Raw genomic sequence first — 57,671 nt, forward strand, 5'->3', positions numbered from 1 at the left:
CCTTGCTTGACCAATACCAGAAAAGAAATAATGAATTGAAAATAAAAAGATTAGAAAAAAGACTGGAGCAACTTAAAGCGATTGTTGTATAGAAGTAATAATAGTAGTAGCAGGTAAAGAGGGACTAGTGGCATATCGGCAGTTAAGCAATAATAGTTAAAATGCAAAAGGGACAAACCATACTTTTGATGATTTGTCCCTTTTTGCGGACCAGACGGGACTCGAACCCGCGACCTCCGCCGTGACAGGGCGGCATTCTAACCAACTGAACTACTGATCCTTCCCTTGTTTTCGGGGCAGCAAAGATAGCAACAAAGCCATCAATTATGCAAATCTTTTTTAAAAAATATTTTAGCGTTTATCTTTACATCGTTCTTTAACCAATTTTATACATAAATATGCAATTCCTGGATTTTGAGAAACCTATTGAGGACCTGTACGATCAGTTGGAAAAACTGAAGGAGAATGGAGCAAAGTCAGGTGTAGACGTTACAGCCACAGTCAAGGAGTATGAGCAGAAGATCGCTGATACCCGCCTGGAAGTGTACGAACATCTTACCAGTTACCAGAAGGTCCTGCTCAGCAGGCATCCCGATAGGCCCTATACCCTGGCGTACATTGAAAAGATGTGTACCAATTTTGTGGAGCTGCATGGCGATAGGAATGTGAAAGACGATAAGGCCATGGTGGGTGGTTTTGCTGACCTGGACGGAGAAACTGTCATGTTCATCGGCCAGCAGAAGGGGGTCAATACCAAAATGCGTCAGATCCGCAATTTCGGTATGGCTAACCCGGAAGGTTACAGAAAGGCCTTACGCCTCATGAAACTGGCTGAAAAATTCAATAAGCCTATTGTTACCCTGATAGATACACCTGGAGCCTATCCTGGTCTCGAAGCGGAAGAGCGCGGACAGGGAGAGGCAATTGCCCGTAACATATTCGAAATGGTGAAATTACGGGTACCCGTGATCTGCATCATTATCGGAGAAGGCGCTTCCGGTGGAGCATTGGGTATCGGTATCGGAGACAGGATCCTGATGCTGGAAAACAGTTGGTATACTGTGATCTCTCCGGAAAACTGCTCTACGATCCTCTGGCGCAGCTGGAACTTCAAGGAAAAGGCAGCAGAAGAACTGAAGTTGACATCTGACCATATGAGCCGCTTTGGCCTGGTAGACGGCGTAATTAAAGAGCCTTTAGGCGGTGCGCATGTTAATCCGGACGAAATGGCGGTAATTCTGAAGCAAACCATTAAGAACACCCTGGCAGAACTGAGAAAGATCGATGCCGATACCCGTATCGAGCAGCGTATCGACAAATTCAGTAATATGGGCTTTTTCGAGGAACGCTAAAATTATTTTGTCATATACCATTCCAAATTGTCATCTTTGCACCACTTTTAGATTGATAAAGAGGGCGATTTGGAATTTGTTATCTGGAATTTTAACAGAATATGGAACAATTGAGAGGCACCGGTGTAGCACTGGTTACGCCCTTTAAAAAAGACGAAAGCATCGACTGGAATGCTTTGGAAAAAGTGATTGATCATGTGATTTCCGGCGGGGTTGACTATGTAGTATCCCTGGGGACAACCGGAGAAACTCCTACACTAAGCTCAGAAGAGAAGCTGGACATCATGAAGTTCACCTTCGAAAAGGTGAATAAGCGTGTTCCGGTGGTGATAGGTATTGGCGACTACAATACCCGTGACGTTGTCAAGCGGCTGGAAACCTGCCCGCTGGATGAAGCAGCAGCGGTATTGAGCGTTGCTCCCTACTACAGTAAGCCAAGCCAGGAAGGATTGTTCCAACATTATAAAGCAGTAGCAGCTGCCTCTCCCAAACCGATCATCCTGTACAATGTACCAGGCAGGACCGGCCGTAATATGACGGCGCAGACCACCCTGAGACTGGCGAATGAGGTGCCTAACGTTGTTGCAATGAAAGAAGCCAGTGGTGATATGATGCAGTGTATGCAGATCATCAAGGATAAACCAAAGGACTTCCTGGTGGTAAGTGGTGATGACGCATTAGCATTCCCACAGATCGCTACAGGTATGGACGGTCTTATCTCTGTTGCAGCTAACTATTTTGCGAAAGATGTAGCAGGTATGGTGAAGGCTGCACTGGCTAACGATGTTCCAACAGCACGTGCACTGCATTACAAGCTGCAGGATTCATTTGACATGATGTTTGAAGAAAACAATCCTGCCGGTGTGAAAGCATTCATGGCAGAAGCAGGTCTCATTGAGAATGTGTTCCGTTTGCCGGTAGTTCCGGTAAGTGCCGGACTGCAAAGCCGCATAGCTGCTTTCAGAAAGAATTACAAGTAAACCAAACCAGTATTGGTAATGATAATGGATCCCCGTTCTGCTTTGCAGGACGGGGATCTGTATTTTAAGCCCATTAGACGATGTAGGAGGCGCCTTCGACAGCCACATCGGAATTAGGGAATATCTCCCGGCATTCCGCCTCAAAAGGCGTCAGATCGGTATACTTTGAAGAGAAGTGTCCAACTATCAGGCGGTGGGCATTGGCTTTTAATGCCAGTGTCGCAGCCTGCACAGTGGTGCTGTGATATCTTTCAGCTGCCCGCTCTGCCAGATTATGCAAATATGTCGTTTCGTGATAGACCAGATCGGCATCGTTTGCAAACCTGACCAGGTCCTCAGAGTACATCGTATCTGCATAGAAGACATACTTTTTTCCTTTCGGAGGAGGAAGGGTGACCCAGTCATTCTTCACCAGAAATCCGTCTTTCCGTTGATAATCAGCCCCTTCCTGGAGTTTTGAGAAGTAAGCAGCTGGTATTTCATATGCTTTGGTCTGTTCCAGGAGGATCTTACGTCTTCGTTTCTGAACTTCGAACGTAAAACCGAAACACGGGATACGGTGTATGGTAGGGAAAAAGGTGACATTCAGATCTTTATCGCTCAGAATAAGTCCCTGGTTTTCTTCGCGCAGGGCGACGAACTGTAATTCGAACTGGAGGACCGTACCGGAGCATTGCATCTGTAACTGGATGATAGCCTCCAGTTCCGGGGGAGCGAAGATAGTCAGCGGGTCTTGTCTGCCGAGGAGGCTCAAGCTGTTTAAAAGGCCGATTAGGCCAAAATAATGATCGCCATGAAGGTGACTGATGAAGATGTATCTCAGGCGGCTTCTTCTGATCTTGTAACGCGCAAATTGTAACTGTGTTCCTTCTCCGCAATCAACCAGTATCAGCTGATCATTACAAGTTATAATCTGAGCTGTTGGATGTCTTTCTAACGTGGGGAGAGCCGAATTGTTACCTAAAATGGTGACTGCAAACATGAACGAAAATAAATAATTACTAAAATCTGCAATTTATTCCGGAAAATGGAATCTATTTCCACATTCCGGAAAAATATGGCACCAATATGTGAGCGGTAAAAAAATTATTCCTCATCCTGCATCAATTCTCTTTCGAGATCTTCCATCATCACCAGGTCAATTGCTTCTAACATAGTAGGGGCGAGGTTATAGACCGTTTCATCCGCTGCTTTTATGGAATTCGTTAAAGTGCTGTTAAGGCCGGTCAAAGCACAGGACATTCCGCTGTCATACTGCTGGTGGTATACTGTTAAAATGGCTTTAATCCCAATGTCATCGGCTTTTTCAACTAATGTCATGTCCAGTATAAGGTTGCGGCCTCCGAGGCCTGGTAATTCTGATACCTCTTTAGTAAACCTGGCTGACAAATTAGCATCTAGTCCTGTAATTTGAGGCTGCACAACCAGTATTTTTTCTTTGGTATCAATTTTGAATTCCATAGACAAGATTTTCTTTTATAAGTTAGTAAATAAGTAATCGGGAATCCTGCCAAATAACAGCCTTCTTTCTTACTTCACCAGCCTTAATTGTAAACTTATACTATTAAAGTGTTAGGGTAAAGGTAAATCAAAATTATTTGCTAATATTGTATAAGCAAGTCCCCGTAAGGGTTTTAATAATTTAATATTCTCACAATGGACCAGAATTTTTCACCGCAAGTAAAGGAGATCATTTCGTTTAGCAGGGAGGAAGCTCTACGCTTGGGGAATGATTTCATCGGCACAGAGCACCTGCTGCTAGGCATTATTCGAGAAGGGGAAGGGACAGCTGTTAAAATTCTGCAGGCTTTAAATGTAGACCTTTATGAACTGCGTAAAGAGGTTGAATTGGCCGTAAAAGATAAGACAGGAAAAAACATCGCCAATATCAACAGTCTACCACTTACAAGGCAGGCAGAAAAGGTAATACGCGTTACCGTGCTCGAAGCAAAGGCCCTGAAAAGCCCTACAGTTGAAACTGAGCACTTAATGCTTTCAATCCTCAAGAATAAAGAAAACGTTTGTACACAAATCTTACAACAGTTTGACGTGGATTACGACACTTTTAAAAACGAGCTGGGCTTCGTAAAATCTGCCGATCCAAAGGCGGAGTTTGATGATCCTGGAGAGGAGGAGTTTGAAGATGAGCGCAAGAGTTTTGCCTCCAAGGCCAAGCAAACTAATACGAAGTCTAAAACCCCTGTGCTGGATAATTTCGGCAGGGATATTACCAAGCTGGCCGAGAGTGGCAGCCTTGACCCGATAGTGGGTCGCGAGCAGGAAATTGAGCGTGTATCGCAGATATTGTCCCGCCGTAAAAAGAATAATCCAATCCTCATCGGGGAACCGGGCGTGGGTAAAACAGCGATCGTGGAAGGTCTCGCTCTGCGCATTGTGCAGCGTAAGGTATCCCGCGTACTGTTCGACAAACGTGTGGTAAGCCTTGATCTGGCAGCCCTCGTGGCAGGTACTAAGTACCGTGGACAGTTCGAAGAAAGGATGAAAGCCATCATGAACGAACTGGAAAAGAACCGCGACGTTATACTTTTCATAGACGAGATCCACACCATCGTAGGTGCTGGTGGAGCTTCAGGTTCCCTGGACGCTTCCAACATCTTTAAACCGGCCCTGGCACGTGGAGAACTTCAGTGCATTGGTGCATCTACTCTCGATGAATACAGAATGTACATTGAGAAAGATGGTGCGTTAGACCGTCGTTTTCAGAAAGTAATGGTAGATCCTCCGACCGTGGATGAAACTATTCAGATCCTGAATAACATCAAACCACGTTACGAAGAATACCATAACGTAAGCTATTCAGATGATGCGATTGAGGCATGCGTAAAACTCAGTGATCGCTACATGACAGACCGTCTGTTGCCCGACAAGGCTATCGACGTGCTGGACGAAGTAGGCGCAAGAGTGCACCTCAAGAACATCAATGTTCCTCAGAATATCCTCGACCTTGAAAAACAGATCGAAGACATCAAGCAGGAAAAGAACAAAGTCGTAAAGAGCCAGCGTTTTGAAGAAGCTGCTGCGCTGCGAGATACAGAAAAGAAACTTGGGGAAGATCTGGAGCGTGCGAAGAATGTGTGGGAAGAAGAAGTGAAACACAAACGCTATCCGATCGATGAAGAGGCAATCGCAGAAGTAGTAAGCATGATGACAGGTATTCCTGTTAAACGTATGGTACAGGCCGAAACTGAAAAACTCCGTCGTATGGGTGAAGACCTGAAAGGCGCTGTAGTTGGACAGGATGAGGCAATCACCAAAGTGACCAAAGCGATCCAGCGTAACAGGGTAGGGTTGAAAGATCCGAAGAAGCCGATTGGTACCTTTATCTTCCTGGGACCAACCGGGGTAGGTAAAACTGAGCTGGCAAAATCCCTCGCACGTTATATGTTCGACTCAGAAGATAGCCTGGTGCGTATCGATATGAGTGAATATATGGAGAAATTCTCCGTAAGCCGTCTGATTGGTGCGCCTCCGGGATATGTAGGTTATGAAGAAGGTGGTCAGCTGACTGAAAAAGTTCGCCGCAAACCTTACTCCGTGATCCTCCTGGATGAAATTGAAAAAGCACACCCTGATATTTACAATATCCTGTTACAGGTGCTGGATGATGGTATTCTGACTGATGGTCTGGGCCGCAAGGTAGACTTCAAGAACACACTCATCATCATGACCTCTAACATCGGTGTTCGTCAGTTGAAAGATTTCGGTGCAGGTGTTGGTTTCACAACATCAGCAAAAGCGACCAGTGAAGAAGACAATACAAAATCAGTAATTGAAAAAGCACTGAAACGTACCTTCTCTCCTGAGTTCCTGAACCGTATCGATGACGTGATCATATTCAACTCGCTGAGCAAGGAGCATATCTATACGATCATAGATATCACTATGCAGAGCGTGCTGAAACGCCTGAACAACCTGGGCTTCAGCCTGGAACTGACAGACGAGGCCAAAGGCTTCCTCGCAGAGAAAGGTTACGACCAGCAGTTTGGCGCCCGTCCACTGCACAGAGCTATCCAGAAATACCTGGAAGATCCTTTAGCAGAGGAAATACTGAATATGAACATTCATAACGGAGATGTACTATTGGCAGATCTTGACAAGGAAAATCAGAAACTGATCTTTACTTTAAAGAATTCTCCAAAGAGTAACAAATCTGAAAAATCAGAAGCATAAACAATAAGCCATAGTTGATAGAAATTGTTTTTGATAGAGATCCCGGACGAAAGTCCGGGATTTTTTTTGCCTCTTTCTTATCCAGAACCCTCTTTTATTTTCCTGCAACCACTCCCGCCAATCAGGTAATGTAACATGATGGTGTTATCTAAAGGCTGGTTCTCTGAGATGAGAATGACAGTGATAACATTGGCTTAATACATTTAGAAAAGAATTAAATGAAAACCAGATAGATATAAAACTACATTGTACGTCAAAATGCTACGTTCATGTCATAAGAATAATATTATTAATATTAGATATTTGCACTATGCAATAAGGAGTAAAATCCTACCATGCGGCATTGAGATTTTCGTAAGCGGACATGTGAACACATCCAATCTTTTTAACCAACCTCTTTTAACCAGTTTCTCATATTAGAAAACCTGCCCTGCGCAAACGGGGGAATAGTCGATTAGGTTTGCCTCAAAGCGGATAAACATAACGGCTGCTGTATACGCATGATAGGTGCGTGGTTTTCGTTTGCAACACTCATGGTTATTATTATTAACGGATAAATTTTAAAATCTATCTATCCCTATACACTATGAAAGCAGTTATACGTAACACTTCACGCACACTTTTTTTAGCTGGTGGTTTAACACTTGCAGTTACAGCGGTTCAGGCACAGATGAAGATCGGTGACAATCCGGCATCTATTACTAAATCAGCCATCTTAGAGTTGAGCAGCAATAAGCAAGGTCTCTTACTGCCCAGAATTCCAAATTTCACAGCTATCGACGCCGCTATCGGAACCGATCCTGTAGATGGAATGGTCGTATACCTGGCCAGCGGCACTGCTGCTAATGATGGGATATATATGAGAAAGGCAGGCGCCTGGGTAAAAATTGCCAGTTCAGCTGATGCATCGGCAAACTGGAGCCTGAAAGGAAACACAGGTACGACAGCAGCTGATTATATCGGTACTGCTGATGCTAATCCGTTGTCTATCCGTACAAATGGTGTTGAAGCTATTGGAGTACAGGCTGACAGACAATTGAAATTCTCTACTGTAAACGCAGATAATACACTGTTCGAAGTGCTGATGCTGAGTGGAACTGGCATGGTTTCAAAGAGAACATTACCACAGACTGCTTTCAAAGATCTGGCAGATAATATTTTCGCTAACGCAGATTCTGCGCATGCAACTTTCAATATCGGAGAAAATACAACTACAGGAGAAGTAACGATAAATGCGCCTATTATGGCTCCTACAGCTACTGCTCCTTATGGTTTCATGAAAAAGTCCGACTGGGACAAATTACAAGCCTTGTCGAGCGGTACAAACCTGTCTATCGCTGACTTCATCACTGCAATTGCTGCAGGTCAGGAAAACAGAGGTGGCCGTATCACTTATGATCCGCTTACTGCCAGCTATAAACTGGAACTGGTTGCTGCCAGCGCAACACAGGCGGGTATCGTAACAACCGCTCCACAAACTTTTGGTGGCGATAAGACCTTCAGTGGTGCAGTAAACGTAGGTACTACATTAGGTGTTGCCGGTGCTGCTACCTTGAATAATACGTTGACTGTAGCGAATACGACAACCTTAAATGGTGCAACTACCATTAACAGCACATTGGGTGTTTCCAATGCAGTTACACTGGGTAACGATCTGAGTGTATCTGGTGCTACTACTTTAAATACACTGGCAGTATCAAATGGAACTACCCTTAATGGTACACTGGTATTGAACAATGTGGCAAACGCTGCTACTGCTGCATCTTACGATGTGCTGGTTCGTGAAGGAAGTACTGTTACAAAAAGACCCTTCGATTTGGATGCTATTGCCAAAGCGATCCGTACTATCCAGGCAGGCACTGGTACTACAGACAATGTGAACGTAGCCTTCAAGACTGATAGCATTGGTGCTAACTTCGATGTACAGGCCACAGCTAATGACGTTTCTTTCAACCTGCCAAATGCAAGTGCAGTTGATGCTTCACACACTGCTGTTCAGCGAGGTGTGGTATCTACCGGCAACCAGAGCTTCGCAGGTAATAAGAGCTTTGCTGCAAGTGTAGCTGTAGGTACTACTACACCAGCTAATTCTACCCTGCAGGTAAATGGTTCTGTGCAGATGAGAATTACAAAGACAACATCGTCTTATGCCATTAATGATACAGACAACACCGTACTGGCGGATGCTACCGGTGGCGCATTGACCATTACACTGCCTGCACCTTCCGTTGCTATTGCGGGCCGTATCTATACTATCAAAAAGATCGGCACAGGTGATATCAACAATCCTGTAACAATACAGCCTAATGCTCCTGCTGTTACTATTGAAGGCGGTGCAAACTATATGATCTACAACGACTGGACCTTTGTCACTATTCAGACTGATGGTGCCAACTGGTACATTATCAGAAAATAATAAAAAGTTATATAGCAGGGGCAGTCTTTTACTGCTCCTGCTAATTCTTTTATTATCTGATGTTTCCGTGTAACCTGCAATGACCTATGAAAATACCGGATACGTTAACCATTAACATTATTACTGGACCTACTGATTATCCCTTCGTATGATAGTTGGATCGTTGCGTTAGTTAAACACTAATTACAAAAATGGTAAGTGAGACGAAACTAAAAACATAATACTGCATGAAGAGATGTTTACTCATATTATGTTTTCTGGTTCTTTCTATAAACATTATAGCTCAGAATGCGGCCTACATCCCTCCCGATGGAAAGGTGTGGAGCTTTGGTAATGTTGCGTTTTTCGGAGATGTTACCAATGATGGTATGCTGGGATCCAGTCCTGCATCCGTACTTTATTTTCTCGGCAGGCAGTGGACGAATAGTTATACTGCATTGCTATCTGATGAAAGTCCTTCCGGCCTTAAAGGTACCGGGGGAACTTTTCGTTTTATAAATAATAGCAGTCAGCAGATCATCGCCGGCGGTTATAACGTCGCTACTAAAACAGGCGCCAGTTTTCCCAATCTGGAAGTCAACAATCCGAACGGCATTGTGCTTGCAGATCTGCACGACCTGCACATAAGAAATACACTACAGTTAACCAACGGTCATGTTTTCCTGAATGGATGGAACCTGATGGTTGGGGCTGATAATCCGGGCTCTATTACAGGGTATAGTGATCAACGTTTCATTGTTACCGGAACAGAAACAGCAGGTGGTTTCCTTTATCGTGCAAAACTGGATAGAAATGCCGGACAGGTAGTATTCCCTGTAGGGACGAGCGCTACGAACTACGCACCTGCCGGTGTACGTTATGAAGGCGCTCCGGAAGATTTTAAGGCAAGAGTTTTTGATAGTGTATATCTGAACGCTATTAGCGGTAGGATACTTTACGACAGTGTGGTATTTAAAACCTGGAATCTGGGACAAGAAGGGCATGGTACGGGGCTGACAAGCGTAACATTGCAGCACATGAATGCTGATGAAGCACCGGAATATACTGTAAATCGTGAAAGCAGTTATATAAGCCGTTTTTTCCCTGGTGATGGTTGGGAATTACGCAAAGCTGTGAATGATGGAATGGCGCCAGGTACCTTAACGACGCAGCCTATGCAGCAGGAGGCTACCATGCACTCCCGTGGTACTGCGGGTATCGGTACGAACATTTACTATGCTAAGCTTACCTCTCTGTCATATAGTTATCTGCCGGCAGATATTATTCATTTTAATGCCTATCGCATAAGTTATTCATTGGTGGACCTGGTGTGGACTACCAATCGTGAAACCAACAATGCTGTATTTGAAATAGAACGGATGCTGGATAACGAAACTGCATTTAAGAAGATCGCTACAGTGGCTACAAAAGCGCCTCGCGGTTATAGCACAACAAGGCTTGATTATTACTATCAGGATACAAATGACTATGACGGATGGAGCTATTATCGTATTAAAGCAGTATCAACTACCGGAAAATATGTATACACAGACGTTAGAGAAGTCGGACCGCTGGTGCAGGCTACTGTGTTCCCGAATCCGAACTACGGCGACTTTAAAGTAACTGTCAGAGGTATTAAGGCACCACTGATCGTACAGGTATTTGATACATGGGGACAACAGGTCCGCAGGATGGAAATGATAGGCCAGAGTGAGGTACGGATCAAAGATATGCCTACGGGTACTTACTTCCTGGTCCTGACACATAAAGAGACGAAGAAACAGGCATATGTCTGCAAAGTGATCGTAATAGATCATTGATACTATGATTAATCTGTTTGAAAAGATATCGCATGAAACATTGAGGAATGTACACTGGTAATGTTACCTGTGTACTTCCTGTTTGATTTTTGAAATCGTTCAGAATTATGAAGAAGCTATTAGTACTATTATTGCTTTCGGTAACTACATCTACTTACGCGCAGCAGTTGAAGCTGGGAAGTAATCCCAGTGTGATAAGGAAATCTGCATTGCTGGAGTTGGAAAGTAGTTCACAAGGATTGTTACTGCCGCGTATCAGCGATACTACATCGGCGACAATAAAAAGTTCTCCCGACGGCATGCTGATCTACCTTCCAGGCAATAACAACATGGCGGTACGTTCACAGGGAAAATGGCTGATCCCGGGTACAGGTGGAAGTTCCGCTTTCACATTGACAGGAGATGTAACCGGGACCGGAACTGGTACAGTTGCCAGCACCATCAGTAATCAGGCGGTGACCTTCGCAAAAATGCAGAATATCAACACACAGAAACTACTTGGAAGATTTGCGGCAGGAGCAGGAAGCACACAGGAAGTAGGTCTGGACAATAGTCTTAAACTGAATACCGGTGGTACATTGTATGCAGATAGCGCCCTTGCTATCTGGAATGCTGCTAAGCTGGTAGGTTTGAGGGTATCAGGAAAAACACCTGCAAGTGGTGAAGTACTGAAATGGAATGGTACTGCATGGGAATCAAATACGGATAATGATGGTGGTGCTACATACGGAACGCTGGCCAGTAATGATGTTGGTACCGCAGATGTTGCAGGATCTACTACCCGCATGAAAATATGGGCAAGTCCTGTAACCGGAGTGGTGACCAATGGCCCGGCTGGGGCAACTGCACACGCCTGGAGCGTAATGGCCTTTAAAGGAAATAACGGTGGCTTTACTACACAGTTGTACTTCGACAAGAACACGCTGGCATTAAAAGAGTGGACTGGTATTACAGCTCCACTGGGTACGACAGCCATCAATGGTTGGTACAAGGCGATTATGACCAATGGAAATACCAACATTACCAATGGATCGATCATCTTCGGTAACATTACCAGCGACGCTTCGACTGAAGTAGGGCAGGACAACACTAATTTCTTCTGGGATAATGGGAACAAACGGTTAGGGATTAAGACAAATACGCCTACATCCACATTGGTGTCTAATGGCAGTTTCAGTCTGCCCATCCGCACTTTTAATGGTAACACAACATTAACAGAAAATGACTATACCGTTGTGAAAAGCGGCACCGGAAATTATACGGTGACGTTGCCTGATGCTGATGATTGTCTTGGGAGGATATATGTGATAAAAAAGCCTGTCAACGGTTCGCTTACAATTAATTCAAACGGTGGCCAGATCGATGGGGCAAACAATCGGTCAGAGAATAGCGCGTCAAGGTTTTCATATACCATTCAATCAGATGGGAATAATTGGTGGATCATTTCAGGGTTGTAACAGGTATCCTGTTTCATTTTTCCATTTTTCCTTTAACTTTACACCGTCTATTCCTAACACAGCTATTTAATTAAAGGGTTTTGAAAAAAATAATTATTACGATAGATGGTTACTCTTCATGTGGAAAGAGCACGCTGGCCAGACAATTGGCTGCGCAGCTGGACTATGTGTATATTGATAGCGGAGCAATGTATCGTGCAATAACGCTGTATTTTATTCAAAACCGGGTGGACTGGGCTGATCATGATGCGGTAAAGGCCGCACTGCGTGATATTCATCTGGAATTCGAATTCAATCCAATGAGTCAGGTGTCTGAAATAACGCTGAACGGCGAGAATGTAGAACACCTGATCCGGGAAATGCTGGTAGCTGAAAAAGTAAGCGAAGTAGCTGCTGTAAAAGAGGTGCGTGAATTTGCTGTAGCGCAGCAACAGAAAATGGGCACCAGAAAAGGGATTGTAATGGATGGCCGTGATATTGGTACCACTGTATTCCCCCATGCCGAATTGAAGATCTTTATGACTGCGGATACTTCTATCCGTGTAGAACGCAGGTTTAAGGAACTCTATGCCAAAAACAAGAATATCAGCATTCATGAGATCAAAGAAAACCTGGAGCTGAGAGACTATATAGATACCAATCGTGAAATCAGCCCTTTACGGAAGGCTGAAGATGCTATCATCCTGGACAACAGTCAGTTAACACAGGATGAGCAGTTGAAACTGGTCATGCAATGGGTAGACGATGCTGTACTGGTGCAATCTTCCTGAATTTATTTTTAGTTTTAAGAAAACCTTTTTAAATTTGTTATGTTCCTGGTGCAAGCCAGGGAGAAACCCATTGGTAATTTTCCACATCCTCTAGAATTTCCTGCAATTTATTGTATTGTGTTGACCGGTTCATACAGTGCGCCGGGTACTAATATATTATTCCCAACGTGGTCAAGAGAAGTCATAAGAGATCAGCAATGATCCCTTTATAACTATATCCAAAGACCTGTTGCTATTAACCGTTTCGAATTTAATAACTACATATATATCCAGGCTTTGTGGGCTGATATTTATTAAACTTAATGTGGTGCAGGGCGGGGATGCCTGCCTTGTTCCATATTTTCAGTAGGTGTATTCGGTTAATAGGAAGAAGGGGCGAATTCTTTCGCCCTTTCGCTTTTTTAATTAACTTGTGGTATTACCTGGCTGATGCATGTTTAAAGGCTATTTCTATCTACTTTTCGTGCTTTTGTTGGTAAAGGGGAACAATATACTGGCACAGGACTCCGCGCTCGTATTCAGGACACTGGATTCTGCGAGAAAACTTCCGGCCGATACCAGTAGAGTAAACTGGCTCGTAAGTAAAGGCAAGTTGCTGGGAAGATACTTTGACAAACGTGGGACAGAAAACCTCTTTTTCCAGGAAGCAATAACCCTCGCTCAGCGTATTAAATATACGCGTGGGCTTTTTGACGCGTACAATGAAACCGGAAATTCCAAAAGGAATAAATCCGAATACCTTCTCGCAGCTGATTATCATCAAAAAGCTATCAAATATGCAGAGGATGCCAGGAACGATCTATGGCTCTGCATCGCCCTGAACAATACCGGCGTAGATTACCGCAGAATGGACGATCAGCTGGAAAAAGCATTTGATTATCATTTCAGGGCTTTACAACTTGCTGAAAAGATCAATGACATCCGCAATATTTGTATCGCTATCAACAGCATTGGCAATATTAAACTCTCCACCGAAAAATATGCAGAAGCCATCAATCACTTCGAGAAGGCCCTGGAACTTGAAAAACAAAGTAAGAACCAGCTTGGCGTAGCTATTAATCTAGGTAACATAGGCTATGGATATCAGGGGCTGGGGAAACTTGACCTCGCTATTGATTACTATAAGAAATCGCTGGCAGTGAATCAGCAGCTAAATAACAGCATCGGGCTCGCCATTTGTTATAATTCCCTCGGATCTGCTTACAAGGAGAAAAAGGACTACGCCCGCGCACATGAGTATCTGAATAAGGCGCTGGAAGTGAACGATAACGTAGATGACAAAGTGCATGTGGCAGAAAGTTACCTGAACATTGGTAAACTGTGGAGCCTGCAGGGGAACCATGAAGAGGCAAACAAATACTTCCAGGAATCAATTGGTCTTAGTCTGATATGGCGTTTCAAATACCTGTTAATGGAAGCCTATAAGGCTATGGCCGACGATTATAAAGCCCGTGGAGATTTTAAACGTTCCCTTGAGGCTATGGACAGATCACTGGTTTATAAGGATAGTCTGCTGGAAGAACAGTCATCACTGGCATGGGCGCAAACACAGGCTATCTATGAAGTAGACCGTAAAGACAATCAGATCAAGCTGTTGGAACATGATAAACAGATGAGTGAGTTACGGACCAAACGTAACGTAGTATATACCCTTTCCATGGCAGGGTTCGTACTTATGGTAGCGATAGGAGGGTTCTTTTATATCCGGCACAGGAACCTCGAAACGAATAAGCAGACCTTACAGCTGGAGTTGCGCTCATTGCGTGCACAGATGAATCCTCACTTTATTTTCAACTCTTTAAGTTCTATTCACCGGTTCATCTGGAGCAATAACCAGGAAGAGGCTTCAGACTATCTGACGAAATTTTCCCGGTTAATGCGAATGATCCTTGATAATACGCAGTACACCTTCATATCTTTGAATAAGGAACTGGAGTCTTTACGCCTGTATGTAGATCTTGAAAAGTTGCGTTGTAATGATGTATTCGATTACCAGATCATCGTAGCAGAAGATATTAACGAGGAAGAAGTCATGATCCCGCCGATGATAGTTCAACCATATGTAGAAAATGCTATCTGGCATGGCCTGGTACATAAGTCCGGGAAGGGATTATTAGAAATAGCCGTTTCTTTGAAAGGGAAAACCCTGACCTGTACAGTAACGGATAATGGAATAGGACGTAAAAAAGCCGTAGAAATAAAGGAGAAAAAGGGACAGACCCATCGCTCAATGGGTATGAAAGTAACGGAAGGAAGGATAGACCTGATCAGGAAGATCAATAATACCAAGGAAGCGGATGTAAACATAACCGACCTGGAAGATGAAGCAGGGAAAGCAATAGGTACACAGGTGAAACTCATCTTACCGGTAGAATTCATATTTTAAAAAAACCTACAAAGACAGCATGAGCGAAATTAAAGCAATCATCGTTGATGATGAGCAGCACTGTATAGATGCTCTTCAGACAATGCTTCAGAAAAAATGTCCTGAAGTAACCGTACTGGGAGGAGTTAATAGCGTAAAGGAAGCGAAAGACCTGATTACCGAACTACAGCCGGACGTAGTTTTCCTTGACGTTGAAATGCCTCATCAGAACGGTTTTGAATTGCTGAAACTGTTTGATAAGATCACGTTTGATGTAATATTCACTACAGCCTACGAGCAATACGCATTGAAGGCCATTAAGTTCAATGCATTGGACTACCTGTTGAAGCCGTTCAGCATAAAAGAACTACAGGATGCTGTGCAAAAATGTGTTAGCCGCCGCAACGGACAAACAGAGAATTCTACTTCGCCATTAGAAGTGTTTTTGCAGAATATGAAGACACTGCACCAGACACATAAAAAGATAGCACTGCCTACTATTAACGGATTGGTATTTATGCCTGTACAGAATATTGTTCGTTGTGAATCTACAGGGAATTATACCCGTATTTTTTTTACGGATAAAAAGAACCTGATGGTCTCAAGGCCATTGAAGGAATTCGAGGAGTTACTGACTGATGTGGATTTTTTCAGGGTCCATAATTCGCATTTAATTAATCTACAGCAGATGCAGTCATACATACAGGGTGAAGGCGGATTTGCACTGATGAGCGATGGAACGCAGGTTGAGATTTCCCGTAGGCGGAAAGCCGATTTCCTAAAAAAGGCGATGCAGTTCTAACCAAATTTAATCTGTTTTACGCCACTTACAGGAAATAGACCACCGGATAATAAGTCTCTATTGCACGCTTATGCGCTAACAGCTAATTTTGGTTCAGGTTTAAACTAATTACGATATAAAATTTTTTTTCTCTGCATTACTAGCATTGATTAGCCCCAAAGAAAAAAGACACCAACTGGTGTCTTTTTTGCTTTTATAATATCTTCCGATAAGTTCAGTCTCAGGCAAAGGTCGCCGCTACTTCTTCCATCTTATATTCCAGGTCGTAGAACGATAACAGTTTTCTGATCACCGCTTCCACCAGAGCATCCGGGCAGGATGCGCCGCTTGTCAGCAGGATCGTCACAGGTTCATTTGCCGGCAGGAAGGAAAGGCTGTGCAGTTCCTGTTTGTGATGGAAATCCCAGTGATGGATTTCGGTGGCTGCTATCAGCTTTTCTTCCGAGGAGATAAAGTAGGTAGGCAGTTTTACTTCTAATAATTCCACGAGGTGAGACGTATTAGAGCTGTTATAGCCGCCCACTACAATGGCGAGGTCAGCTTCTTCCTGCAACAGGCCGGTTACGGCGCTTTGATTGTCGTTCGTGGCATAACAAAGCGTGTCGCGGGTATCGGCAAAATGTTCGCCTGTATTTTCAGGACTAAGTGCATACCTGTCCATGATCACGTTTTTGATATAATCGGCGATAGCCTGAGTTTCGGTGGCCAGCATCGTAGTCTGGTTTACAACACCAACGCGCTGGAGGTCTTTTGTTACATCAAAGCCTTCAGAGTATTGCCCTTTGAACAGGGTATAAAACTCGTCAGCCTGTCTTTCACCGGTAATAAAGGTCGCCAGCACCCGGGCTTCTTCCATGTCTTTTACCACTACGGTAGGCGTATTGCTACGGCTATGGGAAAAGGTGGCGCGGGTTTCTTCATGTCCGGGTTTACCATGTACGATCACGGTATAGGACTGCTGTCCTATCTGCTCTGCCTTGTTCCATACTCTTTCCACGAAAGGGCAGGTAGTGTTGTATTGAAGGGGGGCGATGCCCAGTGAGCTCAGTTTGGCTTCTATTTCCAGGGTGGTACCAAAGGCAGGAATGATGACGATGTCTTCCGGGGTCAATTCTTCCCATGGAACCAGCTGTTTGCCGGCAGTATCCATGAGGAATTGCACGCCTTTCGCCAACAGGTCGTTATTCACATGCGGATTATGGATCATTTCACTTAACAGGAAGATCCTTTTGCCAGGATTCTCTTCTACTGTTTTAAATGCGATCTCGATCGCATTTTCCACTCCGAAGCAAAAGCCGAAGTGGCGGGCCAGCAATATCTTTAAAGGACCAAAATCCAGGACTGTCGGTGTAAAATCCTTCTTCATGCGGTCCTGCTGCTTACGGCGGTTTTTGATGGCCGTGATCAGCGGACTGCGATATATAATCGGAACGTTGAATGTTTTCATCTTGGCGGCAAAGTTACATATTTTGAATGGCTGGTATACATGGCCATTTATTCCTGGCTCATTTTCTTCAGCCATGCTTTTTCTTCAGGACTCAGGCTGTCTATGCCATTGTCGTTTATTTTATCGAGCAGCTGGTCCAGGCGGAGTTGTTTATTCTCTTCCTGGCTGGGTTTTACAAGCTTAAGTGGAGACTTTTTAGGTTTAAAAGAGCGTTTGGGCGCCTCTACATGCAGACGGCGGTTAAACAGCCAGATAAGTGGCTGGCAGACATCAGTACCGTTGTTCAGCAGTTTAATGTAAAGGAAACCGGTAAGCGCGCCTCCCATGTGGGCGACAATACCGCCTACATTTCCCTGTGTGAGGGAGATCAGGTCAAGTATAATAACGATCAGCGCCAGCCATTTCAGGCGGATGGAACCGATGAAAAGCAGTCCGATCTCGTAGTTGGGCAATTTAGTAGCACAGGCAATGAGCAATGCCATTACGGAAGCGGAAGCGCCGATCATGGGAGCGTTGATACCACCAAAAGCAAGATTGTACACCAGCAGATAGGCTATACCGCCTGCTAAACCACCTACCAGGTAAAGGGGAAGTACACGCTGATTGCCAAGAAAAGATCTGAATATATTACCAAACCAGTAAAGGTTCAGCATATTAAAGAGTATATGTAAAAATTCCAGATGTGTGAACATGTATGTCAGTAGCCCCCATGGCTTTCGGAGGAAAGCATACACATTCGCATGCAGGGAAAGATTATCAAAAAGAAAATTGGAGAGGAAGCCTGTAGTGGGTGCAATTTTTCCAATCAGGTACACAATTCCCATCACGAGGAAAACAATTACATTCCAGAAAAGAAGATGATTAATTGTATTTCCTTGTCTAAGCCAGTAGCGTATATCAGAGCTGAATGAGGTCCCGTTCATACTTGAAAATTAGTACAAAATCCGCAATCATAAATCTATTTAGCGGCACATTTTTTTGGAGCAAACAGCGGCTGGCGGATGATGAGAAGGGGAGAGGGGACAGGACTGTTAAACATGTGAAAATTACTTATTTTTTAATGATTATTAAGTATCTTTGCCCTCCAATTAAAACTTTCGGGCCTAAAATCCGGGAGAATTTATAACAAAAGGAGGAACCAAATTTTGGCAGAAAACAACATTACTAACGAACAAAACGCTGAACAACAGGTACCTGCAGCAGCAGCTCAGGTAGAAACAGCGACAAAAAAGGCGCCTGTTGTGGAAACCGCTCACGATGATTTCGATTGGAGCGTAGACAAACGCAATGTCTCTTCTTATAGCAAAGAAGAAAAAGCGAAGTACGACGAAACGTACGACAACACTTTTAAAGTGATCGAAGAAAACGGCCTGCTCACTGGTACCGTAGTTGGTCTGACCAAAACGGACGTAGTGATCAACATCGGCTTCAAATCTGACGGTCTGATCTCTCTGAACGAGTTCCGCGATCTGCAGGGACTGAAAGTAGGTGATGAAGTTGAAGTACTGGTTGTTGAAAAAGAAGACCGCGATGGTAACCTGCACCTGAGCCGTAAACAAGCTCGCCAGCAACGTGCATGGGAAAAAATCGTGGAAGTTTACAAAACCGGCGAAGTGGTTACTGGTACTGTTACCAGCAAAACCAAAGGCGGCTTGATCGTGGACGTTTACGGTATGGAAACATTCCTGCCAGGTTCTCAGATCGATGTTAAGCCTGTTACAGACTACGACCAGTTTGTAGGCAAAACAATGGAATTCAAGGTGGTTAAAGTTAATGAGGCCATCAGGAACGCAGTTGTTTCCCACAAAGCGCTTATCGAAAGCGATATCGAACAGCAGAGAGTGGATATCATCTCCAAACTGGAAAAAGGCCAGGTATTGGAAGGTACTATCAAAAATATCACAGATTTCGGCGCATTCATCGACCTCGGTGGTCTGGATGGTCTGCTGTACATCACAGATATCAGCTGGGGACGTATCTCTCACCCAAGCGAAGTGCTCCAGATGGATCAGAAGATTAATGTGGTTGTACTGGACTTCGACGACGAGAAAAAACGTATCAGCCTTGGTTACAAACAACTTACTCCTCACCCATGGGATACCCTGCCTGCACACATCACTGAAGGTGCGCGCGTAAAAGGTAAGGTAGTTAACATCGAAGATTACGGTGCATTCCTGGAAATTCTGCCTGGTGTAGAAGGTCTGGTACACGTATCTGAGATCTCCTGGGCTTCTACTCCTATCAATGCTAAAGAATTCTTCAAATTAGGCGAAGAATACGAAGCAGTGGTAGTGACACTGAGCAAAGAAGAGCGTAAGATGAGCCTGTCTATCAAGCAACTGACAGAAGATCCTTGGGCTACTATCGAAACTAAATTCCCTCTGGACAGCCGTCACAAAGGTATCGTGAAGAACATCACTCCTTATGGCGTATTCGTTGAGCTGGAAACTGGTATCGGTGGTATGATCCACATCTCTGACCTGAGCTGGATCAAACGCTTCAACCACCCAAGTGAGTACACTAAAGTGGGTAGCGAAATCGAGGTGGTAATACTGGGTATCGATAAAGATAACCGTAAACTGAGCCTGGGCCACAAACAGATTGAAGAAGATCCTTGGAACACTTTCGAAACTATCTTCCCGATTGGATCCGTTCATGAAGGTACCGTAGTGAAGAAAGATGAAAAAGGTGCTACAGTTCAACTGCAGTATGGTCTGGAAGCTTACGCTCCTGCCCGTCACCTGCGCACTGAAGATGAGAAACCTATCAGCGTTGAAGATGTGAAAGAATTCATGATCATCGAATTCGATCGTAGCGAAAAACGCATACTGGTATCTCATACAAGAGTGTGGGAACAGGCTAAAAACGAGGAGAAAGAAGCAGTTGCCAAAGAAAAGAGAGCTGACGCTGACAAAACTCGTAAGGCTGTGAAAACCATCCAGAGCAAGGTAGAAAAAGCTACACTTGGCGACCTGGGTGCACTGGCTGAACTGAGAGAGAAGCTGAAGAAAGACGAAGGCGACGAAAAGAAAGGTGAATAAGCTTTTTTAGGTTGTTGAAATACATGAAGGGTGTTCCGGTCACGGGACACCCTTCTTCATTTACAGCTTATCCGTTCTGTACCTTTAGTGGAATTCCCTGTTTGGGATTGCTGGAAATAATGAAAGCCGTTATTACTTCAATAAATAAAAAGAGCAGGCATAACCGCCTGCTCTTTTCAGATAAATGGAATATTGTATGTTTAATGTCGTAGTAGCGATGTTCCGCGTATGCGTCGTATATACGCCCTATATGCATCGGGTATAAAGCGTAGTCAAAGGTTGCCGGGGCAGAGCAGCGGATTCATTATCCGGAAGCCCCATCAATCAGAAATTACGCTTGTAAACGGGCCAGTATCTCGTCATTGAACTCCAACAAGGAATTGAGCTGTACGTCTGCAAGGGCATACCGTATATTCTGGCGGTTATGTGCCTCAGGTACCACTACAGTCTTCATGCGGGCTGCTTTGGCAGCCGTCATGCCTGTTACTGAATCTTCAAAAGCTATGCATTCCAGAGGAGTACTGCCCAGTTGTTTAGCACAAGTCAGATATACAGCCGGATGCGGCTTACCATGTGACTCAAATTCGGCGGAAGAAATAACATGGAACCTGTCCCTGATACCCATGTGGTCAACAGCAGATTCTATCAGCCGCAGAGGAGAAGAAGACGCCAGACCTATCTTAAAGTTCTTTTTTGTAAAATAATCCAGTATATATTCCAATCCCTCCATAGCCTCACCTTCTGCAACGATCTTGTTAATAACTGCATCTATTATCTCGTTGGTAACCTGGGTATTGTCTTTACCCTCCCATTTGAAGTAATTATGCCAGTAATCCACTACTTCTGCGGTACGCAGACCGGTGGTATGGCTGGCCAGTTCCATGGTAAGGTCTACTCCGACGGTAGCAAAGACTTCTCTCATTGCTCTTCCCCAAAGTGGCTCGGAGTCTATTAAAAGCCCGTCCATATCAAAAATCACCGTATTTATCATACACTTTTCTTTTGTTCTGCGACGCAAAGTTAAGACAGAGTTTGGAGAAAGTGATATGGCTTCCGGTCCCGCATAAATAATAGTTATGCAGTATAATCAATGGTTATGGCGTCTGCCCGGTCTGGGAAGGCTCCTTTCCAGTGCAGGTATGCATAATGCCACTTTTTTGGAGCATATACCGTTCCGGCCGGTCTGGAAAAGGGCCGTTCCTTCACGTTTTTAGGGTTAAAATTACTTTTGGAATTCTCCCCTATATTTTTACCTTTGTATTAGTCTACTAAACTAATGGGAAATATAGGAATGAATAGTGTTTTTTTGTGTTATGGGCGCCATTGCTCCTGTGCAATGGTAGACGAGGAGGCGTAGATGTATAAGGAAAATTGATCGATCAGAATCAAATAAGATATACAGAGCCTCCGATTTAATACGCGGGGGCTCTGCGTTTTATAAAAGATAAGGAAGTATAACGTTTTAATATCTGATAATTTACCACCAAGAAAATATTGACTATGCAAAGCTTCAGAACCGAATTGGAAAATCCCGTGGTTGAGAGAGATATCATAGAGTTGGAGAAGAAAATCCGTTTATTCCGCGAAGGGCAGATCCCGGAAGAGAAATTCCGTAGTCTGCGTCTGGCTAGGGGTATTTATGGCCAGCGTCAGGCAGGTGTACAGATGATCCGCATCAAACTGCCTTATGGTAAGATGACGCTGGAACAGTGGAAACGTATTTCAGACGTATCCGACGAATATTCTACCGGCAATCTGCACCTGACCACCCGTCAGGATATTCAGATCCACTTTGTAAGCCTCGAAAGGACCCCTGAACTGTGGAGCAAGTTAGATTTGGACGATATCACGATCCGTGAGGCATGTGGTAACACGGTGCGTAACATTACAGCGTCAGACAAAGCCGGCATAGATCCGGAAGAACCGTTTGATGTAACTCCTTATGCAGATGCTGCCTTCAGGTATTTTCTGCGTAACCCTATCTGCCAGGATATGGGGCGTAAATTCAAAATGTCCTTTTCCAGCAGCGTTGCAGATACCGCCTGGGCCTTTATGCACGATCTTGGCGTGATACCTAAAGTACGGATTGAAAACGGACGTGAAGTGCGTGGTTTCAAGGTAATGGTAGGTGGTGGTCTGGGTGCGCAGCCTTACCTGGCGCATGTAGGGCACGAATTCCTGGAAGAAGATCAGCTCATTCCATATATAGAAGCTATCCTGCGTGTATTTGACCGTCATGGCGAAAGGGCCAGCCGTCATAAAGCGCGTATGAAGTTCCTCATTCAGAAAATCGGTTTCGAAGAATTCCAACGTCTGGTAGAGGAAGAATATACCGCTATCAAGTCCAAGTCTTTCCACGTGGATGCTGATGCCTGGGCTGACCCTGAACTGCCGGCTGCAGATGCAGTATTGCCTGCATATACTATTAAAGATCCGAAGAAATACGAGGCATGGAAACAAACGAACGTTTTCCAGCAACGCCAGGCTGCCTACTATGCTGCCTACGTACGTGTTCCACTGGGTAACATTAGTTCGGTAATATCCCGCCAGCTGATAGAAGCGCTCAGACCTGCCGTCGCTAATGACGTGCGTGTTACAGCGAATCAGGGATTACTGCTGAAGTACATTCAGCCGGCGCACCTGCCTTATGTATTCAGTGTATTGGATGCAGCAGGTTTTGGTGAACCTGGTTTTGATAGTATCGCAGATATCACAGCTTGTCCGGGTACCGATACCTGTAACCTGGCTATATCCAGCAGTACTGGTATTTCTACAGCATTGGAACTTGTGATCCAGGATGAATTTCCTGATCTCGTATATAATAAAGACATTAAGATCAAGATAAGTGGTTGTATGAACTCCTGTGGCCAGCATGGTATTGCGGCTATTGGTTTCCACGGAAGCTCCCTGAAAAGTGGTGGTAAAGTATTACCGGCTTTGCAGGTGCTGCTGGGTGGTGGTATCGTAGGTGATGGTGTAGGTCGTGTTGCCGATAAGGTGATCAAAGTACCAAGTAAAAGAGGCCCGGATGTACTCCGTACCTTGCTGAAAGACTTTGAAGCGAATGGCCAGAAAACTGAGAAGTTCAATGATTACTACGATCGCCAGGGTGAAAGATATTTTTACGATCTGCTGAAACCCTTGACAGATCTGGCTTCCCTGATTGATGAAGATTTCGTGGATTGGGGCCAGGGCGACAAGTTTGCAACAGCTATAGGTGTAGGTGAATGTGCTAGTGTGGTGATTGACCTGGTGGCTACTCTCTTGTTCGAAGGCGAGGAAAAGCTGCAGTCAGGTAAAATAGCACTGGATGAGAAACAATATGCTGACGGTATTTATCATGCTTACTCCACTTTCGTACAAACTGCGAAAGCGCTGTTACTGGGAGAAGGCGTAAGCTGTAACACACAGACAGGTATCATAAACGATTTTGACAAGCACTTTGTAGAAACTGGTAAATGGTCACTGGAAGGTAGTTTTAAAACCCTGGTATTGCAGATCAATCAGAATGAACCAACTGAGAGCTTTGCTAAACAATACTATCAACAGGCATCAGATTTCTACCAGCAGGCGCATTCATTCAGACAACAGCCAGCGGCAGTTGTAGCACAATAAACGCTTGCGGTTATCACATCTTTTAAATGTACACTATGCAGAATATACATCCGAAATTGACACTGGTGGGCGCGGGACCTGGAGATCCGGAGCTGATCACTGTAAAAGGCCTGAAGGCCATACAGCAGGCAAGGGTGATCCTTTACGACGCACTTTCCAATAATGAGCTGCTGGAGCATGCGCCTTGCAATTGCCTGAAGCGCTTCGTTGGCAAACGGGCAGGTATGCATGTGTACTCCCAGGATGAGATCAACCGCATGATCGTGAAATATGCGCTGACTTATGGTAGCGTGGTACGCCTAAAAGGTGGCGACTCCTTTGTGTTTGGCCGGGGACAGGAAGAATTAGCCTTCGCCCAGCAGTTTAACATTGATACGGAAGTTGTGCCAGGTATTACAAGTGCGATCTCTGTACCGGGTATCAACAGGATACCTGTTACGGCGCGGAACGTGAGTGAAGGATTTTGGGTCCTGACCGGTACCACACAGAGTGGGAGCTTATCCCGTGACCTGGCTTATGCTGTCCAGGCAAATACTACCGTCGTAGTACTCATGGGGATGGGCAAATTGGAAGAGATCTCAGCAGCATACATAACACAGGGCAGAGGCAATGTGCCTGCCGCCATCATCCAGAATGGTACACTGCCAGACCAGAAGATTGGTATAGGAAATGTGGCCGATCTGAAAGAAATAGCCTTGCGTAACAATCTGCGCAACCCGGCTATTATCGTAGTCGGAGAGGTGGTTCGTTTTCATGAAGCTTTCCAGGCGGTACAGGAAAAGATAGCAGAGCAGCTGAAAATAGCAGTATAACTTTATATATTACACATGATGGGTTACGTAACAGCACGTAATCTGTCATGTGTAATCAGTAATAGCACCATTATGGAAGAAAATCATCTTTTCCCGGTATTTTTCAAGTTGAACCGCCTGCACGTACTTGTTGTGGGAGGGGGAAACATTGGACATGAAAAAGTAAATGCGTTACTGGAGAATTGTCCGCAGGCCAACATTACAATTGTCGCTACATGGTTCCTGCCAGAGCTGACTGAACTTGTGAGGCATGCACCTAACGTGGAGCTGATCCAGAAACCATTTTCCTGTGGCGATATGTTGGGAAAAGATCTTGCCATTGCTGCAACTAACGATCGCGAACTGAATATGTACATATGGGAAAAGGCAAAGTGCAGCCGGGTGCTGATCAATGTTGCCGATACTCCCGAACTGTGTGATTTTTATTTAGGTTCTATTGTCCAGAAAGGGCATCTTAAAATAGCCATATCGACCAACGGGAAATCTCCTACCGTTGCCAAACGCCTGAAAGAAGTATTACAGGAAGTGATTCCTGGCTCTATCAACGACGTACTGGATAAATTGCAGGTGATAAGAGACCGGCTGAAAGGTGATTTTACCGAAAAGGTAAAGCAATTGAACAGGATCACTGACGTATTGGTTCGAAAAGATTGACCCCTTAACCCTTAGTTTCTCCGTTTTCTTACATAACAAATGAATTATTGGCTGGTATAATGATATCAGCCTGTCTTGTTATACCCCATTTGTTTCAGTTAAAAAGGAACGCTGTTTCAACCTCTTTCGACTACTTATAAGTACTTTCTATTTACATTATAAATAAATATATGTATTTATTTATAATGAGATTGATGTGAAATACGGATGATGATTCCTATTTTTATATTGAAATTATAAATGAAGACATTTGTTTGTCAATATTATTACTGGTTATTTGAAATATAGTAATATTTAATATATAATGGTTCTATGGTAATAAAGTAATTTCTTTACAAGGATCGATCATCAAAACAGTAAGAAGAGCGGCATTCGTCTTGTAACCTGTTAATCGCTCCTTCTTACAACATCGATAAACTGAAAGGGTTTATTTCGAACATCAACAATTCAGCGGTAAGAGACGGGATAGCTCCGTACTAGGGTCAGCAAGGCCAACGAATTTTTTTGACCTCGCAGTAAGGGCTTTGTTTTTCCCGTCTTAAGCCGCGCCAATAATATTCCCGCTTCCCTGAAGTATATACCTTATGCCAGAGGCCCAAAAGGGGCCTCGGTAAGGTATTCTTAAAAAAGAAGCCGTAAAAGATCTTTATAGTTTTTTATCAACCAGAATTAATATCGCGGTCGTCCCCTTTTAAGGGGACGTTTTAAAACCTGATTGTCGGCCATTATTTCAACCTTATAAGATGGCTAATGCACCAAAATTGATCAAGCGGATTTTAGGACCATCCAGAAAGAAAAGCGAAGAAGATCTTAGTGAAGCAAGATCCCTGATCATTCTACATTGCATGCCGGAAACCAGGGGGGAGAAACCGAAAGAAGGAAGGAGGGGTACAACAATTTAAAATCTAAACCAGTTTATGCTATGAGCCTCCTTATCAGTTTCTCCTTTTCTTCGTTTTTCCTGTTATTGTAACCCCACTATTGCTGCAGCCATAAGAAATGATATATTTGGCCCTTATGAGCCAATACAATGTTGACGCACAACAACTGATCCGACAAACCGAATTATTTGTAAAAAAGGAGCTGGCAAATGCCGAAGGCGGACATGACTGGTGGCATATTTACCGTGTGTGGAAGCTGGCTAAGAAGATCGCCGCCGGAGAACAGGTAAACTTGCTGGTGGTGGAACTCGGCGCCTTGCTACATGATATCGCCGATTCCAAATTTCACGACGGCGATGAAAATGTTGGTCCGCAAAAAGCCCGTACCTATCTTGAATCGGCTAGTGTACCGGAAGATGTCATCCGGCAGGTGGTAAATATTATCGAACATATTTCTTTTAAGGGAGGACATAATGTAGGTGCATTCTACTCGCCCGAACTGGGAGTAGTGCAGGATGCCGACCGTCTTGATGCGCTTGGAGCTATCGGTATTGCCCGTACGTTTAATTATGGCGGCTTTAAGAACAGGGCTATTTATGACCCGGGGATTGCACCCAACCTGCATATGACTAAGGAACAGTATAAGAATAGTACAGCCCCTTCAGTCAATCACTTTTACGAGAAATTGTTATTACTGAAAGACAAAATGAATACAGAAACTGGCCGTAAAATGGCAATGGAGAGACATTCCTTTATGGAGACCTTCCTGGAGAAGTTTTATAAGGAGTGGGAGGGGGAAAGCTGACTGGAAAAACTTTCCCCGGACATACAGGATCGCCCGGGGAGAAGCAGATAAGTTTATTAAATGAACAATGCTCTCAGTTCTTCCGCGTCCTGGGGTTTCATTTTACCACTCAGTATCAGGCGTAACTGACGTCTGCGCATCGCACCTTCATATAGTTGTTTTTCTTCTTCAGTATCAGGGATGATCTGAGGTACTTTTCTGGACTTCCCATTAGGATCAAGCGCCACAAACGTCATGAATGCTTCATTAGATTTATAACGGTATTGCTGTACAGGGTCTTCTCCCCATACCCGCAGATGGACTTCCATGGAAGTGGAAAAGGCCCTGCTCACTTTTGCTTCAATATGTACCACATTGCCCAGCTTGATGGGCGTTTCAAAAGAAATGTTATCTACGGATGCAGTCACCACGGGAGCACTACAATGTTTCATCGTGGCCAGCGCAGCGGCTATGTCCATCCAGTACATAAGGCGGCCACCCATTAGGTTGCCAAAAGTGTTAGTATCGTTGGGCAAAACCAGTTCCGTCATTTGGATTACGGAGTCCTGCGCACGCTTGGGCGTTAATGTCATATGCTGATTTGTTACGGCGCAAAATTATGAAGAAGTTTCATGACAGGCACAAGAAATGCGAAGCTGTACCAGTATTTCATGGTATGTAAAATTATAAGAGTCGATTTTAAATCGAAGTGATTTATTATGAAACTGTTATATGTAGAATTACAACAGAATGTGAAAATCCCTTTTGGAGCACTTTAAATTTGTCTTAACTTTGCATGACCTTCGGAAGTTATTTTTACTTGACTGGTTACACCAAAAGTCGTCCGGCGCTTCTTCTTAGGTCAAGTATATTCTACAGAATTTTTAGATCTTATGGCAAAATATATCTTCGTTACGGGAGGTGTGACTTCCTCGTTGGGTAAAGGAATTATAGCTGCTTCGCTAGCGAAATTATTGCAGGCTCGTGGCTTTAGAGTGACTATTCAGAAATTTGATCCGTATATCAATGTGGATCCGGGAACATTAAACCCTTACGAACACGGTGAGTGCTTTGTAACTGAAGATGGCGCCGAAACAGACCTGGACCTTGGGCACTACGAACGTTTCCTGAACACGCCTACTTCCCAGGCAAATAACGTTACTACAGGCCGTATTTATCAGACAGTTATCAATAAGGAGCGTGAAGGCGCGTACCTGGGTAAAACTGTACAGGTAGTACCGCATATTACAGACGAGATCAAACGCAGGATCCTGCTGCTGGGTAAAGATGGCAAATATGACATCGTTATTACCGAGCTGGGTGGTACTGTAGGGGATATCGAGTCCCTGCCTTACATCGAGGCGGTTCGTCAATTGCAATGGGAACTGGATGAGCAGGATTGCCTGGTAGTGCACCTGACCCTGATCCCTTACCTGCGTGCGGCGAAAGAATTGAAAACCAAGCCAACGCAGCACTCCGTGAAAATGATGAGTGAGAACGGTGTACATCCTGACGTGATCGTATGTCGTACGGAAGAGCCGATGTATAATGATCTGAAAAAGAAAATAGCGCTGTTCTGTAATGTGACTGTGGATGCAGTGATCGAGGCAACAGACATGAGCACTATCTATGAAGTGCCGTTGGAAATGCTGCGTGAGAAACTGGACGTGATCTGTATGAAGAAATTGGGCATTCCTATTGAAAGAGAGCCTGATATGACCAAATGGCGCGCGTTCCTGGACAAGCTGAAATATCCGAAATCTAAAGTTACCATCGGTCTGATCGGAAAGTATGTGGAACTGCAGGATGCTTATAAGTCTATCCTGGAGTCATTCATTCATGCCGGAGCAATGAATGAATGTAAAGTCGTTGTACAAAATATTCATTCTGAATTCCTTACTAACGAGAACGTAGCAGAAAAACTGCGTAATCTGGACGGCTTGCTGGTCGCTCCTGGTTTCGGTCATCGTGGTATCGAAGGAAAGATCGTAGCTATACAGTATGCGCGTGAGAACAACCTGCCATTCTTTGGTATTTGTCTCGGAATGCAGATGAGCGTTGTGGAATACGCCCGTAACGTAATAGGATGGAAAGATGCACATTCTACCGAAATGAACCCTGATACGCCTCATGCAGTGATCGGGTTGATGGAAGAACAGAAAAAGATCACCGTGAAAGGTGGTACAATGCGTCTGGGCGCTTATACCTGTGAGTTAACGCCAGGTTCAAGAGCTGCCGGCATCTACGGTAGCACTACCATCAGCGAACGTCACCGCCATCGTTATGAATTTAACAGCCAGTTCCTGGCGGATTTCGAAAGGGCGGGTATGATCCCTTCCGGCCGCAATCCGGAAAGCGGACTGGTAGAAATGGTCGAATTGCCTGATCATCCTTTCTTCGTAGGCTGTCAGTTCCATCCAGAGCTGAAAAGCACTGTGGAGGCTCCTGCACCACTGTTCGTACACTTTATTGCTGCCGCAAAACAGTACGCAGAGGACAAGACCAATAAGGCAAAAGTTGCAGAAGAAAAGATTGCCCATCAATAATAAATATTTATAAGTCGCAGGCTTTCAGTAGTAACGGTGAGGTATTAACTTTGTCGATTACAGCTGAAAGCTTGTTGCTTTTACTTACCTTTGCTGCCTAAATTTTAATTGAATTTCATGGACAGAAACTCAGTCATTGGCTTTGTACTACTGGGAGTGTTGTTTGTCGGTTACATTTTCTTTAACCAGAAACAACAGGTTGCTGCTAAAAGAGACAAGGACCGCCAGGATTCCATCGCTAATATCAACAAGCCGAAACCTGTTGATACCGCCACTTATACCACCGCTACAGGTACACCTGATTCCAGCAAACTTGCCGGTGTATACGGAACCTTCGCAGGTGCTGCCAGTGGTACCCAGCAAACTGCTGTAATGGAGAATAAAGTGCTGAAAATCACTTTCTCTAACCACGGCGGACAGCCTTCACTTGTACAGTTAAAACAATTCAAAGACTTCCAGGGTAAACCGTTGATGCTGGTAAACAGTTCCTTCAACCGTATTTCCCTGCAGGTTCCTGCTAATAATACCACACTGAATACTGCAGACCTGTACTTTACCGGTGGTAATGTACAGCAGCTGGCAGATGGTAGCCAGGCTATCACTTATCGCCTGTCCACTTCCAATCCTGCACAGTACCTGGAGTACGTGTATACACTGAAACAGGATGGTTATGCAGTGGATTTCGACATTCACGCTATCGGCCTGGAAAATGTATTGCCTTCTAACCAGAAGACCCTGACCTTACAGTGGGATTCTCAGAATGACAAACAGGAAAAGGATATGCAGAACGAACGTCTGAACAACCAGGTGCATTACCGGGATACAGACGGGAAACATGATTATTTTACCCTCGAACGTACCAGCCACCAGAAATGGGATACAAAGCTGGAATGGTTGAGTGTGAAACAGCAGTTCTTTAACACAACCTTCATCGCCAGGAACGATGCCCGCTTCGCCGGTGCAGAGATCAATACTAAAGTACCTGAAAGCGGTAATATCGTGGGACAAACATTTGCAACCCTGGATATTCCTTACAGCCGTGCACATGACTTTACCTTCCCGATCGAGATCTACTATGGTCCTAATCATTATAAGACCCTGAAATCCTTCGATATCGGTCTGGAAAGTATCATTCCACTGGGTTCAGGTATATTCGCTTTCGTAAAATATGTGAACAAATGGGTGATCATCCCTGTGTTCAACTTCCTGAGCGGATTTATCGGTAACTACGGTATCATCATTATCCTGCTCACCTTGTTCATCCGCTTGCTGATAGCGCCTTTCACTTACCAGAGCTACGTATCTCAGGCTAAGATGAAAGTGCTGAAGCCAGAGATCGATGCACTCAAAGCTAAATATGGCGATGACCAGCAGTCTTTCGGTATGGAACAAATGAAGTTATTCAAGAGTGCCGGCGTAAACCCACTGGGTGGATGTTTACCAGCCCTGATGCAGTTACCTATCCTGGTAGCGATGTATAGCTTCTTCCCGTCCTCGATAGAGCTGAGACAGGAAAGCTTCCTTTGGGCGGCAGACCTTTCCGCTTACGATTCTATCCTCGACCTGCCGTTCACTATTCCGTTCTACGGTAACCACGTGAGCTTGTTCACTTTGTTAATGACCGCAACCAGCTTAATGCTGGCGTTCAATAACCGTGGTATGGCTGATCAGAGCAATCCGGTAATGAAATATATGCCGTATGTATTCCCGATCATGCTGTTGGGTATATTCAACCGCCTGGCATCAGCGCTGACCTTCTATTACTTCCTGTCTAACGTGATCAGTATTGGTCTGCAGTGGGTGATACAAAAGTTCTTTGTGAACCATGATAAGATCCATGCACAGATCCAGGAGAACAAGAAGAAACCGGCCGGCAAGTCCAAATGGCAGGAAAAACTGGAAGAAATGCAGAAGCGCCAGCAGGACATGCAGCAACAACGCAAGAAGCAATAGAATCCAATCTTTTTAATATAGAATATTAACAGAAGGCTTCCCGCAAAGGAAGCCTTCTGTATTTTCAGGGCTCATGCACTTAATCTGACCTAATGAAATACTTATTGTTTCTGGGAATAGCCGCAACTGTCTATTCTACTTCGTATGCACAGGACTATCAGCCATCAGCCAGCCGTATACACCAAACGGTGAGCTATCTGGCATCCAACAAATTAAAAGGCCGTGGTACCAATGAAAAGGGGAGTATCAAAGCCAGTAATTATATAGCAAAACAGTTTAAGAAATTAGGACTGAAGCCAGGGAATGGTAGCAGCTACTTCCAGGATTTCACCTTCGATCGTAAAGAGCATCACAATCTGGTGAGCAGGAACGTGATCGGTTTCCTGGATAATGGCGCCGCTAAAACCATCATTATTGGCGCGCATTATGACCACCTCGGCACAGCCGCATTATTTGACGGGAAGTACCCTGTGGGGCAGATCCATAACGGTGCTGACGACAATGCCTCTGGCGTAGCAGGATTACTGGAGCTGGCCCGGTACTTCATAGGAAATGAGCAAAAAGAACCATTTAATTTCTTGTTCATCTCCTTCGGAGGAGAAGAAATGGGTTTACAAGGATCAAAATACTTTACAGCCAATCCCACTATACCGTTGACCAACGTACATTTCATGCTGAATATGGACATGATAGGAAGGTATAATGAAGAACGGGGTATCGGTATAGGTGGTTATGCCACAGCACAGGAATGGCCTGCTGTATTCAAAGATGCACAGGAGCCGGGTATTCATTATTTCACAGATGGATCAGGCAAGGGTGCTTCAGATCATCATAACTTCTTCATGAACAAGGTACCGGTGATCTTCCTGCATACCGGTCCACATGATGATTATCATAAGCCTACCGATGATATTGAAAAGCTAAAGGCGAAAGAGGAAGCACTGATCCTTAACCTCGGCATTCAACTGATCGCTAATGCAATGAAATATACAGAACTGCATTATGTAGGAGAGGAGAAGAAAGAAGGGGAAAAGAAATAAGCGAAAACCAGATATAATATAAAAGAGGCGCCCGGTATCAAATCGGGCGCCTCTTTTATATTATAAGTTCGTATTTACTGAGGTTTGACAGGTGCCGGATATGCAGCTTTAGGCATGGTCGAAGGAAGCGGTTTATCCTTATTCGCCTCTTTCTGTTTTTCCCTTTCTCTTTCCCTGGCGGCTTTGTCAGCTTCAGGCTCGTATTCATTTACGTCCATGTATTCATCGGCCCGGCCATTACCCTGATCTTCAGATTCTGCGGCTGGTTGTTGATTAGCTTCAATGTCGCTATAAAGATCTGCTTTGAAAGATGATGGGATCGTGAAAGTTGCCTTATCATCGATCTTCAGCGTTTTATCCGCATATACTTTCTGGAAGAAGTATGCCCAGATCGGCAGACCTGTATTAGCACCCTGACCATTTGTAGTCGTACTGAAATGGAGGAAGTTGTTTTCACAACCTACCCATGCACCAGCCAGCAGCTGCGGTGTGAAGCCGAGGAACCAGCCGTCAGTGTTATCGTTGGTAGTACCTGTTTTACCTGCTACTTCACTCTGGATGCCATAACGGAAACGCAGACGCGCAGATGTACCACCCGGACCAGTTACGCCCTGCATCATTCTAACCATCGTGTAAGATTCATTCTCACTGATCACTTCACGTTTCTCAGGTGCAAATGTTTGCAGGATGTTACCATTCCTGTCTTCTATACGGGTAATGTAGATCGGTTTTGTAATGATACCACGGGCCGGGAACATCGTGTAGGCCTGCAGCATTTCGTATAAAGAGATTTCCGGTGTACCCAGTGAAATGGATGGATATGGAGGAATATCTGCACTGAATCCGATCTTGTTTTTCGCAAAATCAGCTACAGCCTGTGGTCCTAACTGTTTGATCAGATAGGCCGATACCAGGTTGAGTGATTTGGCCAGTGCTCCTGCCATAGTGATGCTACCGCCTACGCTACCTTCAGAGTTGCGGCTCAGCGTCCAGTTATATTTAGGGAATGATACCGGTTCGTTGGGCAGCATCGTGTTGGGCGACATACCATTCATGATCGCAAAGCAATACAGGAATGGTTTAAAGGTAGAACCTACCTGCCTGCGGGTTTTGGCTACGTGGTCGTTCTTGAAATAACGGAAGTCCGGACCACCTACCCAGGCTTTGATCTCACCACTTTCAGGGTCCATCGCCATGAAGCCTGCCTGTAAGATTGCCCTCATGTACTTGATAGAATCTATCGGTGTCATGATGGTATCCAGTTCATTCAGTTCCGGCTCAGTAAAGCTTCTCCAGGCAAACACCTTCATTTTTACAGGTGTGTTGAAGGCTTTCTTGATCTGGTCGTCACTGGCGTCTTCATCTTTCATCGCCTTGTAACGGTCAGACTCCTTCATATAACGGTCAACGTATGTCTGCCAGTTTTTCCATACGCTGCCAGACTTAATGTTTGACTGTGCTGCAAACACTTTCTGCAGGTCTTTCAGATGATGATCTACCGCCTCTTCTGCATACAGCTGCATGCGTGGATTGATGGTAGTATATATCTTCAGACCGTCGCGGTACAGGTTATATTCTGAACCGTCAGCTTTTTTATGTTCTTTACACCATACTTTCAACTCGTCACGTAATACCTCTCTGAAGTAAGGAGCCAAACCCTTATTGTGATCTATCTTATTGTAGCGCAATACGATAGGTTTACTCATGGCTGCACTAGCCTCTGCTTCCGTGATAAAGTCATTCTTCGCCATCAGACCTATCACCGTGTTACGGCGATCCAACGCAGCCTTCGGGTTACGGCGTGGGTTATAAAGATTGGTACCTTTCAGCATTGCCACCAGGGTAGCTGCTTCTTCGATGGACAGGTGACCGGCATCTTTACTGAAGAAGGTACGTGCCCCGTTTTCAATTCCGTATACGTTATCACCAAATGGTACTGTATTCAGATAGAGAGTGACAATCTCCTGTTTTGTAAAATTGCGTTCCAGTCTTACGGCGATCAGCCATTCCTGCATTTTCTGGAAGCCCCTTTTTATCATATTGGAAGCACGTTGCGCACCGGTATTATCAGCCTGCAGGTTCAGCGCCAGCTGTTGGGTGATCGTACTGGAACCTCTTTTTTTACCTTGTAAGAGATAAAAAGGGATGGCAATCGTTGCATAAGGATCTATTCCTGAGTGGTCGTAGAACCTTACATCCTCAGTGGCCACAAGTGCATTGATAACGTTCTTGGAAATTTCGTTGTAGTCAGAGCTTGACCTGTCCACCTGGTAATATTTACCCAGGATGGTACCATCTTCAGCAATTACTTCAGATGCAAGGGCAGCCCTCGGGTTTTCCAGGGTCTCCATAGATGGCATGCTGCCAATAATGCGGAAATTCACCAGCATGATCAATAACAGGGACACTCCAGTTATCGATAACACTGTGATCCACAATATTTTAACCGATTTTTTCATACTTGCTTTAAATATTTGATTTGCGCAGCCAGCAACGCTCTCATTGGCTTATACCCCAGTTATAGCAATTTACGGGCCTTATTACGCAACGCACGTAATAGCGGGCAAAACTATTAAAAAAAACGGGTTGATGTCCCCCAAATATTGTTAAAAGACTGACTTATGTACATTAATGAATTAATATGTGTTTCTATCTTATTGCCAGTTACTGTGTAACGTAGTTGTCGTTGAAGAATTTCCGGTACCCTTCAATGTCTTTGGTACTGTTCATCTGAATGAAGTTATCCCTCGAAATAATGAACATTGTGTAGTCCGACGGACGGATACGCGGAATGATCTTCTCCGCATCTATCCTGATCTCGTCAAAATAGTCCAATGCCTTATCTTCATTAGAGAAAAGCCTGAAAATCAGCATGACTTCCTGTTGCGACAGCACAAAATTGGCTACCTGAATGCCCTCGCCTTTATGTTTATCAGCATTATACCTGGTAAACTGTGTCAACGCTTCGTCCATAATGGCTTTAGATACACGCTGGAAGGAAAGCACAACAAAATGAGGATTTTCGGCATTCAGCTTATAGATAGTGATAGGTTTTATTGGCGGCGGCAGCGGTGCTACTTTTAATGCTGCATTAGCTGCCAGTTTGATAGAATCAGCGATGGCAGTTTTGATCTTCACAGAATCCAGTTTCCCGAAGTTGGGTTCAGGATTCTGCCATGGATAGCGGATAGAGATATTTTCGTCCACGGGACCATTGTTATCCCGGTTTTTATCAATTTCCAGTCTCGAGAGATACACAACCAGTGCAGCCCGGTTGTCCAGTGCTTCCAGCAATGATTTTGCTTTCTCCTGCACTCCATCGTCCTGTTTATACTTGTTGATCACATTTACAACTGCCTGACGTCCATACTCGCACGTATCCATTTTCATGATGATCATGGCTTCCAGGAGGTCAAACTTGGGCTGCATAAAGTTGAGCCCATAGGTGGAGTCAGCCGCTTTCTTAAGTGCCATAGCTCCCTCAAGGTTCCCTTTGCTATAGTTTACATAAACGGAATCATATGCTGTAGAGATCTCTTTTTTCTTTTCCTGGTTAATATCCTGCAGGGCGCCGTACTTGATGATGCTGGCGAACTTAGAATCTCCGAACTGGGTCACTGCTTGTTTGTATTTGTTAGCCAATGCAGTATGTCCCAGTTTGGTATGCCAGATATACAGGGAATACACCACCTCGGTTTTGTGCGGATGTTGCGGATATCTGTTCAGCAGGGTATCGTATGTTTCGATGGCCAGCTCGGTATTATCCAGCTGGTCATTATAAAGTTTACCCAGGTCGTAGTAGGCGTCTTCAACGATCACATTTGATTTCAGGAGATCATCGGGCGTAAGTGGCAGGCCTGCAGCCAGTTTTTTGGCCGTAGCACTGTCTGACGGGATCTTGGAAGGGTCGTTAGCACCGATAGGATTCCCATTTGCGTCTTCCGGTTGTAAAGGCTGGTTAGCGGCAGCAGCTCCGGACTGGCTCCTACGCCAGTTATCGGCCAATGGCCTGTTGCCCCAGCGCTTTTTAAATTCTGAGAAGCCGGCAGATTTGCTGGCGTTATTATAGAAATACCAATCACCCTGATCATCCTTTTTAGGAGCGGCAGGGCTGTTGTTCATATTATTAATAAGTGGATTGTTATTGGCCATGGACTGTTGATCCATTCCATTTTCAGCGGCTTCCTTATCTTTTTTCGCTTGTTCTTCCGCCTTCTTACGCATGGTCGCGGCCATTTTTTCAAGGAAGATCATCCTGTCCGATTCCGGCATGGCAGCAATACGTTGTAAGCTATCTTCCTTCTGGATAGCCTCTACCCGGATAACCACATCGTTCAGTACCCGTTTGCGTTTATTGACGATGGCGGAATCTGTGAATTCAGGCGGCATAACAGTAGCTGTACTGTCATAGAAGTTCCTGGCCAGGCGGTACTGACGCTGACCATAATAAATATCGGCTACCGCTTTGAAAGACAAGGCTTTCTGCATCGTGTTGGAGCTTTCCACCTTCAGTGACTGACGCAGGTATTCCAGGGCCAGATCAGGATCTTTAGGCAAAACGATGTTAGCCATGTTATAATAAATGGCGTCACGGAACTCAATATATTTCTCCCGGCGGGCCATCCTTTTAAGACGGGCCAGGCTTTCATCTAAAGAACCGCCTTCCCTTGTGGCGTCCAGTTTAGCGATCTGCATACGCGCCTGGAAGTCCATCATTGGGTCGGGCTTCTGCTTGATCACTTTGTGGAACATCATTACAGCGGAGTCCGGGCGACTGTAATTGGTATAAAGCTGTCCCAATATGTAGAACATGCGCGCCCGCTCGTCGCGGTTACGCTTACTTTTAACAGCTGCCTGGAGGGGAGTGATCACTTCAGCGAAACGTTCCTGTTTATAAAGGGCGTAGGCCCTTACTTCAGCCAGGTCGCCGGCAAGTCTTTTAGGAAAGTAGGGGTCCTGCTCAACGATGTTCATCAGGGAACGGGCCTGATCGAACTCCTTCATTTCCAGGAAGGTTTTGGCCTGCCATACAAAGGCGTCGTTGCGGGCATAAGTGTGTTTAAAATACCCGAACGGCGGTTTGCGTTTTTCACGGGAGGCAATGCTGATCTGATCTTTGGCACTGGAACCGACTATCGCTTTATTATCCGATTTCTTCTTGGGGGCGAATTTGGTATTAATGAACTGGAACGTCCTGCTGGCCTTGTCCCACTCACCCTGATAAAAGTAAGCCTGACCTATCACAAGATAGCTGTCATCAATCCATTTACTGCGCGGGTCACGGATCTGTATGTTGATGGAAGCTTTTTCTATGACCGTATCCAGGTCGCCGGCACTAAGGCCAAGGTTCTGAAGACTGTAAGGATAGAAGGGGAGCAGGTAATTATAATTATCCTGGCCCTGGCGGCTTACATTGTGGGTAATGAGACGTAATTTCTTCCTGGCATTAAACAAATAGTTATACCTGGCCAGCATGTTCTGTACCAGCTTACGTTTTATGGTCCACCTTTTTTCTGCAAGCATTTCCGATGGTGGGCGGCGGTCTTCTACCTTTGGTTGCGCTACTTTTGGTACAAGAGGTTTCTGCATGGTGCGCTGAGACATCCTGCTATTGCTATTCTTGGACTGATTAGTAACCGTGGTATCCCTTCGCTGGGCGTGGACCCTGTTAATACTCAAACAGCACAAAAACAAACTTACTAAACAGGTATATGGTAGATATGTGCGAACTGATCTGTAATAATTCATGGATGCCAGGGTGTATAGGCTTACCTATATAACTTATATGTCAGGAAATTATTTTTTAAAGATAGGATAATTTTTTTGAGGGGGATAAGTGGGCCGACGGAATAAAAAGCAGTCCAGCCCAATTTTTTAAATACGAAATAATATAAATGTTTAACTTTAGCCGGTTGATAATCAGAAAAATTATTCAAGTTTTATAGCGGCTATGGCTAATAAGCGTGATAGAAAAGGCAGAAATGTGGGGCGGATAGGGAACAGGTACCGCCTGGTAATTATGAATGACAATACCTATGAAGAGGTTACCTCGTTCAAATTATCACGTATGAGCGTGTACATTGCTTTGAGCACTTTATTTGTGCTGCTGGTGACGATCACCGTCGCCACAGTAGTGTTCACCCCTTTGAGGTACTATATTCCCGGATATGGCGACCTGAAACAGCGAAGGGAGTTCATCCGCCTGAAAATGCGCACCGATTCCCTGGAATCGGCTATCAACGCACGCGACAAATACCTGGACAATATCAAACAGGTAATAAACGGGGACTTTTCTTCCAGTAAACTTGATACTACCATGATCAAGGTCCCTAAAGTAGATAACAGCACTTATTAATATCGGGTCGGGACACTCAATTTATTGAGATTGAAAAATATATTGTCAGGAAACATACGCAAAGTGGCCGCAGCGCCGTTAAGGGGGTAATGTGGAAAACTTCTTAAAGGAAGTGATTGTCAATATGTAATAATATGTTAATAAATAATACTATCTTACATCACACAAAAAGCTGAAAAACCTAGAATCCTATGTTTAGCAACAACAATCGTAATGCCAGAAGCGAAAGCAAATCAGTAATGCCTACTTCTAACGTGAACATTATTGGCAGTGGAACCTCCATCCAGGGAGATATCGTGTGCGAGGGTGATATTCGCATAGACGGACAGGTGAATGGCCTGGTATCAACAAAAGCTAAAATTGTAGTAGGTCCTGAAGGGGAGATTATCGGTGACCTCGTATGTCAGAGCGCTGACATCCTGGGAAAAGTAACTGGTATTGTAAAAGTAGAAGATCTGCTTTTCCTGAAAGGCAACGCCCTGGTAAAAGGAGATCTGTATACAGCTCATTTCGAAATGGAGCCAACCGCAAAATTCAATGGTCGTTGCTACATGGAACCTGAAGAGGTGGCAGCTGCAAACGCAAACCTGAAAGAAAAGAATGGAAGATCCGTTGTCACAGAAGAAGCCACGGAAGAAGCCTGATAACAAACTGCTTTTAAAGTACACCGGGCTGGCATTCCAGATGATGGCCACATTAGGTATCGCGGTATTTGCTGGTTACAAAATAGACCAGCGGACAGGATGGTCGTTCCCTTTCTTTCTGATCATTTTGTCTTTATTAGCTTTAGTCTTAATTTTGCGCCAAATTATCAAAGATACCAGCAGGAATGAGTGACAGGTTCTACTTTAGAGTCATTGGCCTTTTCATAATATTGAATGGCGCGTTATTATTATTAAAAGCCTGGTTGTTGGACAATGGAGCACATCATAATGTATTGCTCTTCGGCAACCTGGCTTTAGCTACAATCTCCGGCATCACCTACAATATGAGCCGTAAAGGGGTACAATCCGAAAACAACAGCATGTTTATGCTAAGGGTGTATGGCTCCATGATCAGCAGAATGATGTTATGCCTGGCCGGCATTACCATATATGCCGTAGCAAACAGGGCACATACCAGCAGAATTACTATTTTTATACTGATGTTCTTCTACATCGTATACGCGGTATGTGAGAACATAAGTCTGCAAAAAATTACCAGAAAGAAAAATTAAAGATCCGTGAAGCAGGAGGCTCCTCTAAATGCATTAGCTGCATACCTGCCCGAAGGAACCTTCGAGCAGGTAATGGCCTACCTCACGGAATTTAAGGTGCACTTAACCGTGACTCGTGAACGGCAAAGCATACTGGGGGACTACCGGCATCCTGACCGTAGGGGAGGACACCGTATCAGCATCAATGGCAACCTTAACAGGTATGCTTTCCTGATCACACTTTTGCACGAAATATCACACCTCACCACCTACATGCAGTACGCCAATACGGTAGCCTCGCATGGCAAGGAATGGAAGCAGCATTTTTCCAACATACTGAAACAGTTCGTTGGCAAAGGTTATCTTCCCCATGATGTGGAAATGGCCTTACGGCAAAGTATTCAGAATCCCGCAGCCAGCTCCTGTGCTGACGATGATCTTATGCGTGTACTGAAACGCTATGACCTGCAAAAGGAAAATCACTTTCTGGTAGAACAGCTTTCTCCCAATCAATTATTCCGGACAAAAGACGGGCGGATCTTCCGCAGAGGAGAACGTATACGCAAGCGTTACAGATGTGAAGAAATAGCAACAAAGCGGATGTATCTGTTTAGTCCCGTTTACGAAGTGGAACTCGTTGCTGCATAAGGACTTATAGCCGTTCAACGAGTCCCGTCTCACAGCTATAAGTCTTTCAGAAGTTTCATATTTACCGGCAGCATGTCCGGCTTTAAGTCCAGGGATGCGTCGTATATGTCCCGTGTATGCGTCGTATATGAAGCATGTATATCAGGAGTTAACGGCCGGTTGCCCTATCATCATCCGCTTATTATATTCCCTTTCTCTCTTTTCTATCGTTTCCTTCCGGAAGATAATATAGGCATGTTCATGGGCCTCCAGCAGATCGTCATATGGTCCGCGGGAAGAGATCAGTTTTACGAACACAGGCGCCGTTTCTATGGTAATGAACAGCAGTATGATGAACCAGTTGGCCCAGCGCACCGGTACACTGCGTTCTGTGAGGTGTCCCAGTGCATCCAGCCTGGATGCCAGTCCATCAATACTCGTCCGGTTAAGTCCGCCTACCGTCGCCTTCTGGGTGGAGTCAATAGACGATAGCTCCTGTCTCTTCTGAGCTATTAGCGCTCCATTTTGTTCCGAGATCCTTTTTAGCATAGCTGCTGCGGTATCGGCATCAGCCTTTTTAGCCTTGTAGATCGGTCCCAGGTTTTGCCGGCGCGATCCGCCGGTACCGTCTGCTTCCTGCTGCGCGATGATCTGCAGCGTGTCAAGCTTGGCCGCCTGGGCCTGGGTAGCAGCATTTAATAGTGAGATCTCCGAATTCAGAACATCGGTACGTTGCTTGAAGCGGTCCTTTACCCTGTCTTCCTGTGTTTTGAATACCTGCTGCTCCATAACGATCAATTCCTGGTTGATCTCTTTCTCGAACACTTTCAGTTCCAGCGGTTTGGAAATTACAATAGCAATGAGCACGGCCAATGCCAGCCTGGGTACCGCCATCCCGAACTCGTTCCAGAAATTCTTACGTTTTTTCATGCCCGATACGATGTACCGGTCCAGGTTAAAGATCATCAGTCCCCAGACAAGCCCGAAGATAATGGCTCCCCACGGGGAACTGAATACCGTCCACAGGGCATATCCTCCCGAGAAGGCCGCCAGTAAACCGGTAAAGAAGATAGTAGCACCAATACCGCCATATTTGTTGGTCTCTGATGGTGCCCGGGTCAGCATAGGCACATGTACCCCTGAACAGAAGAGGAAAAAGTCGCGGAAGCGCTTCATGGTAATTGTACAATTTGATGGATATAATAAAATGTCACCCGCAGGACGCAGGTATAATAGTAAGGATGGATAATGAAGGTACGACTTTTCGTTGGTTACGAACCTATTAAGTGACCAAATGCAGAAAAAATGTGATGGAAAGATGGAAGGGGAAGCGGAGCAGATATTGGAATAACAACAGGAGTAGAATAAAAAACGAATCCCCGGACAACGTCCAGGGATTCATTTTTCTATTTTCTAGTCAATCACTACTTATAGTTATTAAGCGGTTACCGCTTTATTTACCAGTGCAGCAGCTTCGCTGAGCAGGATAGCTGATTGTACGGTCAGGCCGCTTTCTTCGATCAGTTTCTTTGCTTCTTCAGCGTTAGTACCCTGCAAGCGTACAATGATCGGAACGGAGATGTTACCGATAGATTTGTAAGCGTCGATCACACCCTGTGCAACACGGTCGCAACGTACGATACCACCGAAGATGTTGATCAGGATCGCTTTAACTTTAGGATCTTTCAGGATGATGCGGAAACCTGCTTCTACGGTCTGTGCATTTGCAGTACCTCCTACGTCCAGGAAGTTAGCAGGCTCACCACCGCTCAGTTTGATCATATCCATGGTAGCCATTGCCAGACCGGCGCCGTTTACCATACAACCTACGTTACCATCAAGTTTTACGTAGTTCAGGTTGAATTTACCTGCTTCTACTTCAGTTGGATCTTCTTCGGAAATATCACGGAGTGCTTCCAGATCAGCATGACGCATCAGCGCATTGTCATCCAGGTTCAGTTTACAGTCAACGGCAATGATCTTTTCGTCGCTGGTTTTGAACAATGGGTTGATTTCCAGCATAGCAGCATCCAGACCTACGTACGCATTGTACAGATTGGTCACGAATTTCACCATGTTTTTGAAGGCTTCACCGCTCAGACCGAAGTTGAACGCTATTTTCCTTGCCTGGAACGGCTGGAGGGTAGTGTTCGGCTGTACCAGCTCTTTGAAGATCTTCTCAGGAGTTTTATGCGCTACTTCTTCGATGTCCATACCACCCTCTGTAGAGTACATGATCACGTTCTGACCATTTGCACGGTCTAACAGGATGGACAGGTATAATTCTTTTATGGGGTTAGGACCAGGGTAGTACACATCCTGTGCTACCAGTACCTTGTTCACTAATTTGCCAGCCTCACCGGTCTGGATAGTTACCAGAACACCACCCAGGATGTTACCGGCAATTGTTTTTACATCTTCGGCGTTCTTTCCAACTGCAACACCTCTCTGCTCTTTACCACGAATGGTACCTTTACCACGTCCACCGGCATGGATCTGCGCCTTCACAACAGCAAACTCATTACCATATTGCACTTTTAATTGCTTGTAAGCTTCTGCCGCCGCTTCAGGGGTATCTACCGGAATCCCTTCCTGTACCGGTACGTTATATTTCTTCAACAGTTCTTTAGCCTGGTATTCATGTAAGTTCATCTGATAAAAATTTGCCGCTAAAATAGGTCATTATGATTTAAATATAAAACAGTAGTGTTTTGTGAATTAAAAATAACTTTGCGGCAACCTGTTTTAAAGACATTATATAATGAGTGATCTCTTACAACAAATAGCTGCTGCCGCGGACTATATCAGAAAATCATGGTCCGGGACGCCTGAAGTGGGCATTATACTGGGCAGCGGATTAGGCAACCTGGCCGGCGATATCACTGACAGCAAGGAAATTCCTTACGAACAGATCCCCCATTTTCCTTCTTCTTCCGTAGAAGGTCATAAGGGCCGTCTGATCTTAGGAAAAATGAACGGCCGTCCTGTAATAGCTATGGCAGGCAGATTTCACTATTATGAAGGACTGTCTATGCAACAGGTGACCTTTCCGGTAAGGGTTATGAAAGCGCTTGGCGTTCATACATTGCTGGTTTCCAATGCTGCCGGCGGAATGAATAAGGCATTTAATGTGGGCGACCTGATGATCATCCGTGATCATATTAACCTGCAACCGGAACATCCGCTGCGCGGACCTAACAATATTACTCTGGGCCCACGCTTCCCTGATATGAGCGAGCCATATTCAAAAGCATTGATTGCCAAAGCGAAAGATATTGCACAGGCTAACAACATCCCTGTTCATACAGGGGTATATGTAGGCGTGCAGGGGCCGACCTTTGAAACCAGGGCGGAATATATGTATATGCATATCATCGGCGGAGATGCCGTAGGTATGAGCACCGTACCCGAAGTGATAGTAGCAATTCACAGCGGATTGAAAGTTTTCGCAATGAGTGTTATTACTGATATCGGTATCCGGGAAGATGAAAATGTGATCACGCACGAAGAAGTGCTGGAAGCAGCAAATGCGGCTGAACCGAAATTAACGCTTATTTTCAGGGAACTGATCAAAGTAATCTAAGTCAAAAAGAAGAAAGAAGCAGGAAATATATCAAAGGATGAGGTCATTTATTTTAATATGTTGTTTGCTGGTAGGTGCACAGCAACTGCAGGCACAGATAGGCCAACGTTTCGGCAATATGGGCGGCGGTGGCTCCTCCACTGCGCAAAGGGACACCGGTAGCCACAAGCATGACCTGGATACGATCACTATTACCTACCGCCGGTTAGGGGAACCGACCGATTTCAGGCTGGACTCCTCCATCGCTGATTTTAACGGCACATTCCTCCGTATTCCGGCTAATTATGTTTTCCTCGGAAATAACGGCGCTCCTGCCCGTAATGTGATGTTTACGCCTTTCATGAAGCCAGGTTTCGATGCCGGCTTCCATACTTTTGATCCTTATGCATTCACTCATGAGAATGCCCGTATTTATACTACCAACCGTCCTTATTCAGAACTGCAATATATGATCGGTAGCCAGCAGGAACAGCAGATTGGCGTATTGCATACACAAAACAGGACAGACCGTTTCAACTTTGGTTTTGAATACAATAAGATCTACGCCCCCGGCTATTTCCGCTCGCAGTCTACCAATCATGACGTATACCGTATTACCGGCCGTTTCAACAGTAAGAACAAACGGTACAATGCATATCTCAGTTACTTTTATAATAAATTTAACAATGGTGAGAATGGTGGCCTTCGCGTAGCGGATAGCGTGCTGGATAACCCCCGGTACAGCAACCGTAAGACCATCGATGTAAATCTGGGTAACTATTCTGCCGCTACTACAGGGCTTTTCAGTTCATCCATCCCGGTTAAAACAGCGAACAGACAGTCTGGCATCCTGCTGGTACAACAATATGACTGGGGTAAAGGAGATACGATCCACGTAAACGATACTACGGACTATTACAAATTTGATCCCTTCTTCCGTGTACAATATAGTTTTAAGGTAGATAACAGCAGCGCCTCTTATCTTGACGGACAGCCAGATACTCTCTTTTATACAAGAAAGTATAACTGGGGCTTTGACGGTGATACGGTCAGAGCGCAGCACGACTGGCGTACTATCTCCAATGATCTCTCGCTGATACAGTTCCCCGTACGTGGGAACCAGGCGCATTTTCTCAGTGCAGGAGCCAGATATGAAAGTATCAGGGGCACATTCCTCGATGCCACTGTAAACTTCAGCAACATTGCAGTACATGGCGAATACCGGAATAAAACCCGTAACCAGAAATGGGACCTCTCTGCTAAAGGTGAACTATACCTGGCCGGGCAAAATGCAGGGGATTATAATGTAACGGGTATGCTGAGCCGTTATCTGAATGAAACACTGGGAAATGTGCATCTCTTCTTCAGTAATACCAATCGTGAGCCGTCATATGTCTACAAATATTTCAGCAGTAGCTATGACAGTTGGTACAACAGTTCACTTGGAAAAGAAAACATTACACAGCTGCAGTTCTCTGCCGATAATAAGAAGTTAAAGTACAATCTGGCAGTCAACTACTTCCTGATCGAAAACTATACTTACTTCGAAAATTACTATACCAGCGTACAGGCGCCGGCATTGTTTAACCTGCTGCAAGTCATATTCAGCAAGCATTTTAAGTACAAACATTATAACTGGTACGCTGACTTCGCATTTCAGCAGGTGCATGGTGATGGCAGGATAAATGTGCCGACCATCTGGACCCGTCATAGATTTGCATATGAAAACAGACTGTTTAATAACCTGAACCTGATGTTGGGTATTGAAGCTAAATACAATACCTCTTACTATGCAGACGATTATTCACCGGTAACTGGTCAATTTGTGTATCAGACTACACAGCGGATCAAGTATTATGCACCCGATCTGGCAGCATTTGTACACTTCAGGATCAAGTCTTTATCTGCATTTATCAGAGGAGAAAATCTGAATACATTTTTCGCTACAAATAACTTCGCCGGACCAGCATACCCGTACAATAACTTCACGTTCAGACTGGGTATCCGCTGGTGGTTCATTAACTAACAATTCGTTAACAAGCAGCAAAAACGCGCATTAACTACTTCTGTAAACTTCTTTAAATCAAAGGATTATATTCATGTCAAGTAAACCGTTTTACTACTGTCAGAACGGATAGGAACTTGGCAGACTGCAACCTTCTGGCGTGCGGTTTGTTTAAGTTTGTATAAAGCATTTTAACATGAGGGCCTTTACAGTAGTTTATAACGAAGACAGGTATATGGTGAAACCTTTGAACGGTCATTCTCCGCGCTTTCTGGTCAAAGTAAACGGACAGGACGTTGTCTTTGAGCATGATATGGATGGTCATATCAGGGCCGAAGCTACTAAAGTGGCAAGCATGTCATTATTACTGGGCTTGGCAGATAAAATCGAAGAGAACGCAGGGATGTAAGCAAATCTGGCAGTAATTTGCCTATCTTTGCATCCATCAACATGAAGAGATTTATAACCATATTACTAGCTTTCCTGTATATCACGCTCACCAGTGGCTTCACGGTGAGTGCGCATTACTGTATGGGTAAGCTGGCATCGGTGACCTTTAAATCTCAGGCAGATGATATTTGTAACATGTGCAGCAAACCTGGTAAAAAAGGAAAGTGCTGTAAAGATGAATACAAATACTGCAAGGTAGACGTATCCTCCCACGAAGTCGCCAAAGTGCAGCAGAACATTGAGCCATCCGTCAAGGCGCTTAGTCTGCCGGTGATCATTTTGCCTGTACCTTCCGTAGTAGTTACCCATTTCAATACATTCAATAATCATGGTCCTCCCGACCTTGAGAGTACTCCGCTGTACATACAATACTGCACTTATTTAATCTGATTGTACTTATTATATTAGCAGCCGCTTAACTAGATAAGCGTAACCTATACATGCATTTATAATCAAGTTGAAATTATCAGATCATGAAATCATTCTTTGCCATTATATTCCTGGCCATCGGCCTGCATTTTACTGCTTCCGCACAAATTAAGAAAGCTTCCCTACATGCCTCCGGCCTAACCTGCGCCATGTGCTCAAGAGCTACACTGGAAGCGCTCAAAACACTCCCTTTTGTTGATAAGATAGATACAGACCTGAACAACACTACGTTCCTCCTGACTTTCAAACCCGGAGCAAACGTAAACATCGATGAGATCAAAGCTAAAGTGGAAGACGCCGGTTTTTCAGTAGGTAAACTGGTGCTGACCGCTTCGTTTGACAAGGTGGAAGTTGAGAAAGATGCACACGTTCAATATGCAGGTGCTACCTTCCATTTCGTCAATGCCAAACAGCAGGTGTTATCAGGCGATCAGCAATTGACGGTGATAGATAGGGACTTCGTATCTGCCAAACAGTTCAAAAAGTACAGCACACAAACGACTATGCCATGTTATCAGACAGGTACAATGGCAGGTTGCTGCAAAATGGAAGGAAAAACTGCTCCGGCACGTATCTATCACGTCACTATCTGATTCACCGGAAGCAATTTCCAGTAACATTTCTACATGAAAAGAGCCTTATTCTTTATCGTCCTCCTCATGCCCGCATTGCTGCGTGCGCAGGAGTTATTTGTAGCTACAGAACCTGCCAGTAATATGCCTGCCAATTCGCTGGGTATCCGGGTAACCAGCCGTTTCTTTAAAATGGAACATGATCGTACCACCGGTACGCGTATAGAACCGGAATTAATGTGGGGGATCTCTAAAAAGCTGATGGTACATGTGGTGGGGCTGGCATCCAATCAGATGCAGCGGTCTATTGAGCCGGAAGGAGGAAGCATTTATGCCAAATACCGTTTCCTTTCTAAGGATGATGTGCATTCGCATTTCCGCATGGCCGCCTATGTGAAGGGAGCCATTATCAATAATCCTTTTACACCTGTTGAAGAGGGGCATAGCCATAAGCCTTACAACAATGAGGAGCTGGACCTGGAAGGCGGCGCCTCCGGCGTAGCGGGCGGTATCGTTGCTACCCAGTTGCTGCATAAACTGGCTCTTTCAGTGACGGCAGGGTATAACAGGTTTATGAACAACACGAAGGATAAGCTGCCGGAATCTTTTTCTGCCAATGCAGTTAACTATAGCCTGTCTGCCGGTTATCTGCTTTTGCCACGAACTTATCGCAGTTATGAGCAGACAAATCTGAACCTCTATGTAGAGTTCCTGGGCAAGGCAAATACCGATGCAGCGGGCCGTAGCCAGTATATGGACATCGCTCCGGCTATCCAGTTCATCTTTAATAGTGCTACCCGGTTAGATTTTTCTTACCGTACACAATTATTTGGTGACATGTCTCGCAATGTATTTAATACCTTTACATTACGGTTCGAGCACAATATTTTTAATATTTCAACAAAAAGAAAATGAAGCAGGCAATGATGACAGTACTACGGTTTATCCAGTCGCTGTTTGTGAAGAAGAATTGTTGTAAATAACTATTCCAATCTATTAGTAAATTGTTGTTCTTCCGGAGGGTGTATCTGTTCAGATACACCCTTTCCTTTCTCTTAATCCTGAAATAAGGTAACATTTTCTTTCTTGTGCAAACCCTTTCAGGAATTCATTCGGAACTGTATTAATTCAGGATTAAACGAGGCTCATACAAGGTTTATACAAGCTTTATCTTACGTTCATCTTACGTCTTTGAACGTAAGATGAACGTAAGATAAAGCTTGTATAAACCTTGTATAGTCCTGTTTTAGTTGACACTCAGTCAGGAATGGATCGCAAAAGGCTTTTCCTGCCACCGGTTGCAATATCTTCCTAACGGCCAGCAATATATTTTCTAAAATTAGTATATAGCAAATACCTATCTTTAACCCATTGTTTTCACCAATGAAGTATAGGTTTCTAAGGGACAGTTTAACTATTGTTATTGCATTGTTTTCATTGTTTGCCTGCCATAGAAAGCGGGTGCTCCGGGAAAAAGAAATAGTCAAAGATGTGCGCCAGTTAAGTGAAGTGATTCCGGAAAATATAGCAGAACGACTTGAATACATCGTGGACAATGAAGATGTCATGGAGGATAGCGTGCCGGCACTGCACAGTGGGGCACTAACTTATTTCTACCAGCAAAATAATAACAACCCCGTATGGTCTTCCGAAGGAGTACTGGACCAACAGGCCGATTCCCTGTTCCTGTATGTGACGCATGCAGATGAATCCGGGCTGCGTCCGGCAGACTATCACAGCGTGGCACTGACAGCGGCCATGAAACGCCTCAAAGAAGATGATGCAGCGAAGAAAGACGCCGCACTCTGGGCACAGCTTGACCTGCTGATGACCGACGCCTTCATGAAGATGGCCACTCATCTCCGTTTTGGAATTGCTCCGCAGGATAGTATTACCTTGCGCAAGGACTCGATTTATTCCGATACCCTGCTTTCGAATTACCTTACCGCCGCCCTGCACCAGCATATAGTAGGGGCCACCTTACGCGATCAGGAGCCGCAGCACAGAGGATATCAGCAACTGAAAACTGCCTGGATCAATTTTAAAGGGAAATATAGTGAGATGAAATGGGACTCATTACCCGCTTCATACTCAGATACAGCAGCCTACCGGCAGCAACTGATCAATCGCCTGGTACAAAGCGGTCACCTGGATACTTCCGGTGGCCATGCTGCAGATACTTCCATTCTGAAAAGAGGCATCCGTGCATTTCAGAAAGAATTCAACATGTACGAAGACGGTCAGGCCGGTAAGAAAACAATACAGACGCTGAATAAGACGTTCCGTGACTGGAGTGCGCAGGTGGCCGTAAATATGGACCGCTGGCGTAAACTGCCCGATACCCTTCCCGAACGCTTTATTATGGTGAACATCCCTGGTTACAGAATGGAGCTGTGGGATAGCGGTCAGGTGGCGCTGACCTCTAAAGTGATAGTAGGAGCGCCACGTACGCGTACACCTGTGCTCAACTCCCGTATGACCAATTTCGTCATGTATCCTTACTGGCGGGTGCCTTTCAGTATCACTATTAAGGAAATGCTGCCCCAGATCAAGAAGGACAGGGCCTACCTTTACAAAAAGAATCTGGAGATCATAGACGGTAACGGAAATGCTGTTAATCCCGACAGCGTGAACTGGAACCGCATGAGTAAAAACTATTTTCCATACGTACTCCGCCAGATGGATGGTCTCGAAAACTCGCTGGGCATCATGAAGTTCAACTTTATGAACAAATATGCCGTGTACCTCCACGATACCAATAACAGGGGTCTTTTCTCTAATGCCTACCGCGCGCTTAGCCACGGTTGTGTGCGGGTACAACAGTGGGATAGCCTGTCCATGTATCTTACAAAAAATGATACCCGCCATCCGCGCGACAGTATACGCATGTGGCTTGCCAATGGCCATAAGAAACAGATCGATCTGCAACGTTCAGTGCCTATCTACCTGCGCTACTATACGGCGGAGGGAAGGGATGGCCGTCTGTTGTTCCATGAGGATATTTACGGTGAAGACAAGGTATTACGGAAGATCATGGGCATCTAGCAGGTTATTTGATTTTCGTACCTTTGCGGGATGAATTATAATCATCTTTCAGCAGCCGAAAAAATTGAAGTAGGGATGCCCGGTTTTCACTACAGTGCACCACCCGATTTCAGGGCAGCGTATTATGAAGTGAGCAAAGTTGGTACCCCCATTTCTTTGGCCTATCACAGGCGTGATTATTTCAAGATCTGGATCGCTATTGGTAACAGCAAGTTGCACTTTGCCGATAAGACCGTGCATATTGAAAAGGAGAAGCCAGCCCTGATTTTCTCCAATCCTTTAGTACCTTATTCTTATGAAACAGACGACCAGGATCGTTGCGGATACTGGGCTGTTTTTACAGAAGAATTCTTCAAAACGAAAGAGAGAAGTGAGAGTTTGCAGGAATCCCCGCTTTTCAGGGTGGGAGGGAGTAACGTCTTCTTTCTGGATGATGTGCAACTGGCCACATTCCGTCATCTGTTTGACAAAATGATTGCTGAAATGGATGCGGGTTATGTGCATAAATATGATATAATCAGAAGTTATCTAAGCCTGGTCATTCATGAGGCAATGAAAATGGAACCTGCACTGAATGATGGCAGGTATAAAAATGCGAATGAAAGGATTGCCTTCCTGTTCATAGAGCTGCTTGAACGGCAGTTCCCCATAGAATCTTCCCAACGCAAACTGGAGCTTAGACGTGCAGGCGATTATGCCGCCGCACTTTCCATACACGTAAATCACCTGAACTTTGCCGTAAAAGAGATCACCGGTAAATCCACCACTACTCATATCACAGAAAGAATGCTTAATGAAGCAAAAGCCTTGCTGAAGCATACTGACTGGAGCATAGCAGATATCGCTTACTGCCTTGGTTTCGAATATCCCAATCACTTCAATAATTTCTTTAAGAAGAACATGGATATGACCCCACTTGCTTTCAGAAAATGATTGCAGGGTGGCGGATAGTCAATTCTGTGATTTTCGTACTTTATTCTTTGATCACGGCTCTTTCCCGGTTCCGGAGCGGGATAACTTTGCGCCTGTAAACAGCATTGATCATTTGAATCATATCGTATGAACTACAAAGTATTGGGAAACACAGGATTGTCAGTATCTACATTATGCCTCGGCACTATGACCTTTGGAGGAAAAGGGATCTTTCAGATTGTAGGTACGTTGGGCCAGCCGGAAGTTGATGAAATATTTAAACGCTCAGTGGATGCAGGTATCAACTTCATCGACACCGCTAACATGTATTCTGATGGTATGTCGGAGGAGCTGACAGGACAGGCTATCAGGAACCTGGGACTGAAACGGGATGACCTCGTAATTGCTACAAAAGTTTGTGGCGTTATGGGGCCTGGCGTAAATCAAAAAGGCCTATCGCGTAAACATATTATGGAAGAGGTAGAGGGCAGCTTAAAACGTCTGAAAACAGATTACATAGACCTTTATCAGGCACATGCCTATGACCCGGTTACGCCACTGGAAGAGACTTTGAGAGCAATGGACGACCTCATCACCAGTGGGAAAGTACGTTACATCGGTGCAAGTAATAATACAGCCTGGCACCTGATGAAAGCATTGGCCGTTTCTGAAAGACATCACCTGAATTCTTATGTCTCCATGCAATCTCACTACTCCATTGCTACACGTGAGCTGGAGCGTGAAGTGATACCTGCGCTGATAGATCAGAAAGTCGGGCTGATGGTGTGGAGCCCTTTGGTGGCAGGATTATTAAGTGGCAAGTATAAAAGGAACGGAGAAGCGACCGATGCGGGCCGGTATAGCCAGTATTCCTTTATCCCATTTGATAAGGAACGTACCTTTAACATCCTGGATGTGCTTGAGACAATGGCGGTTACGAAAGGCGCTACAGTTGCACAGCTTTCCCTGGCATGGCTATTACACCAACCAGCTGTGACCAGTGTAATAATTGGGGCGAACAAGATGTCCCAGCTGAATGATAACCTGGAATCCGTAAACATACGGTTTACTGAAGAAGAACTGAAAACACTTGATGAGGTAAGTAAACTGACGGTGGAATATCCACACTGGATATTGGACTGGAGAAAGAAATAAGAGAGACGGATTATTTTAAAACACAAGGTCCCCGCAATTGCAGGGACCTTGTTGTTATATCAGTATAACGTACGTGGCTTATTTTTTCAGTTTAGCCTGCAGTGCGTTATCCAGTTCCTGAAGGAATTCTTCAGTGTACAGGTAATGCTTGCCATGCTCAACTTTGTTACCATGGATACAAACTGCCAGGTCTTTTGTCATTTTACCGCTTTCTACGACTTCAACGCAAACTGCTTCCAGTGCATGACAGAAGTCGATCAGCTGCTGGTTTTTGTCCAGACGGCCACGGAATTCCAGACCACGGGTCCATGCAAAGATAGACGCGATCGGGTTAGTAGAAGTTGGTTTACCAGCCTGGTGATCACGATAGTGACGGGTTACAGTACCGTGTGCAGCTTCTGCTTCCATTACAGTACCATCAGGAGTAACCAGGGTAGAGGTCATCAGACCCAGTGAACCGAAGCCTTGAGCAACGGTATCAGACTGTACGTCACCGTCGTAGTTCTTACATGCCCATACGAAGTTACCATTCCATTTCAGTGCGCTCGCAACCATGTCATCGATCAGACGGTGCTCATAGGTCAGGCCATTTTTCTGGAATTCAGCTTTGAATTCGTTCTGGTAGATCTCTTCGAAAATATCTTTGAAACGACCATCATATTTTTTCAGGATGGTATTCTTGGTACTCAGGTACAGCGGCCATTTTTTGATCAGCGCCTGGTTAAAACAAGCACGTGCAAATCCTTTGATAGATTCGTCAGTGTTGTACATAGCCAGTGCAACGCCATCGCCTTTGAAGTTGTATACTTCATGCTCGATCACTTCACCGTTCTCGCCTTCGAACTTAATGGTCAGTTTACCTTTACCTTTCGTTACGAAGTCGGTAGCGCGGTACTGGTCACCGAAAGCGTGACGGCCAATACAGATAGGAGCAGTCCAGTTAGGCACCAGGCGTGGTACATTGCTGGTTACGATCGGCTCACGGAACACAGTACCGTCCAGGATGTTACGGATAGTACCATTTGGAGACTTCCACATCTGTTTCAGCTTGAATTCCTTCACACGCTCTTCATCAGGAGTGATGGTAGCACATTTGATACCAACACCTACTTCCCTGATCGCATTAGCAGCATCGATGGTCACCTGATCATTGGTAGCATCGCGATGTTCCATACCGAGGTCAAAGTATTTGATATCAACCTCCAGGTAAGGAAGGATCAGTTTATCTTTAATGAATTTCCAGATGATTCGCGTCATTTCATCTCCATCCAGTTCTACCACCGGGTTGGCGACTTTGATTTTTTCTGCCATTTCGACTTTGATTTTTAATTAGATATGAGTGTTCATGTGATAATCGTGAAATATACGATAACCGGGTATAATTTACAAGTTCCGCTTCTCACAGCATGGTATCGCAACAATTCTTTTACAAATAAATGAATTATCACTGTCTACCAACGCCTTGAAAAGCGGAACTATATATCTTTATAACACTATGCATTACAGGTGCTTGATCACTTCGTCTGCGAATTCGCTGGTCTTAACCAGTGTCGCATCGTCCATCAGCTTGTAGAAGTCTACGGTCACACGTTTACGTGCGATCGCAGTACTGAGGCCTTTTGTAATGATATCTGCAGCTTCTTTCCAGCCCATGTACTCCAGCATCATTACACCACTGAGGATGACTGAGCTTGGGTTCATAGTGTCTGTATTAGCGAAGCGCGGTGCAGTACCGTGAGTTGCTTCGAACACAGCATGGCCGGTCAGATAGTTAATGTTAGCGCCCGGAGCGATACCGATACCACCCACAGCAGCAGCAAGTGCATCGGAGATGTAGTCGCCGTTCAGGTTGAGGGTAGCCACTACGGAGTAATCCTGTGGCGCCAGGAGGATCTGCTGAAGGAAGTTATCTGCGATAACATCTTTCACGATCAGTTTTTTATGTGCAATAGCTACATTCAGCTCTTTATTCGCTTCTTCTTCACCGCTGGCTTTTTTGGTAGCTTCCCACTGTTCCCAGGTATATACCTGCTCACCGAATTCACGCACAGCCAGTTCATAACCCCAGTTCATGAAACCACCTTCGGTGAATTTCATGATATTACCCTTGTGTACCAGTGTCAGGGAAGGCAGTTTCTGCTCCAGTGCATACTTCAGCGCTGCACGTACCAGTCTTTCAGTACCATCTTTGGAAACGGGTTTAATACCGAGGGAAGATGTTTCAGGGAAACGGATCTTTTTAACACCCATTTCATTCTGCAGGAAGGTCAGCAGCTTTTCAGCTTCCGGCGTTCCATACATATATTCTATACCGGCATAGATGTCTTCAGTGTTTTCACGGAAGATCACCATGTCTACCTTTTCAGGATGTTTTACCGGAGAAGGTACTTTATCAAACCAACGTACAGGGCGTACACAAGCATAAAGGTCCAGTTCCTGGCGCATAGCCACGTTCAGGGAGCGGATACCGCCACCTACCGGTGTGGATAATGGTCCTTTGATGGATACCAGGTATTCTTTGAAAGCATCCAGTGTAGCTTTCGGCAGCCATTCACCTGTTTGCTGAAAGGCTTTCTCACCAGCCAGCACCTCTTTCCATTCTATCTTTCTTTGTCCACCATAGGCTTTTTCAACAGCGGCGTCAAATACACGCACACTGGCCCGCCAGATATCAGGTCCTATTCCGTCACCTTCAATGAAAGGAATAATGGGTTGATTGGGCACCTGTAACTGGCCATTGGTCATTGATATTTTTTCTGCCGGCATAAAACAGTTTCTTTGCGATTTGCGTAATTTATAATAATCGAGCGCAAAGGTACGGAATAACACACATCTATGGGCTACTATATATGGTCTATGGTCTTTTTCTTATTTTTGACGGCAAAAAAAGAAGAGATCCCTATGATACCGGGCATTCATACATCCCAGGACACTACTGCCGGCCATTTCACCTATCTGGCACTGGGAGATAGCTATACGATCGGAGAAAGCGTACCGGAAGAGCATCGCTTCCCCGTACAGGCAGCCAGGCTGCTTGCTGCAGAAGGCATTAACATCGCCGCTCCCCGCATCATCGCTAAAACAGGTTGGACCACAGACGAGCTGGAAGCAGCTGTTAACGAGGCCGCCATCACCGATACATTCAGTGTTGTAACCCTGCTCATAGGCGTGAATAACCAATACCGTGGGCGCAGCATTCCTGAATATAAGACAGAGTTCACCCGGCTGCTGACGCAGGCTATCCGGTTTGCCGGTGGTCATTCCGACAGGGTAGTGGTGCTGTCGATCCCTGACTGGGGTGTGGTTCCCTTCGCCGAAGGCCGCGACCGTGAGCAGATCGGGGATGAAATAGACGCTTTTAACGCCGCCAACAGGACCATTGCCAAAAAATTCCGCGTGCACTATCTTGATATTACTGCCGATAGCCGCAAAGCTGCCAGTGATCCCAGTCTGGTAGCCAGCGACGGGTTACATTATTCCGGTAAGGAAATGGCTGTTTGGGCCGGTAAATTAGCCGGTATAATGCAGGGCATCCTTCAGCAATAATTTTTACCGTCTTTTTCATGCCGTTTACCGGGATTGAACAACCTGTTAGCCTAAATAGGCTTTCCCATACCACGTGTGCTTACTAAGTTTGTACCATAAATGTTAAATATCATATGGATAACCAAGATTATACGAAAGACGATAGAAGGGCTAAAAGGAGAGCTGAAAGAGAGGACAGAAGGATCAATCATCAGGAAAATCATAAATTCAATAAAGGGATGATCTTTTTACTGATCGGTGCTTTCCTCTTTATAAGAAGCCTCGATCTCAACCTGCCGTTGTGGATCTTTTCCTGGCAAACCCTCATCATCTTTATTGGTACCCTGATGCTGGTATACAGCGGGTTCAAGAACTGGGGAGGCCTGATCATGATCCTTGTAGGCTCCATTTTCCTGATAAAAGAATATGTAGACCTCACATATGATATTACGCGGTTCATATGGCCTGCGCTCTTTACCGTGGTCGGCCTGGCGTTGATCTTCGGCAGAAGACAGGAGTCCACCATGAAAGACAGACGGGTATTACCCCCCGGAGCTACCGTGGAAGATTACATTGACTCTTCAGTGATCTTCAGCGGAGAGAACAGGGTGGTGGTATCAAAACAGTTCAGCGGTGGAAAAGTAACCGCCATCTTCGGAGGCGCAGACTTCAACCTGATACAGGCCGACTTCCAGGACCGTGTTGAATTTGATGTAACCTGCATCTTCGGCGGTATTGAACTGATCGTGCCGGCCAACTGGGATATCCGCCTGGACATGCACACCATCATGGGTGGCGTTACAGACAAACGTCCCACAGAACTGCTGGCAAGTAATTCCGACAAGATCTTCGTCATCAAAGGCACTTGCATCTTCGGCGGCGTAGAGATCAAAAACTATGTCTGATCAACTTTATTTCATCCTCTAATTATATA

General features: G+C 44.9%; 45 protein-coding genes and 1 tRNA gene. 33 read left to right on the plus strand and 13 right to left on the minus strand.

From position 1 onward, the window contains the following. Window positions 1-206: 206 nt before the first annotated feature. A tRNA-Asp gene (locus C7475_RS30210) sits at window positions 207-280 on the minus strand. Window positions 281-398: 118 nt separating this feature from the next. On the opposite strand from C7475_RS30210, the gene C7475_RS30215 reads away from it, so the two are divergent. Both C7475_RS30215 and dapA read left to right on the plus strand, forming a co-directional pair. Beyond that, window positions 399-1,352 (plus strand): acetyl-CoA carboxylase carboxyltransferase subunit alpha, encoded by a 954-nt coding sequence (locus C7475_RS30215; protein WP_110057177.1) that lies wholly within the window; start codon window positions 399-401, stop codon window positions 1,350-1,352. Window positions 1,353-1,453: 101 nt separating this feature from the next. Beyond that, on the plus strand, window positions 1,454-2,332 hold the full coding sequence (dapA, locus tag C7475_RS30220) for a 4-hydroxy-tetrahydrodipicolinate synthase (protein WP_110057178.1): 879 nt from the start codon (window positions 1,454-1,456) through the stop codon (window positions 2,330-2,332). Between the two features lie 73 nt (window positions 2,333-2,405). Here dapA and C7475_RS30225 read toward each other — a convergent pair whose 3' ends face one another. Both C7475_RS30225 and C7475_RS30230 read right to left on the minus strand, forming a co-directional pair. Then, window positions 2,406-3,314 (minus strand): ribonuclease Z, encoded by a 909-nt coding sequence (locus C7475_RS30225; RefSeq protein ID WP_110057179.1) that lies wholly within the window; start codon window positions 3,312-3,314, stop codon window positions 2,406-2,408. A 104-nt stretch (window positions 3,315-3,418) separates the two neighbouring features. Then, window positions 3,419-3,793: an STAS domain-containing protein gene (locus C7475_RS30230; RefSeq protein ID WP_110057180.1), complete on the minus strand. Its 375-nt coding sequence runs from the start codon at window positions 3,791-3,793 to the stop codon at window positions 3,419-3,421. A gap of 195 nt (window positions 3,794-3,988) precedes the next feature. Here C7475_RS30230 and C7475_RS30235 point away from each other — a divergent pair, with 195 nt between their 5' ends. The 7 genes from C7475_RS30235 to C7475_RS30265 all read left to right on the plus strand — a co-directional run bounded on the left by C7475_RS30235 (window position 3,989) and on the right by C7475_RS30265 (window position 16,132). Then, the gene (locus C7475_RS30235; RefSeq protein ID WP_106601968.1) at window positions 3,989-6,523 is read left to right on the plus strand and encodes an ATP-dependent Clp protease ATP-binding subunit; all 2,535 of its coding nucleotides are present in this window, start codon (window positions 3,989-3,991) and stop codon (window positions 6,521-6,523) included. A gap of 586 nt (window positions 6,524-7,109) precedes the next feature. Beyond that, window positions 7,110-8,939: a hypothetical protein gene (locus C7475_RS30240; protein WP_110057181.1), complete on the plus strand. Its 1,830-nt coding sequence runs from the start codon at window positions 7,110-7,112 to the stop codon at window positions 8,937-8,939. A gap of 227 nt (window positions 8,940-9,166) precedes the next feature. Further along, the gene (locus C7475_RS30245; RefSeq protein ID WP_110057182.1) at window positions 9,167-10,738 is read left to right on the plus strand and encodes a T9SS type A sorting domain-containing protein; all 1,572 of its coding nucleotides are present in this window, start codon (window positions 9,167-9,169) and stop codon (window positions 10,736-10,738) included. 107 nt (window positions 10,739-10,845) lie between these two features. Continuing rightward, window positions 10,846-12,195, plus strand: coding sequence for a hypothetical protein (locus C7475_RS30250; protein WP_110057183.1), 1,350 nt, complete (start codon window positions 10,846-10,848; stop codon window positions 12,193-12,195). A gap of 80 nt (window positions 12,196-12,275) precedes the next feature. Next, a complete protein-coding gene (gene cmk / locus C7475_RS30255) occupies window positions 12,276-12,965 on the plus strand; it encodes a (d)CMP kinase (protein WP_110057184.1) in 690 nt (229 codons plus the stop codon). A 433-nt stretch (window positions 12,966-13,398) separates the two neighbouring features. Then, window positions 13,399-15,351 carry a tetratricopeptide repeat protein gene (locus tag C7475_RS30260; RefSeq protein ID WP_110057185.1) on the plus strand — a complete coding sequence of 651 codons (1,953 nt, stop codon included), beginning with the start codon at window positions 13,399-13,401 and terminating at the stop codon, window positions 15,349-15,351. Window positions 15,352-15,370: 19 nt separating this feature from the next. After that, window positions 15,371-16,132 (plus strand): LytTR family DNA-binding domain-containing protein, encoded by a 762-nt coding sequence (locus tag C7475_RS30265; protein WP_110057186.1) that lies wholly within the window; start codon window positions 15,371-15,373, stop codon window positions 16,130-16,132. A 220-nt stretch (window positions 16,133-16,352) separates the two neighbouring features. Here C7475_RS30265 and C7475_RS30270 read toward each other — a convergent pair whose 3' ends face one another. Both C7475_RS30270 and C7475_RS30275 read right to left on the minus strand, forming a co-directional pair. Then, on the minus strand, window positions 16,353-17,654 hold the full coding sequence (locus C7475_RS30270; RefSeq protein WP_233260017.1) for a 4-hydroxy-3-methylbut-2-enyl diphosphate reductase: 1,302 nt from the start codon (window positions 17,652-17,654) through the stop codon (window positions 16,353-16,355). Next, window positions 17,627-18,502: a rhomboid family intramembrane serine protease gene (locus C7475_RS30275; protein ID WP_110057187.1), complete on the minus strand. Its 876-nt coding sequence runs from the start codon at window positions 18,500-18,502 to the stop codon at window positions 17,627-17,629. The genes C7475_RS30270 and C7475_RS30275 overlap by 28 nt, the downstream gene beginning before the upstream one ends. A gap of 222 nt (window positions 18,503-18,724) precedes the next feature. Here C7475_RS30275 and rpsA point away from each other — a divergent pair, with 222 nt between their 5' ends. After that, on the plus strand, window positions 18,725-20,620 hold the full coding sequence (rpsA, locus tag C7475_RS30285; protein WP_106601976.1) for a 30S ribosomal protein S1: 1,896 nt from the start codon (window positions 18,725-18,727) through the stop codon (window positions 20,618-20,620). A gap of 331 nt (window positions 20,621-20,951) precedes the next feature. Here rpsA and hxpB read toward each other — a convergent pair whose 3' ends face one another. Next, window positions 20,952-21,611 (minus strand): hexitol phosphatase HxpB, encoded by a 660-nt coding sequence (gene hxpB / locus C7475_RS30290; RefSeq protein ID WP_110057189.1) that lies wholly within the window; start codon window positions 21,609-21,611, stop codon window positions 20,952-20,954. 509 nt (window positions 21,612-22,120) lie between these two features. Between hxpB and C7475_RS30295 the strand changes: the two genes are divergently transcribed. From C7475_RS30295 to C7475_RS30310, 4 genes are all read left to right on the plus strand, one after another. Continuing rightward, window positions 22,121-24,235 carry a HEPN domain-containing protein gene (locus tag C7475_RS30295; RefSeq protein ID WP_110057190.1) on the plus strand — a complete coding sequence of 705 codons (2,115 nt, stop codon included), beginning with the start codon at window positions 22,121-22,123 and terminating at the stop codon, window positions 24,233-24,235. 35 nt (window positions 24,236-24,270) lie between these two features. Further along, window positions 24,271-25,047: a uroporphyrinogen-III C-methyltransferase gene (cobA, locus tag C7475_RS30300; protein ID WP_110057191.1), complete on the plus strand. Its 777-nt coding sequence runs from the start codon at window positions 24,271-24,273 to the stop codon at window positions 25,045-25,047. Between the two features lie 72 nt (window positions 25,048-25,119). Continuing rightward, complete coding sequence (locus tag C7475_RS30305) at window positions 25,120-25,701, plus strand: bifunctional precorrin-2 dehydrogenase/sirohydrochlorin ferrochelatase (RefSeq protein ID WP_110057261.1); 582 nt, start codon at window positions 25,120-25,122, stop codon at window positions 25,699-25,701. Window positions 25,702-26,718: 1,017 nt separating this feature from the next. Beyond that, the gene (locus C7475_RS30310; protein WP_110057262.1) at window positions 26,719-27,387 is read left to right on the plus strand and encodes an HD domain-containing protein; all 669 of its coding nucleotides are present in this window, start codon (window positions 26,719-26,721) and stop codon (window positions 27,385-27,387) included. 56 nt (window positions 27,388-27,443) lie between these two features. On the opposite strand, the gene C7475_RS30315 is transcribed toward C7475_RS30310, so the two are convergent. Next, window positions 27,444-27,959 carry an acyl-CoA thioesterase gene (locus C7475_RS30315; RefSeq protein ID WP_110057192.1) on the minus strand — a complete coding sequence of 172 codons (516 nt, stop codon included), beginning with the start codon at window positions 27,957-27,959 and terminating at the stop codon, window positions 27,444-27,446. Between the two features lie 300 nt (window positions 27,960-28,259). Here C7475_RS30315 and C7475_RS30320 point away from each other — a divergent pair, with 300 nt between their 5' ends. From C7475_RS30320 to C7475_RS30330, 3 genes are all read left to right on the plus strand, one after another. Then, the gene (locus tag C7475_RS30320) at window positions 28,260-29,912 is read left to right on the plus strand and encodes a CTP synthase (protein ID WP_110057193.1); all 1,653 of its coding nucleotides are present in this window, start codon (window positions 28,260-28,262) and stop codon (window positions 29,910-29,912) included. A 117-nt stretch (window positions 29,913-30,029) separates the two neighbouring features. Further along, the gene (gene yidC, locus C7475_RS30325) at window positions 30,030-31,865 is read left to right on the plus strand and encodes a membrane protein insertase YidC (RefSeq protein ID WP_110057194.1); all 1,836 of its coding nucleotides are present in this window, start codon (window positions 30,030-30,032) and stop codon (window positions 31,863-31,865) included. A gap of 92 nt (window positions 31,866-31,957) precedes the next feature. After that, window positions 31,958-32,905: a M20/M25/M40 family metallo-hydrolase gene (locus C7475_RS30330; RefSeq protein WP_110057195.1), complete on the plus strand. Its 948-nt coding sequence runs from the start codon at window positions 31,958-31,960 to the stop codon at window positions 32,903-32,905. Between the two features lie 74 nt (window positions 32,906-32,979). Here the strand turns inward: C7475_RS30330 and C7475_RS30335 are convergent, their stop codons facing one another. Then, complete coding sequence (locus tag C7475_RS30335; protein ID WP_110057196.1) at window positions 32,980-35,364, minus strand: transglycosylase domain-containing protein; 2,385 nt, start codon at window positions 35,362-35,364, stop codon at window positions 32,980-32,982. A gap of 205 nt (window positions 35,365-35,569) precedes the next feature. Further along, the gene (locus C7475_RS30340) at window positions 35,570-38,509 is read right to left on the minus strand and encodes a tetratricopeptide repeat protein (protein WP_158286657.1); all 2,940 of its coding nucleotides are present in this window, start codon (window positions 38,507-38,509) and stop codon (window positions 35,570-35,572) included. Window positions 38,510-38,855: 346 nt separating this feature from the next. On the opposite strand from C7475_RS30340, the gene C7475_RS30345 reads away from it, so the two are divergent. The 5 genes from C7475_RS30345 (at window position 38,856) to C7475_RS30365 (ending at window position 41,103) form a co-directional block, all read left to right on the plus strand. Then, window positions 38,856-39,260, plus strand: coding sequence for a hypothetical protein (locus C7475_RS30345; protein ID WP_110057198.1), 405 nt, complete (start codon window positions 38,856-38,858; stop codon window positions 39,258-39,260). A 191-nt stretch (window positions 39,261-39,451) separates the two neighbouring features. After that, on the plus strand, window positions 39,452-39,904 hold the full coding sequence (locus tag C7475_RS30350) for a polymer-forming cytoskeletal protein (RefSeq protein ID WP_110057199.1): 453 nt from the start codon (window positions 39,452-39,454) through the stop codon (window positions 39,902-39,904). Next, window positions 39,861-40,097, plus strand: coding sequence for an AtpZ/AtpI family protein (locus C7475_RS33605; protein WP_110057200.1), 237 nt, complete (start codon window positions 39,861-39,863; stop codon window positions 40,095-40,097). The genes C7475_RS30350 and C7475_RS33605 overlap by 44 nt, the downstream gene beginning before the upstream one ends. Next, complete coding sequence (locus tag C7475_RS30360; protein ID WP_110057201.1) at window positions 40,090-40,476, plus strand: hypothetical protein; 387 nt, start codon at window positions 40,090-40,092, stop codon at window positions 40,474-40,476. The genes C7475_RS33605 and C7475_RS30360 overlap by 8 nt, the downstream gene beginning before the upstream one ends. Window positions 40,477-40,482: 6 nt before the next feature. Further along, on the plus strand, window positions 40,483-41,103 hold the full coding sequence (locus tag C7475_RS30365) for a SprT-like domain-containing protein (RefSeq protein ID WP_110057202.1): 621 nt from the start codon (window positions 40,483-40,485) through the stop codon (window positions 41,101-41,103). A gap of 141 nt (window positions 41,104-41,244) precedes the next feature. Here the strand turns inward: C7475_RS30365 and C7475_RS30370 are convergent, their stop codons facing one another. Further along, window positions 41,245-42,258 (minus strand): DUF4407 domain-containing protein, encoded by a 1,014-nt coding sequence (locus C7475_RS30370; RefSeq protein ID WP_110057203.1) that lies wholly within the window; start codon window positions 42,256-42,258, stop codon window positions 41,245-41,247. Between the two features lie 261 nt (window positions 42,259-42,519). Next, window positions 42,520-43,734 carry an ADP-forming succinate--CoA ligase subunit beta gene (sucC, locus tag C7475_RS30375; RefSeq protein ID WP_110057204.1) on the minus strand — a complete coding sequence of 405 codons (1,215 nt, stop codon included), beginning with the start codon at window positions 43,732-43,734 and terminating at the stop codon, window positions 42,520-42,522. Window positions 43,735-43,843: 109 nt separating this feature from the next. On the opposite strand from sucC, the gene C7475_RS30380 reads away from it, so the two are divergent. The 9 genes from C7475_RS30380 to C7475_RS30420 all read left to right on the plus strand — a co-directional run bounded on the left by C7475_RS30380 (window position 43,844) and on the right by C7475_RS30420 (window position 53,212). Further along, window positions 43,844-44,665, plus strand: a complete 822-nt coding sequence (locus C7475_RS30380; RefSeq protein ID WP_110057205.1) for a purine-nucleoside phosphorylase — start codon at window positions 43,844-43,846, stop codon at window positions 44,663-44,665. A gap of 37 nt (window positions 44,666-44,702) precedes the next feature. Next, window positions 44,703-46,670 (plus strand): putative porin, encoded by a 1,968-nt coding sequence (locus C7475_RS30385; protein WP_110057206.1) that lies wholly within the window; start codon window positions 44,703-44,705, stop codon window positions 46,668-46,670. Window positions 46,671-46,845: 175 nt separating this feature from the next. Continuing rightward, the gene (locus C7475_RS30390) at window positions 46,846-47,058 is read left to right on the plus strand and encodes a hypothetical protein (protein WP_110057207.1); all 213 of its coding nucleotides are present in this window, start codon (window positions 46,846-46,848) and stop codon (window positions 47,056-47,058) included. 41 nt (window positions 47,059-47,099) lie between these two features. Continuing rightward, window positions 47,100-47,489 carry a hypothetical protein gene (locus C7475_RS32855; RefSeq protein ID WP_146217711.1) on the plus strand — a complete coding sequence of 130 codons (390 nt, stop codon included), beginning with the start codon at window positions 47,100-47,102 and terminating at the stop codon, window positions 47,487-47,489. An 83-nt stretch (window positions 47,490-47,572) separates the two neighbouring features. Further along, window positions 47,573-48,121 carry a heavy-metal-associated domain-containing protein gene (locus C7475_RS30400; protein WP_110057209.1) on the plus strand — a complete coding sequence of 183 codons (549 nt, stop codon included), beginning with the start codon at window positions 47,573-47,575 and terminating at the stop codon, window positions 48,119-48,121. 33 nt (window positions 48,122-48,154) lie between these two features. Then, window positions 48,155-49,015, plus strand: coding sequence for a hypothetical protein (locus C7475_RS30405; protein WP_110057210.1), 861 nt, complete (start codon window positions 48,155-48,157; stop codon window positions 49,013-49,015). Between the two features lie 468 nt (window positions 49,016-49,483). After that, a complete protein-coding gene (locus C7475_RS30410) occupies window positions 49,484-51,145 on the plus strand; it encodes a murein L,D-transpeptidase (RefSeq protein WP_110057211.1) in 1,662 nt (553 codons plus the stop codon). Between the two features lie 30 nt (window positions 51,146-51,175). Then, complete coding sequence (locus C7475_RS30415) at window positions 51,176-52,078, plus strand: AraC family transcriptional regulator (RefSeq protein ID WP_233260018.1); 903 nt, start codon at window positions 51,176-51,178, stop codon at window positions 52,076-52,078. 126 nt (window positions 52,079-52,204) lie between these two features. Then, entirely contained in the window at window positions 52,205-53,212 is a 1,008-nt protein-coding gene (locus C7475_RS30420; protein WP_110057212.1) for an aldo/keto reductase, read from the plus strand. 78 nt (window positions 53,213-53,290) lie between these two features. Here C7475_RS30420 and C7475_RS30425 read toward each other — a convergent pair whose 3' ends face one another. Together C7475_RS30425 and icd are read right to left on the minus strand one after the other, a co-directional pair. Continuing rightward, window positions 53,291-54,523 (minus strand): NADP-dependent isocitrate dehydrogenase, encoded by a 1,233-nt coding sequence (locus C7475_RS30425; RefSeq protein WP_110057213.1) that lies wholly within the window; start codon window positions 54,521-54,523, stop codon window positions 53,291-53,293. Between the two features lie 189 nt (window positions 54,524-54,712). Next, window positions 54,713-55,978, minus strand: coding sequence for an NADP-dependent isocitrate dehydrogenase (gene icd, locus C7475_RS30430; RefSeq protein ID WP_110057214.1), 1,266 nt, complete (start codon window positions 55,976-55,978; stop codon window positions 54,713-54,715). A gap of 69 nt (window positions 55,979-56,047) precedes the next feature. On the opposite strand from icd, the gene C7475_RS30435 reads away from it, so the two are divergent. Together C7475_RS30435 and C7475_RS30440 are read left to right on the plus strand one after the other, a co-directional pair. Beyond that, the gene (locus tag C7475_RS30435) at window positions 56,048-56,758 is read left to right on the plus strand and encodes an SGNH/GDSL hydrolase family protein (protein WP_110057215.1); all 711 of its coding nucleotides are present in this window, start codon (window positions 56,048-56,050) and stop codon (window positions 56,756-56,758) included. A gap of 113 nt (window positions 56,759-56,871) precedes the next feature. Beyond that, window positions 56,872-57,642 carry a hypothetical protein gene (locus C7475_RS30440; RefSeq protein ID WP_110057216.1) on the plus strand — a complete coding sequence of 257 codons (771 nt, stop codon included), beginning with the start codon at window positions 56,872-56,874 and terminating at the stop codon, window positions 57,640-57,642. Window positions 57,643-57,671 lie beyond the last annotated feature (29 nt).

The sequence above is a fragment of the Chitinophaga sp. S165 genome, assembly GCF_003182155.1.
In the GTDB taxonomy this organism is placed as follows: Bacteria; Bacteroidota; Bacteroidia; order Chitinophagales; family Chitinophagaceae; genus Chitinophaga.

Excerpts from the sequence above, each read along its gene's own strand:
- C7475_RS30215 (WP_110057177.1), top strand. The coding sequence starts at position 399 with ATGCAATTCCTGGATTTTGAGAAACCTATTGAGGACCTGTACGATCAG.
- dapA (WP_110057178.1), top strand. The coding sequence starts at position 1,454 with ATGGAACAATTGAGAGGCACCGGTGTAGCACTGGTTACGCCCTTTAAA.
- C7475_RS30225 (WP_110057179.1), bottom strand. The coding sequence starts at position 3,314 with ATGTTTGCAGTCACCATTTTAGGTAACAATTCGGCTCTCCCCACGTTA.
- C7475_RS30230 (WP_110057180.1), bottom strand. The coding sequence starts at position 3,793 with ATGGAATTCAAAATTGATACCAAAGAAAAAATACTGGTTGTGCAGCCT.
- C7475_RS30235 (WP_106601968.1), top strand. The coding sequence starts at position 3,989 with ATGGACCAGAATTTTTCACCGCAAGTAAAGGAGATCATTTCGTTTAGC.
- C7475_RS30240 (WP_110057181.1), top strand. The coding sequence starts at position 7,110 with ATGAAAGCAGTTATACGTAACACTTCACGCACACTTTTTTTAGCTGGT.
- C7475_RS30245 (WP_110057182.1), top strand. The coding sequence starts at position 9,167 with ATGAAGAGATGTTTACTCATATTATGTTTTCTGGTTCTTTCTATAAAC.
- C7475_RS30250 (WP_110057183.1), top strand. The coding sequence starts at position 10,846 with ATGAAGAAGCTATTAGTACTATTATTGCTTTCGGTAACTACATCTACT.
- C7475_RS30260 (WP_110057185.1), top strand. The coding sequence starts at position 13,399 with ATGTTTAAAGGCTATTTCTATCTACTTTTCGTGCTTTTGTTGGTAAAG.
- C7475_RS30265 (WP_110057186.1), top strand. The coding sequence starts at position 15,371 with ATGAGCGAAATTAAAGCAATCATCGTTGATGATGAGCAGCACTGTATA.
- C7475_RS30270 (WP_233260017.1), bottom strand. The coding sequence starts at position 17,654 with ATGGCTGAAGAAAATGAGCCAGGAATAAATGGCCATGTATACCAGCCA.
- C7475_RS30275 (WP_110057187.1), bottom strand. The coding sequence starts at position 18,502 with ATGAACGGGACCTCATTCAGCTCTGATATACGCTACTGGCTTAGACAA.
- hxpB (WP_110057189.1), bottom strand. The coding sequence starts at position 21,611 with ATGATAAATACGGTGATTTTTGATATGGACGGGCTTTTAATAGACTCC.
- C7475_RS30295 (WP_110057190.1), top strand. The coding sequence starts at position 22,121 with ATGCAAAGCTTCAGAACCGAATTGGAAAATCCCGTGGTTGAGAGAGAT.
- cobA (WP_110057191.1), top strand. The coding sequence starts at position 24,271 with ATGCAGAATATACATCCGAAATTGACACTGGTGGGCGCGGGACCTGGA.
- C7475_RS30305 (WP_110057261.1), top strand. The coding sequence starts at position 25,120 with ATGGAAGAAAATCATCTTTTCCCGGTATTTTTCAAGTTGAACCGCCTG.
- C7475_RS30310 (WP_110057262.1), top strand. The coding sequence starts at position 26,719 with ATGAGCCAATACAATGTTGACGCACAACAACTGATCCGACAAACCGAA.
- C7475_RS30315 (WP_110057192.1), bottom strand. The coding sequence starts at position 27,959 with ATGACATTAACGCCCAAGCGTGCGCAGGACTCCGTAATCCAAATGACG.
- C7475_RS30320 (WP_110057193.1), top strand. The coding sequence starts at position 28,260 with ATGGCAAAATATATCTTCGTTACGGGAGGTGTGACTTCCTCGTTGGGT.
- yidC (WP_110057194.1), top strand. The coding sequence starts at position 30,030 with ATGGACAGAAACTCAGTCATTGGCTTTGTACTACTGGGAGTGTTGTTT.
- C7475_RS30330 (WP_110057195.1), top strand. The coding sequence starts at position 31,958 with ATGAAATACTTATTGTTTCTGGGAATAGCCGCAACTGTCTATTCTACT.
- C7475_RS30335 (WP_110057196.1), bottom strand. The coding sequence starts at position 35,364 with ATGAAAAAATCGGTTAAAATATTGTGGATCACAGTGTTATCGATAACT.
- C7475_RS30340 (WP_158286657.1), bottom strand. The coding sequence starts at position 38,509 with ATGTCTCAGCGCACCATGCAGAAACCTCTTGTACCAAAAGTAGCGCAA.
- C7475_RS30345 (WP_110057198.1), top strand. The coding sequence starts at position 38,856 with ATGGCTAATAAGCGTGATAGAAAAGGCAGAAATGTGGGGCGGATAGGG.
- C7475_RS30350 (WP_110057199.1), top strand. The coding sequence starts at position 39,452 with ATGTTTAGCAACAACAATCGTAATGCCAGAAGCGAAAGCAAATCAGTA.
- C7475_RS33605 (WP_110057200.1), top strand. The coding sequence starts at position 39,861 with ATGGAAGATCCGTTGTCACAGAAGAAGCCACGGAAGAAGCCTGATAAC.
- C7475_RS30360 (WP_110057201.1), top strand. The coding sequence starts at position 40,090 with ATGAGTGACAGGTTCTACTTTAGAGTCATTGGCCTTTTCATAATATTG.
- C7475_RS30370 (WP_110057203.1), bottom strand. The coding sequence starts at position 42,258 with ATGAAGCGCTTCCGCGACTTTTTCCTCTTCTGTTCAGGGGTACATGTG.
- sucC (WP_110057204.1), bottom strand. The coding sequence starts at position 43,734 with ATGAACTTACATGAATACCAGGCTAAAGAACTGTTGAAGAAATATAAC.
- C7475_RS30380 (WP_110057205.1), top strand. The coding sequence starts at position 43,844 with ATGAGTGATCTCTTACAACAAATAGCTGCTGCCGCGGACTATATCAGA.
- C7475_RS30385 (WP_110057206.1), top strand. The coding sequence starts at position 44,703 with ATGAGGTCATTTATTTTAATATGTTGTTTGCTGGTAGGTGCACAGCAA.
- C7475_RS30390 (WP_110057207.1), top strand. The coding sequence starts at position 46,846 with ATGAGGGCCTTTACAGTAGTTTATAACGAAGACAGGTATATGGTGAAA.
- C7475_RS32855 (WP_146217711.1), top strand. The coding sequence starts at position 47,100 with ATGAAGAGATTTATAACCATATTACTAGCTTTCCTGTATATCACGCTC.
- C7475_RS30400 (WP_110057209.1), top strand. The coding sequence starts at position 47,573 with ATGAAATCATTCTTTGCCATTATATTCCTGGCCATCGGCCTGCATTTT.
- C7475_RS30405 (WP_110057210.1), top strand. The coding sequence starts at position 48,155 with ATGAAAAGAGCCTTATTCTTTATCGTCCTCCTCATGCCCGCATTGCTG.
- C7475_RS30410 (WP_110057211.1), top strand. The coding sequence starts at position 49,484 with ATGAAGTATAGGTTTCTAAGGGACAGTTTAACTATTGTTATTGCATTG.
- C7475_RS30415 (WP_233260018.1), top strand. The coding sequence starts at position 51,176 with ATGAATTATAATCATCTTTCAGCAGCCGAAAAAATTGAAGTAGGGATG.
- C7475_RS30420 (WP_110057212.1), top strand. The coding sequence starts at position 52,205 with ATGAACTACAAAGTATTGGGAAACACAGGATTGTCAGTATCTACATTA.
- C7475_RS30425 (WP_110057213.1), bottom strand. The coding sequence starts at position 54,523 with ATGGCAGAAAAAATCAAAGTCGCCAACCCGGTGGTAGAACTGGATGGA.
- icd (WP_110057214.1), bottom strand. The coding sequence starts at position 55,978 with ATGCCGGCAGAAAAAATATCAATGACCAATGGCCAGTTACAGGTGCCC.
- C7475_RS30435 (WP_110057215.1), top strand. The coding sequence starts at position 56,048 with ATGGGCTACTATATATGGTCTATGGTCTTTTTCTTATTTTTGACGGCA.
- C7475_RS30440 (WP_110057216.1), top strand. The coding sequence starts at position 56,872 with ATGGATAACCAAGATTATACGAAAGACGATAGAAGGGCTAAAAGGAGA.